The sequence below is a fragment of the Pseudomonas monteilii NBRC 103158 = DSM 14164 genome (assembly GCF_000730605.1).
Lineage (GTDB): Bacteria > Pseudomonadota > Gammaproteobacteria > Pseudomonadales > Pseudomonadaceae > Aquipseudomonas > Aquipseudomonas monteilii.
Genome location: NZ_BBIS01000055.1, coordinates 1 through 56,650, shown reverse-complemented (window position 1 = coordinate 56,650; position 56,650 = coordinate 1). Strand labels below are relative to the sequence as shown.

Here is a 56,650-nt window from a genome sequence, read left to right as displayed (position 1 = left end):
GTAGCCCTGGATCTGCTCGCACCCTTCGGCTGCCAGAAAACGCTGCTGGGCCTGGTTTTCAACACCCTCGGCAATGATCGCCAGTTGCATGCTGCGGCCCAGGGCGATGATCGCACGGGCGATGGCAGCGTCGTGTGGGTCGTCAGGCAGGCCACGGATGAACGATTTGTCGATCTTGAGGATGTCCAGCGGCAGGCGCTTGAGATAGCTCAGTGATGAGTAGCCGGTGCCAAAGTCGTCGATGGCCAACTGCACGCCCAGTTTTTTCAGCTGGTACAGCACGGCCAAGGCCTCTTCTGCCTGGCTCATGATGAAGTTTTCGGTGATTTCCAACTGCAAGTCGCCGGCCTTGAGCTGGTGCTGCTTGAGCAGTTGCTCGATGCGTCGGGCCAGGTGTGGGTGGCGTAGCTGGGCGCCGGCGAGGTTGATCGACAGCGGGCCGAACGGTTCGTAGTGTTGCTTCCAGGCCTGCATCTGCCGGCAGGCTTGCTCCAGCACCCAGTCGCCGAGCTGGAGAATGGTGCCGTTCTCTTCCGCCAGGTGGATGAAGTGCTCCGGCGGTACTTCACCAAAGGTGGGGTGGCTCCAGCGGATCAGCGCCTCGGCGCCTACCAGGCTTTGGGTCTTGAGGCTGAGCTTGGGCTGGAAGCACAGGCTCATTTCGTTGCGTTCGACGGCGCGGCGCAGCTCGTGCTCAAGGGCGATGCGCTCGCTGGCCTGAGCGGTGAGGTCGCGGGTGTAGGCTTCGACGCGGTTGCGGCCTTTGGCCTTGGAGCGGTACATGGCCGCGTCGGCGTTGCGGATCAGTGTCGCGACATCAGTGCCGTCCTGTGGGTACAGGCTGATGCCGATACTGGCGCTGGTGAAGAACTCGTGCTCACCGGCCTGGAACGGCGCGACGAAGCAGGCCAGCAGCTTGTTGGCGATGGTGCTGGCGTCACTGGGCTTGTGCAGGCCAGGTAGCAGGATGATGAACTCGTCGCCGCCCAGGCGGGCCACGGTGTCGACGTCACGCACCTGCTCCTTCAGGCGCTGAGCGATGCCTTTGAGCAGCAGGTCGCCGACCGGGTGGCCCAGGCTGTCGTTGATGTGCTTGAAGCGGTCGAGGTCGAGGAACAGCACCGCGCCCTGGCGGTTTGATACTTGCGCGCAGGTAAGCACGGCCTGCAGGCGGTTCTCGAACAGGGCACGGTTGGGCAGGCCGGTCAGCGGGTCGTGGTGGGCCTGGTAGTCGAGCTTGGCCTGGGCGTGCTTGAGGCTGGAAATATCGGCAAACACGGCCACGAAATGGGTGATCTCGCGCTCGTTGTTGCGCACCGCACTGATGGTCAGCCAGCCGGGGTACAGTTCGCCGTTCTTGCGCTTGTTGTAGATCTCGCCTTGCCAGTGGCCTTCGTCGGTAAGCTGGTGCCACATGGCGGCGTAGAAGGCGCTGTCGTGTTGGCCGGAAGCGAGCAGGCGCGGGGTTTGGCCAAGGGCTTCGATTTCGCTATAGCCGGTGATTTCGCTGAAGGCGCGGTTGACGGCACTGATGCGTTGGTCGATGTCGGTGATCAGCACGCCTTCGGCGGTGTTTTCGAACACGGTGGCCGCCAGTTGTAGCTTTTCCTGCATCAGATGGCGTTCGGTGATGTCGCGGGCAATGGTCAGCATGCAATCGACGCCGGCAATCGGCAGGGGCCTGGCGGATAGCTCGCAGAGGCGGATCTGCCCGTCACTGCGGCGGATGTGGCAGGTGAAGTCGCGCACGAAGCCGTCGCGGTTGAGCTGGTCGACCAGGCGCTTGCGCTCGTTGAGGTCGACCCAGATACCCAGGTCCAGCGAGGTCTGGTCGATGGTTGGGTTGAGGTCATAGCCGGTGAGGCGGCAGAAGCCCTCGTTCACCTCCAGCAGCAAACCGTCGCTCTGGCGCGACAGTAACAGGCCGTCGGGCGAGGCGTGGAAAGCTTTGGCGAACTTCTCTTCCGAGGTTTGCAGCTGTTCCTGGGTTTCCTTGAGCTGGCTGATATCGCGTACTGCCACCACCAGCGCCGGGGTGCCGTCGAGCTCGAAAGTTTCGGCCGAGGTCAGGCCGGTGAACAGTTGGCCGTTGCTGCGGCGGAAGCTCATTTCAAGGTTACGGATACCGCCCTGGTGCAGGCGTTCGAGCACCCGCGGGCCGCTGCCTTCGACACCCCACAGGTTGAGGTCGGTGGCGGTACGGCCAATCACCTGGCCTGGGGTCAGGCCGATCTGTTCTTCGAAAGCTTCGTTCACCTCCAACAGGCAACCGTCACTGTGACGGGCGATTAGCAAAATATCGGGGCACTGCTGGAACACCGAGGCGAACTTCTGCTCGGACAAACGCAGGGCATCTTCGGTGCGCTTGGTTTCGCTGATGTCGATCATCAGCCCGCGCATCACCGGTTGGTGGCCGTGTTTGATCATGCTGACGATGTTGCGGACCCAGAGGGGTTGTCCGTCGGCCCGGATTACCCGGTAATCCAGGCTGTGGTCGCGCCCGGCTGCAGTTTCGCTGTCGCAGTAGGCCTGGGCCCAGAGGGCGTCTTCCGGGTGCAGAATGCTGCGCCAGAAGCCAGGCTTGAGCCAGTCATTCAGGGGGTAGCCGAGCAGGTCTTCGGCATGCGGCGAAACGTAGCTGTAGGTGAAGTCGTTGGCATCGGCTTCCCAGGCGATGGCCGACAGGCTTTCTATCAAGCCGCGGTAGTGGTATTCGCTGCTGCGCAGCTCCTGCTCCAAGGCAATGCGCCGTGAAATTTCCGAACTGAGGCGGCGGTTGATGCGGATCACCACGGCCAGTACGGCCATCAGCAACAACACCGTTGGCAGGCCATACACCAGCAGGTCGGACCAGAACATCCGCTGGTCGACCACATTGCCTACCCAGCGCTGTTGTATCTGGCTGACTTCGCTGCTGCTCATGTCGGCCATCACTTTGTCGAGAATACCGACCAGTACGTGGTTGCTGCGGGGGACGGCCATCGCCAGTTGGTAGCGATAGGGCGTTTCGCCGCTGACGTAGAGGCCGTCAAGCTTGAGCTGGCGCAGGCTCCAGATGCTGGAAGCGAGGTCGCCGACGACGGCATCTACCTGATCGGTGGCCAAGGCCTGCAGCGTGGAGCTTACATTGGGCAGTGCGACCAGGTTGAGGTCCGGGTGGTGGGTGCGCAGCAACTCGTGGGGGGCGTAGTTTTCGACCACAGCGATTTTCAGGCCGTACAGGTCCTCCAGTTTGCGCGGCTGTGCGCCGCCTTTGTGGGCAAGGATGACAATGGGAAAGTCGAGGTATGGGCGGGTGAAAGCCAGGTAGCCCTGGCGTTCAGGGGTAGACATGATGCCGGGCAGCAGGTCGATGCGGCTTTCGCGCGCCTGCGCCAATACCTCGGTCCAGCTACTGGGTTCGACCGGTTTTAGCGTCACACCCAGACGTTGCTGGATCATGGCGATGTAATCGGCGGCCAATCCCTGGTACCGGCCCTCCTGGTCGCGAAACTCGAACGGTGGCCAAGAGGCGTCGACACCCAGGCTTAGCTGCGGGTGGGCAGCCAGCCAGGCTTTTTCCTCGTCTGTCAGGGTCAGGGCGCCGGCCGTTGTGTTCCACAGCATCAGGAGCAGCAACAGAATGGCCGGCTTCAAGGACATGGCAGCCTCGCATTCAGGTGGTCTGAAGTCGAGTGTAGACGGGCATTGCGGCAGATGTGCAGTGGAAGCCGGGCTTTATGTTTCGGGTCACTAAAGAAAAACCCCGGCCTGGGCCGGGGTTTGTCTTCACTCGTCGAGGAAGGAGCGCAGGTGCTCGCTGCGAGTCGGGTGGCGCAGTTTGCGCAACGCCTTCGCTTCGATCTGACGGATACGCTCACGCGTTACGTCAAACTGCTTGCCCACCTCTTCGAGGGTGTGGTCGGTGTTCATGTCGATACCGAAACGCATGCGCAGCACCTTGGCTTCGCGTGCGGTCAGGCCCGAGAGCACGTCGCGGGTGGCTTCCTTGAGGCTTTCGACCGTGGCAACGTCGATCGGGGACTGCATGGTCGAGTCCTCGATGAAGTCGCCCAGGTGCGAATCTTCGTCGTCACCGATCGGGGTTTCCATGGAGATCGGCTCTTTGGCGATCTTCAATACCTTGCGGATCTTGTCCTCAGGCATTTCCATGCGCTCGCCCAGCTCTTCCGGGGTCGGTTCACGGCCCATTTCCTGCAGCATCTGGCGGGAAATACGGTTGAGCTTGTTGATCGTTTCGATCATGTGCACCGGAATACGGATGGTGCGTGCCTGGTCGGCGATCGAACGGGTGATCGCCTGACGAATCCACCAGGTGGCGTAGGTCGAGAACTTGTAGCCGCGACGGTATTCGAACTTGTCCACCGCTTTCATCAAGCCGATGTTGCCTTCCTGGATCAGGTCGAGGAACTGCAGGCCACGGTTGGTGTACTTCTTGGCGATGGAGATCACCAGACGCAAGTTCGCCTCGACCATTTCTTTCTTGGCGCGGCGGGCCTTGGCTTCACCGATCGACATGCGACGGTTGATTTCCTTGATCTCGGCAACGGTCAGGCCGGTTTCGGTCTCAAGGTCGATCAGCTTCTGCTGGCAGGCAACGATGGCGGCGTCCTTTTCACCCAGGGCAGCAGCCCACTTGGTGTTGCGCTTGGCCAGGTCACCGCTCCAGGTCTGGTCGGTTTCGTTGCTTGGGAACATGCGCAGGAAGTCGGCACGCGGCATGCGGGCGTCACGCACGCACAGCTGCATGATGGCGCGTTCTTGCTGGCGCAGGCGGTTCAGGGCATCACGTACACGCTCGACCAGTACCTCGAACTGCTTCGGTACCAGCTTGATCGGCATGAACAGGTCGGCCAGTGCCTGCAGGGCCTCGACGCTTTCCTTGTGGGTGCGACCGTTTTTCTTCAGGACCTTGGTGGTCGCCTGAAGCTGCTCGGATACCGCACCGAAGCGCTGGGCTGCGACAACCGGGTCCGGGCCGCTTTCGGCCTCTTCCTCGTCGTCACCGCCTTCGGACTCTTCTTCTTCGTCGTCGGACTCTTCTTTCGCAGCGGCGGCCTTGGTGCCAGGGATCGGCACTTCTTCGGTCGGTGCTGCGATGTTGTCGTCAGGGTCGATGTAACCGCTGAGAACGTCCGACAGACGGCCACCCTCGGTGGTGACGCGGTCATATTCGCCGAGAATGTAGTCGACAGTGCCCGGGAAGTGGGCGATAGCGCCCATGACCTCACGGATGCCTTCCTCGATACGCTTGGCGATTTCGATTTCGCCTTCGCGGGTCAGCAGCTCGACGGTACCCATTTCGCGCATGTACATGCGCACTGGGTCGGTCGTGCGGCCGATATCGGTTTCAACTGCCGCCAACGCAGCAGCGGCTTCTTCGGCCGCGGCTTCGTCGGTGTCGGCTTCCGCCAACAGAAGGGCATCCGCATCCGGAGCACTCTCGAATACGTTGATCCCCATGTCGTTGATCATGCGGATGATGTCTTCCACCTGTTCCGGATCTGAAATATCCTCAGGCAGGTGGTCGTTGACCTCCGCGTAAGTCAGGTAGCCCTGCTCACGACCGCGGGTGATCAACTCTTTGATACGAGACTGCTGTTGCGCTTTTCCGGACATAACACCCTATCCACTGAAGGTCTTGGCGGGCAAAAAACAAGCCGAGGATTATACCCGAGCATGGGCCTCACGCGCCAGATGAGGTCGGCGTTTGTGCGGGAACATTCCGGCTCAGCAGGGCGAGGAGCTGGGTTTTTTCCTCGCTGGTCAATTCGCTTTGACGTGATTTCCTGAGCAGTTGTTCCAGGCTGCGCTCGCGTTGGCGGGCGGACAAGCTAGTTATAGTGTCGAAAAACTGTTGTTCAAGGTTGTCGGCCACGATCAACCATTCCTTTTCTGCCAGCGCCCGCAGCAGCCGGCCCTGTTCGGTGCCGTGCCAACGTGCGATCAGCTGCATTGAGCTTAGCCCAGGATTTTTCTGCGCGGCTTCGATCAGCGCCACCAGCAGCTGGCTGTACAGGTGTTCTTCGTCGGCAAAATGGCTGGCGTCTTCCACCTTGCCGGCCAGCAGCGGGTGGTGCAGCAGGGTGCGCAAGGCCGCCAGGGTAGGTGGCTCGACCGGGGCCGGTACGCGCGGTGGCGCTTCGTCGCGTTGCTGCCAGGGTTTGCCGCCTTTGCGGTTCTTGTCCCAAGGCTTGTCGCTCCATTGCTTCTTGCCGCCGCCCTTGTTCGGCTTCCACTGCTGTCCCTGATGAACAGGGGCGTAGTCGTGCTGCGGCATGTCGCCGAAGTCGGGGGTGTAGCTGGCCATGGCGTCGTAGTCGTAGCCAGGGTCGTAGTCCGGCACGCTGTTGGCCGCGGGTGCCTGTTGCGCCAGTTGCTCGACCTGCTGCGGGTCGAGGCCGGTGATTTCCTTCAGACGGTTGCGCATCAACTGGCGCAGGTTGGCGCCAGGGATCTTTTCGATCAACGGTGCGGCCAGGGTCGCCATGTGCGCCTTGCCTTCCAGTGAGCGAGGGTCGGCTTCGACACTCAGCTGCTCGAAGAAGTAGTCAGCCAGTGGCTGGGCGTGCTGGTTGATACGGGCCTTGAAGGCATCGGTGCCTTCGGCGCGCACCAGGCTATCCGGGTCTTCGCCTTCGGGCAGGAACAGGAAGCGCGCGCGGCGGCCGTCCTGCAGGTTCGAGAGGGTCGACTCCAGCGCACGCCAGGCGGCCTTGCGCCCGGCCTGGTCGCCGTCGAAGCAGAACAGCACGCTGGGCACCACGCGGAACAGCCGCTTGAGGTGCTCTTCGCTGGTGGCGGTGCCCAAGGTGGCCACGGCATTGCGCAAGCCTTGCTGGGCCAGGGCGATGACGTCCATGTAGCCCTCGACGACGATGATTTCGTCGAGGTTGCGGTTGTGCTTGCGCGCCTCGTACAGCCCGTACAGTTCCTGGCCCTTGTGGAACACCGGGGTTTCCGGGGAATTCAGGTACTTGGGTTTGTCGTCGCCGAGCACCCGGCCGCCGAAGGCGATGATGCGCCCACGGCTGTCGCGGATCGGGAACATCACCCGGTCGCGGAAGCGGTCGTAACGCTTGCCGCTTTCGGCGTTCTCGATCAGCAGGCCGGCGTCGATCATCACTTTCTGCTGCAGGGTGTCGGCACCCAGGTGCTTGAGCAGGTTGTCCCAGCCTGGCGGGGCAAAGCCCAGGCCGAAGTCGCGGGCAATTTCCCCGGACAGGCCGCGGCCTTTGAGGTAGTCCACCGCCGCCTTGCGGGTCGGGTGGCTGCGCAGGGCCTGGCGGTAGAACTCCGAGGCGGCATCCAGTAGCGGGTACAGTGGCGAGTCGGTGGGCTGGCGCGGCTTGTGGTCGCGGCGGCCCTGTTCGCGGGGCACTTCCATGCCGGCTGCGCGGGCCAGTTCCTCGACGGCCTGGGGGAAGTCCAGATTGTCGTGGTCCATGACGAAGCCCAGGGCGTTGCCGCCGGCGCCGCAGCCGAAGCAGTAGTAGAACTGCTTGTCGGGGCTGACCGTGAAGGAGGGGGTTTTCTCCTTGTGGAACGGGCAGCAGGCGGAGTAGTTCTTGCCGGTTTTTTTCAGCTGGACGCGCGAACTCACCACGTCGACGATGTCGAGGCGGTTGATCAGGTCGTCAATGAAGCTCTGGGGAATCAGCCCGGCCATGGCAGTCTCGTCATCTGGCAACTGGCAAGTCTAATCGCTCACGCGCCGAATGGGGCGAGTGTTGCTTGGGGAAGTGCGAGGGAGTGTGCTCGTCGCCGGCCCTTGAGGGCCCGTCAGTCGGACGTGCACGTCTGGTCATACAACAAGGAAGACCAGCTCTGACGTTTCAGGCAGGTTGCCCATGTGCAGTTCGCATGACGCTTGTGCAGGGCCTTGAGCTAGCTGCTCAAGTTTGAAACGACCACTGCCATCGCCCGGCGGTTAGCCGGGCAGGGCAGAAGCTTTGCGTTGAACGCCTGTATTAGTACAGACGAACGGCGCGGCGCTGTTCGCGCTGAACTTTCTTGGCGTGACGCTTAACAGCGGCAGCTGCTTTGCGCTTACGCTCTGCGGTCGGCTTCTCGTAAAACTCGCGGCTACGAACTTCAGCCAGTACACCGGCTTTTTCGCAGGAGCGCTTGAAACGACGCAGAGCTACGTCGAAGGGTTCGTTCTCTTTAACTTTGACGGCTGGCATCCAGGGCTACCTTAATTCATTACCGGGGTAGACGTGCTCCTGGCAAAACAAAGGTGTGCTGGAGAACGTCGGTTTTCAAGGGTTGCGGATGTTAACCCTTAGCAAGCCGGAATGCAAAGCCTCTGATCGAAAACCGCTGGTCGGCATCCGACACGGGGACTATCATGCGCGGCTTCGAATTCAGCCCCCACAAGGGACGAACCCATGCTAGTACTGGGATTGGAAACATCCTGCGACGAAACTGGTGTCGCATTATACGACAGTGAACGCGGTTTGTTGGCCGACGCACTGTTCAGCCAGATCGACCTGCACCGCGTGTTTGGCGGTGTGGTGCCCGAGCTTGCCTCGCGTGACCACGTCAAGCGCATGCTGCCGCTCATCCGCCAGGTGCTGGACGAGGCCGGCTGTGTCGCCACCGAGATCGACGCCATCGCTTACACCGCAGGCCCTGGCCTGGTCGGTGCTTTGCTGGTGGGTGCCTCCTGCGCCCAGGCACTGGCCTTTGCCTGGGACATTCCGGCAATTGGCGTACACCACATGGAAGGCCACTTGCTGGCGCCCATGCTGGAAGAAAACCCACCGGAGTTTCCGTTCGTCGCTTTGTTGGTTTCCGGCGGGCATACCCAGTTGGTTCGGGTCGATGGTATCGGCCAGTACGAACTGCTGGGCGAGAGCCTGGATGACGCTGCCGGTGAAGCGTTCGACAAGACCGCCAAGCTGATCGGTCTCAACTACCCTGGTGGCCCGGAAATCGCGCGCCTTGCTGAAAAGGGTGTGCCTGGGCGTTTCGTTTTCCCACGGCCGATGACTGATCGCCCGGGCCTGGAGTTCAGCTTCAGCGGCTTGAAAACCTTCGCCCTCAACACCTGGCAGCAATGCAAGGATGCTGGCGACGACGGTGAGCAAACCCGTTGCGACGTGTCCCTGGCATTCCAGCAGGCGGTGGTGGAGACTTTGACCATCAAGTGCAAGCGGGCGCTCAAGCAGGCTGGCCTCAAGCGCCTGGTCATCGCCGGTGGCGTGAGTGCCAACAAGGCGTTGCGGGCGTCCCTCGAGGACATGCTCGGCAGCATCAAGGGCAACGTGTACTACGCGCGGCCACAGTTTTGTACCGACAATGGCGCGATGATCGCTTACGCCGGCTGCCAGCGCCTGTTGGCCGGGCAGCAGCAGGACCTGGCCATCAGCGTGCAGGCACGCTGGCCGATGGAACAGTTGCCGCCGCTGTAGGTTTCAGAAGTGCCGTTCGCGCCCGGCAAACAGGTCGCGTAGGTTGCTGCGGTGGCGCCACACGATCATCACCGTCAGCACGGTGATCGGTAGCAGGGCTTCCGGCTCGCGCCAGGCCAGCAATGGCAAGGTCAATGGCGTGGCAATCAGCGCCGCCAGCGAGCTGGTACGGGTAAGGTAGAACGTCAGTAGCCAGGCGCCTATGGCCAGCAGCGCGGCCGGGAAGTACAGGCCCATGAGCATGCCGGCGGCGGTGGCTACGCCTTTGCCACCGCGGAAGCAGAAATACAGCGGGAACAGGTGGCCCAGCACCGCACACACGCCTACCCAGGCTTGCGCGTGCAGGTCCAGCCCGGCAAAGCGGGCAAGCAATACCGGCAAAAGGCCCTTGCACAGGTCGCCGAGCAGGGTCAGGATCGCCAGTTTACGGCCTGCCAGGCGTAGCATGTTGGTGGCGCCGGCATTGCCTGAGCCGCTGGAACGCGGGTCCGGGCTGCCCGAAAGGCGGCTTAGGACAATGGCGAAGGACAGCGAGCCGAGCAGGTAGGCGAGCAACGCCAGTAACCAAAACATGCTAACTATTCCGGGCGAGGACGCCCTGATTCTAACGGCGCCAGTCGCCCTTGTCGTGCTGTGGAGAGAAGTGCTTGGACAGAGTGTTCATCGAAGGCCTGGAAGTCGATACCGTCATCGGTGCCTATGACTGGGAGCGGGATATTCGCCAGTGCTTGCGCCTGGACCTGAGCTTCGCCTGGGACAACCGCCCGGCGGCGGCGGGTGACGACCTGAGCCTGGCGCTGGACTATGCCAGCGTGTCGGCGCGCGTCCAGGCGTTTGCCGAGCAGGCACGTTTCGAGTTGGTGGAAACCTTTGCCGAGCGCCTGGTGGCCACTTTGATGGAAGAGTTCCAGATCCCGTGGGTGCGGTTGAAACTGACCAAGCCGGGGGCGGTGCCGGCGGCCCGTGGTGGTGTAGGCGTGGAGATCGAGCGCGGATGTCTCTGAGCACGGTTTACCTGGGCCTTGGCAGCAACATCGACCGCGAGGCGCACTTGTGCGCCGGGCTCGATGCGCTGGCCGGTATTCTGACTGACATGCGCTGCTCACCGGCGTTCGAAAGCCAGGCGGTGGGGATCAAGAGCGGGCCATTCATCAACTTTGTGGTGACCGGGCAAACCGCGTTGCCCTTGATCGAGCTGGACCGCCGGCTGAAGTTCATCGAGGCCGACAACGGCCGATACGCGCCGGACCGCAAAGGGTTGCCGCTGGATATCGACGTGCTGATGTATGACGATTTGCACGGTACGTTCGATGGGCTGGTGCTGCCCAGGGCCGAGATCCTGAAGAACGCGTTTGTGCTGTGGCCGTTGTCGTTGCTGGCGCCTGAGCTGGTGCATCCGGGGGCGGGCAAGACCATGGCGCAGTTGTGGCAAGAGGCGCAGATCGATCAGGTGTTGGCGCCGGTCGCCTTTGAGTGGCGTGGATTGCAGTTGACACCGGCATAAGTCTGTACCGGCCCTTTCGCGGCCAAAGCCGCTCCTACAGGGATCGCGGGATGCCGAGCAAGCGCGGTCCCTGTAGGAGCGGCTTTGGCCGCGAAAGGGCCAGTACAGACAGCCGAAAAATCACCCTTCTGCAACACCGATGTAGGCTTCAATCGCCTTCAATCGCTCAGCCTTTAGGGCCTCGCCCAGTGCCTGGCCCGTCAGCCCGGCCTGCACCAAGGGCTTCACATCCACCGCTCGCGCTGCGGTGGATGCACCCCGCAGATAAGCTGCCTGTGGATAACCCTCCTTGCCATCACCCTGCGCCACCATCTCGCACGCGGCAATGAAGTCCTCGAACCGCTGCGGTCGCCGATACACATCGAACTTTTGCAACAGCTCCAGCAGTGCCGCAGCAGGTAAATCCAGCGCATGATTGCCCTGTGCCAGGCATTCCCCTGTCAGCAGTGCCAATTCCTGGCATTCCCGCGGGGCCTTGAGGCGCTGGTTGACGGCTTTTATCGATGCTGGTTCCAGCCCATGCAGCAGGCAGGCCCAGCGTATGTGCAGTGGCTGCTTGTGCAAAGCTGCTTGCTCCAGCGCCGCCAGGGCCTGGGAATCGTCTAGAAGCTCAGGCAGTAGCTCCTGTAGGGCATCGCACGCGCGCAGCACCTGGAAGAACACCTGCGGTTGGGCTTCCATTAGCGCCCGCTCGATTTCCTTCCAGCTACGTTCGGCAGTCAAGGCCTGCAGCTCGCCAGAGGCACTGATCTGACGCATCAGCTCCAGGGTTTCGTCGGCAACCCGGAAACCCAGTGGTGCATAGCGGGCAGCAAAGCGGGCAACGCGTAGCACACGCAAAGGATCTTCGGCAAACGCCGGGGAAACGTGGCGTAAAAGTCGTTGATCGAGATCGTCCTTGCCGTGGTAAGGGTCGTACACCGTGCCCGCCTCATCCTCGGCCATCGCATTGATGGTGAGGTCGCGGCGGATCAGGTCTTCTTCCAGGGTCACGTCAGGGCTGGCGTGAAAGGTGAAACCGCCATAGCCGCGCCCGCTCTTGCGCTCGGTGCGCGCCAGCGCGTATTCCTCGCCGGTTTTCGGGTGCAGGAATACCGGGAAATCGGCGCCGACCGGCCGATAGCCTTTGGCGAGCATTTCTTCGACGGTGGCGCCCACCACCAGCCAGTCGATATCGCTGACCGGGCGGCCGAGCAGGCGGTCGCGCACAGCGCCGCCGACTTTGTAGATGTGCATGTGCAGCTCTCCATAACGGCCGACAGGATAACCTGTCGGCCGTCAAGGCGTTGCACTAGAGGTGGTGGATGACCGCCAGGTCCATGCGACCGTAGTCCGCGCTTTCGCCGTGCTCGCCACGTGGCGGCATGTGATGGGTCTTCATCACCTGCTCACCTTGCACCGTTTCCAGGTGGATATCGAATCCCCACAGGCGGTGCAGGTGCTTGAGCACTTCATCGGTCGAGTCGCCCAGCGGTTTGCGGTTGTGCTGCTGGTGGCGCAGGGTCAGCGAGCGGTCGCCACGGCGGTCGACGCTCCAGATCTGCACGTTCGGTTCACGGTTACCCAAGTTGTACTGTGCCGCCAGTTGCTCACGAATCACCCGATACCCGGCTTCATCGTGAATCGCGGGCACCAGCAGGTCGTCGCGCTGGTCGTCATCAAGGATGCTGAACAGCTTGAGGTCGCGCATCACTTTAGGCGACAGGTACTGCAGGATGAAGCTTTCGTCCTTGAAACTGCTCATGGCGAACTTGATGGTAGAAAGCCAGTCACTGCCGGCAATGTCGGGGAACCAGCGGCGATCTTCCTCGGTCGGATTTTCGCACATGCGGCGGATGTCGGTGTACATCGCAAAGCCCAGTGCGTACGGGTTGATGCCGCTGTAGTACGGGCTGTCGAAGCCAGGCTGGAACACCACGCTGGTGTGCGACTGCAAGAACTCCATCATGAAGCCTTCGGTAATCAACCCCTCGTCGTACAGGTCGTTCATCAGGGTGTAGTGCCAGAACGTCGCCCAGCCTTCGTTCATTACCTGGGTCTGGCGCTGTGGGTAGAAGTACTGGGCAATCTTGCGCACGATGCGCACCACTTCGCGCTGCCAGGGTTCAAGCAGCGGGGCGTTTTTCTCGATGAAATACAGGATGTTTTCCTGAGGTTCGGCGGGGAAGCGCCCGTCATCGCGGTCGTTACCCTTATCCGCGCTTTTCGGAATGGTGCGCCACAGGTCATTGATCTGGCGCTGCAGGTGCTCCTCGCGCTCCTGTTGTCGACGCCGCTCTTCCTCGGCAGAAATGGGGTAGGGCCGCTTGTAGCGGTCGACGCCGTAGTTCATCAGGGCATGGCAGGAGTCGATCAGGTCTTCAACTGCATCAATGCCATGACGCTCTTCGCACTGGGCGATGTACTGCTTGGCGAACACCAGGTAGTCGATGATCGAACTGGCGTCAGTCCAGGTGCGGAACAGGTAATTGCCTTTGAAGAAACTGTTATGGCCGTAGCAGGCATGGGCGATTACCAGTGCCTGCATGCACATGGTGTTTTCTTCCATCAGGTAAGCGATACACGGGTCGGAGTTGATCACGATCTCGTAGGCCAGGCCCATCTGGCCACGGCTGTACGACTTTTCTGTGCTGAGGAACTGTTTGCCGTAGGACCAATGGTGATAGCCCAGCGGCATGCCGACCGAGGCGTAGGCGTCCATCATCTGCTCGGCCGTGATCACCTCGATCTGGTTGGGGTAGGTGTCCAGGGCGTAACGCTCGGCCAGGCGGCTGATTTCCCGATCGTAGGTCTGGATCAGCTCGAACGTCCACTCGGACCCGGTGGAAATGGGTTGGCGTCTCTGTGCTCTGGCGGTCATGTGGCTAACCTGCGCTGGAAGAGTTCACGGAAGACCGGGTAGATGTCGCCGGCCGATACCAGCTGCTGCTGAGCGAACGTATCGGGGTAGGCTTCACCGATGCGTTCGTATTCATACCACAGCGCCTGGTGCTCACGGGGGGTGATCTCGACGTAAGTGTAGTACTGCACATGCGGCATGATCTGCTTGGAGAGGATCTCGCGGCAGATGGGCGAGTCGTCGTTCCAGTTATCGCCGTCGGAGGCCTGCGCGGCATAGATGTTCCAGTCGCTGGCCGGGTAGCGTTCAGCCATGATCTCCTGCATCAGCTTGAGTGCGCTGGAAACGATGGTGCCGCCTGTTTCCCGCGAGTAGAAGAACTCTTCCTCGTCGACTTCCCGGGCGCTGGTGTGGTGGCGGATGAACACCACTTCGATGCGGTCGTAGTTACGCTTGAGGAACAGGTACAGCAGGATGAAGAAGCGCTTGGCGATGTCCTTGGTGGCCTGGGTCATCGAGCCGGACACGTCCATCAGGCAGAACATCACCGCCTTCGAGCTGGGATTGGGCTGCTTGACCAGCAGGTTGTACTTGAGGTCGAAGGTATCGAGGAAGGGCAGGCGGTTGATGCGCGCCTTCAAGCGTTCGATTTCCTGTTCGACTTCCTGGATATCGGTGAAATTGTCCGGTTCTTCGACCCGCAGGCGGGCGAGTTCCTTTTGTGCTTCGCGCAGCAGTGCGCGGCTGCTTCCGGTCAGGGCGATACGCCGGGCATGGGCCGAGCGCAGGGTACGAACGATATTGATGCGCGATGGGTTACCTTCATTGGCGATACCGGCGCGCACGGTCTTGAAGGTGTCGGTGCCTGTCAGGTGACGCTTGACCAGGTTGGGCAGTTCGAGGTCTTCGAACATGAATTCGAGAAACTCTTCCTGAGTGATCTGGAAGACGAATTCGTCCATGCCTTCGCCGGAATTACCGGCCTTGCCACGGCCCCCGCCGCCACCCCCGCCGCCTTGCGGCCTTGGGATGTGTTCACCTGCAGTGAATTCCTTGTTGCCAGGATGCACGATGGTCTGTTTGCCGCCGCGACCATGGTGTAGCACCGGTTCGTCGATGTCGCGACCGGGAATGCTGATCTGCTCGCCATGTTCCATGTCCATGATGGAACGGCGGCTTACCGCCTCTTCGACGGCCTTCTTGATGTGTTCGCGGTACCGCCGCAAAAAGCGCTGGCGGTTGACCGTGCTCTTGTTCTTGCCGTTCAGGCGTCGGTCGATAACGTAGCTCATGGTCCCTCCGGTAGCTGGGAACAGCTGCACGCTTCAAGCTACGAGCTGCTGCACGTCATGGCAGCAAAGCAGCTGCCGCCGCCCAAGGCCGGCATGGCAGCCTTGGGCGCGCGGTGTATAGCTTGTCGCTTTATTGCGATTTCCTGACCCGCAGGTACCATTCCGACAGCAGGCGCACCTGTTTGTCGGTGTATCCACGCTCCACCATCCGGGTGACGAAGTCGTTGTGTTTCTTCTGGTCCTCTTTGCTGGCCTTGGCGTTGAAGCTGATGACGGGCAGCAGGTCTTCGGTGTTGGAGAACATTTTCTTCTCGATCACGACCCGCAGTTTTTCATAGCTCAGCCAGCTTGGATTCTTGCCGTTGTTGTTGGCGCGTGCGCGCAGTACGAAGTTGACGATCTCGTTGCGGAAGTCTTTCGGGTTGCTGATGCCGGCCGGTTTCTCGATCTTTTCCAACTCCTCGTTGAGGGCGATGCGGTTGAGGATTTCGCCGGTTTCCGGGTCGCGGTATTCCTGGTCCTGGATCCAGAAGTCGGCGTACAGCACATAGCGGTCGAAGATGTTCTGGCCGTATTCGCTGTAGGACTCCAGGTAGGCCGTCTGGATTTCCTTGCCGATGAACTCGATGTAGCGTGGTGCCAGGTATTCTTTCAGGTAGCGCAGGTAGCGTTCGCGCACTTCCGCCGGGAACTGTTCCTGTTCGATCTGCTGTTCCAGCACGTACAGCAAGTGCACCGGGTTGGCGGCGATCTCGTGTGGGTCGAAGTTGAACACCTTGGACAGGATCTTGAAGGCGAAGCGGGTCGAAAGGCCGTTCATGCCTTCATCAACGCCAGCGGAGTCACGGTATTCCTGGATCGACTTGGCCTTCGGATCGGTATCCTTGAGGTTTTCCCCGTCGTAAACGCGCATCTTGGAATAGATATTGGAGTTTTCCGGCTCTTTGAGGCGGGAAAGCACCGTGAACTGAGCCAGCATCTTGAGCGTATCCGGCGCACAATGGGCCTTGGACAGCGAGCTGTTGACCAGCAGCTTGTCGTAGATCTTGATCTCATCGCTGACGCGCAGGCAGTACGGCACCTTCACGATGTAGATCCGGTCGATGAACGCTTCGTTATTCTTGTTGTTGCGGAAGGTATGCCACTCCGATTCGTTGGAGTGCGCCAGCAGGATACCGGTATAGGGAATGGCCCCAAGGCCTTCGGTACTGTTGTAGTTGCCTTCCTGGGTGGCAGTGAGCAAGGGGTGCAGGACCTTGATCGGCGCCTTGAACATTTCGACGAATTCCATCAGGCCCTGGTTGGCCCGACACAGCGCGCCCGAGTAGCTGTAAGCATCGGCGTCGTTCTGTGGGTACTCTTCAAGCTTGCGGATATCGACCTTGCCGACCAGGGCCGAGATGTCCTGGTTGTTCTCATCGCCGGGCTCGGTCTTGGCAATGGCGATCTGGTTGAGAATCGACGGGTAGAGTTTCACTACCTTGAACTTGGAGATATCGCCGCCAAACTCCTGCAGGCGCTTGGTGGCCCATGGCGACATGATGGTGTTCAGGTAGCGCCGTGGGATGCCGTACTCTTCCTCGAGAATGTCCCCATCTTCGGTGGCGTTGAACAAACCCAAGGGCGACTCGAACACCGGTGAACCCTTGATGGCGTAGAACGGCACCTTTTCCATCAGCTGCTTGAGTTTTTCGGCCAGCGACGACTTGCCGCCGCCCACCGGGCCCAGCAGATAGAGGATTTGTTTCTTCTCTTCCAGGCCTTGGGCGGCGTGACGGAAGTACGAAACGATCTGGTCGATGCACTCTTCCATGCCATGGAAGTCGGCAAAGGCCGGATAGCGGCGAATAACCTTGTTGGAAAAGATGCGCGACAGCCTGGAGTTGGTAGAGGTGTCGATCAGCTCTGGCTCACCGATGGCCAGCAACAGCCGTTCGGCCGCCGATGCGTAGGCACTGCGATCCTCTTTGCACAGCTCGAGGTACTCCTGCAGCGAGAGTTCTTCCTGGCGCGTAGACTCGAAACGTTGTTGGAAGTGGCTAAAAATACTCATGACGTCACCTCGCTCGATACGTGGAGACGACGCCGGATCAGTCAGCTGATGCTGGCATGCAACCGGGTTCGCCGATTGCTGTATACCCCCCAGAACACCCTGTAACGCTACCGATGACCCGCACGCCGGTGTACCGGCTCTCCCCTTTTTTGGATGGCCTGAGCTTAAGCGTAGTTGGTTATCTGCAAGGTCAAGGGGCGAGGTGGGCAGAAGTTACGAACGACCGTTCGTCAGATAAGCCGCAAGCCCGCACGGGGCGCGGGCTGCAGGAAAAATGAAAATATTTATTCGGCGCTGCCTTGGGCGGTCTCGGCCGGGTAGGTGGCGCGCCACAGTTCGAAGCCGCCGTCCACGCTGTACACGTTGGAGAAGCCTTGGCCTACCAGGTAGGCGGCAGCGCTCTGGCTGGAGTTGCCGTGATAGCAGACCACCAGGGTCGGGGCGTCGAGGTCGGCATTGCGGATGAACTCGGCAACCGAATGGTTATCCAGATGCTGGGCACCGGTGATGTGGCCGGCAGCGAAGGCCTGCGGGTCGCGAATGTCGACGACGACCGCACCTTCTTGCTTGCGAAGCTCCAAGGCCTGCTCGGGAGGGATGCGCTTGAATTCGCTCATGGGTACTACTTCCTTCAGGTGTGGTCGTTGAGTGTAGTGGGTTGTGTCGGCTGGCGCAGGGTGCCGTCGTCGGCGCAGTCGCAGCGGTGGTATTCGCCGCTGTCGACGTTGTACAGGGTCATGGCGCCGCCCCACACGCAGCCGGTGTCCAGTGCGATGACGCCTGGCGCGTCTGCGCGGCCTTCGAGGGCGGCCCAGTGGCCGAAGATGATCTTCACATGCCGCGAGCGGCGGTCCTTGTGTGCGAACCAGGGCTTGTAGCCCTTGGGCGCGGTGCCCAGGCCCTCTTTGCTCTTGAGGTCGAGCTTGCCCTCGGCGGTGCAGAAGCGCATGCGGGTGAAGTAATTGGTGATGACCCGCAGGCGTTCGACGCCGGTGAGGTTCTTGCTCCACTTGTTCGGCTCATTGCCGTACATGCCATCGAGGTAGAGCTTCAGTCGGCCATCGTCGCGCAGTACTTCTTCCACCTCTGCCGCCAGACCAAGTGCCTGGCCGAGCGTCCACTGTGGCGGGATGCCGGCGTGCGCCATGGCAATGCCGCGTGCCTCGTCGTAATGCAGCAGCTTTTGCTGGCGCAGCCAGTCGAACAGTTGATCGGCATCCGGCGCTTCGATGATTTCGCGCAGGGTGTCGCTTTTCTTAAGGCGCTCGACGTTGTGCCAAGCCGCCAGTAGGTGCAGGTCATGATTACCCAACACGCAGACCAGCGACTGGCGGATCGAGTACAGGAAGCGCAGGGTTTCCAGCGACTCGGGGCCGCGGTTGACCAGGTCGCCGACCAACCACAGGCGGTCGACGGCCGGGTTGAAATTGACACGTTCAAGCAGGCATTTGAGAGGTTGCAGGCAGCCTTGCAGATCGCCGACGGCGTAGGTGGCCATCAGTGCAGCGCCCCGGGCACCGCCAGGCGGAAGGGCGCGATTTCGGCGTCGAAGCGCTTACCGTCTTCGGCGAACATCTGGTAGCTGCCCTGCATGGTGCCCACGCGGGTGCTGATGACCGCACCACTGCTGTAGGTGTGGCTCTGGCCCGGGTCGATGTTGGGTTGCTGGCCAACCACACCGGCGCCGCGCACTTCCTCGACTTCGCCGTCACCGTTGGTGATCAGCCAGTGCCGCGACAACAGCTTGGCCTTGAGTGAGCCGTTGTTCTGCACGGTGATGGTGTAGGCGAACGCGAAACGACTGTTCTCCGGGTCGGATTGTTCATTCAGGTAGCGGGTCACGACGCTGACGTCGATTTGATAGCGGGGGTCGGACATGCAAGGGCCTTGGGCGAACTGACGCAATAATGCAGTCTAGGCCATTGGGAGGGGGGAGGGCCAGCGCCGAGGGGGCTTGAGGGCTAGGTTGGATATGCTGGCCTCTTCGCGGGCTTGCCCGCGAAGAGGCCGGTACAGGCGAAATCAGGCTTGCTGATCAGCCAACTGATCGGCCAGGCGCACAAAGGCCGCCAGATCCAGCTGTTCAGGGCGCAGGCTGCCATCCACGCCGGCGGCTTCGATGGCTGCGCTGTCGAGCAGGCCCTTCATGGTATTGCGCAGGGTCTTGCGGCGCTGGTTGAACGCCTCGCGCACCACCTGCTCCAGCAGCTTGGCATCCTTGGCCGGGTGTGGCAGCACTTCGTGCGGTACCAGGCGGACGATGGCCGAGTCCACTTTCGGCGGCGGGTTGAAGGCGCCAGGGCCTACGTTGAACAGGTGCTCGACCCGGCAGTGGTACTGCACCATGATCGACAAACGCCCCCAATCACCACCACCGGGGCCGGCGGCCATGCGCTCGACCACTTCCTTCTGCAGCATGAAGTGCATGTCACGGATCAGCCCGGCATGGCTGAGCAGGTGGAAGATCAGTGGGGTGGAGATGTTGTAGGGCAGGTTGCCCACCACCTTGAGGCTGCGCGGCGGCACGCCGAGCTGGTTGAAGTCGAACTTCAGGGCGTCACCCTGGTGCAGGCGGAAGTTGCTGCGGTCAGCGAACTTGTGCTGCAGGATCGGCACCAGGTCTTTGTCCAGTTCCACCACATCCAGCTGTGCACCGCTGCCCAGCAGGCCTTCGGTCAGGGCGCCCTGGCCCGGGCCGATTTCCAGCAGGTGTTCGCCGGCCTTGGCGTTGATGGCACGCAGGATGCGGTCGATGATGCCGGCGTCGTGCAGGAAGTTCTGGCCGAAGCGCTTGCGCGCCCGGTGTTGGTATTGCTCGTTCATGGTCGGTTCTCGGCCATCTGGTAGGCGGTTTCCAGCGCGACGCGCAGGCTGCCGGTGTCGACCTTGCCGGTGCCGGCCAGGTCCAGGGCGGTGCCGTGGTCGACCGACGTGCGGATGATCGGCAGGCCCAAGGTTACGTTGACCGCAGCGCCGAAGCCTTTGTACTTGAGTACGGGCAGGCCCTGGTCGTGGTACATCGCCAGCACCGCGTCGCAGTGCTCCAGATATTTGGGGGTAAACAGGGTATCGGCCGGCAGTGGCCCGCGCAGGTCCATGCCTTCGGTGCGCAGGCGGGCCAGGGTCGGCTCGATGATGTCGATTTCTTCGCGGCCCAGATGGCCGCCCTCGCCCGCATGCGGGTTGAGGCCGCACACCAGAATACGCGGGTTGGCGATGCCGAACTTGTCGCGCATGTCGGCATGCAGGATACGGGTTACACGCTCCACGCGCTCGGCAGTGATGGCGTCGGCAATATCACGCAGTGGCAGGTGTGTGGTCACCAGGGCCACACGCAAGCCACGGGTGGCCAGCATCATCACCACCTGTGCGGTGTGGGTCAGTTCGGCAAGGAACTCGGTATGCCCGGAGAAGGCGATACCGCTTTCGTTGATAACACCCTTGTGCACCGGGGCGGTGATCATCCCGGCGAAGTGCCCGTCCAGGCAGCCTTGGCCTGCACGGGTCAGGGTCTCCAGCACGAACGCGGCGTTGGCTTTGTCGAGCTGGCCTGGCGCTACTGGGGCAGCGAGGGGGGTATCCCAGACGTAAAGGCTGCCTGCGGGTGCCGGCTGGTCGGGCCATTGGCCTGGGGCTACCGGCAGCAGGCTGACAGCCAGCCCCAGCTGCGTGGCCCGCTCGGCGAGCAGGTCACGGCTGGTGATGGCGATCAGGGGGTGGGGCTGGGCGTCTGCGGCGAGCAGCAGGCACAGGTCGGGACCTATGCCGGCTGGTTCGCCGGGAGTGACGGCGAAGGGCAGGGGCTTCACTGGGCGGCCTGGTCAGCGCCAGGCAGCTTGATTTCAACGTAGGCTTCGTCGCGGATCTGGCGCAGCCAGGTTTGCAACTCTTCGTCGTACTTGCGGTTACGCAGAACGCTCAGGGCCTGCTGTTCGCGGGCCTGCTCGGTGCTGTCGGTGGCGCGGCGGCCCAGCACTTCCAGCACATGCCAGCCGTACTGGGTCTTGAACGGCTTGGTCACCACGCCTTGCTGGGCATTGGCCATCTGTTCACGGAACTCCGGTACCAGGCTGTTCGGGTCTACCCAGTTGAGGTCGCCGCCGTTAAGCGCCGAGCCTGGGTCTTCCGAGAAGCTCTTCGCCAGTTCGCCGAAGTCTTCGCCGTTCTTGATGCGTTCGTACAGGCGCTCGGCCAGTTGCTCGGTGGCCGCATCGCTGCGGATCTCGCTTGGCTTGATCAGGATGTGGCGTACATGCACTTCGTCACGCAGCACGTTCTCGCTGCCCCCGCGCTTCTCCTCGAGCTTGAGGATGATGAAGCCGTTAGGGATGCGGATAGGCTGGGTGATTTCGCCGACCGGCATGCTGCTGAGCATCTTGGCGAAGTCGGGTGGCAGCTGGCCGGCTTTACGCCAGCCCATTTCGCCGCCTTCCAGGGCGTTTTCGCTGGCGGAGCGGGCAATGGCCAGTTGGCCGAAGTCGGCGCCTTGCTTGAGCTGCTGGTACACATCGCCAACCTGGCGCGCCGCCGCCTGGATGGCTTCCGAGTTGGCGCCTTCCGGGGTCGGGATCAGGATGTTTGCCAGGCGGTACTCTTCCGACATCTGCATCTTGCCCATGTCGGAGTTGAGGAAGTTCTTCACTTCCTGCTCCGACACCTGGATGCGCTCGGCCACACGGCGCTGGCGCACGCGGCTGATGATCATCTCGCGCTTGACCTGCTCGCGGGCGTCGTCGAACGACAGGCCGTCGTGGGCCAAGGCAGCACGGAACTGGTCCAGCGACATGCCATTGCGCTGGGCAATGGTGCCGATGGCCTGGTTCAGCTCTTCGTCGGTGATGCGGATGCCGGAACGTTCGCCGATCTGCAGTTGCAGGTTTTCGACGATCAGGCGCTCCAGTACTTGCTGTTCCAGGGCACCGGTCGGCGGTACACCGCCGCCGCGCTTGGCGATGGTTTGCTGTACCTCGTGGACACGCTGGTCCAGCTGGCTTTGCATGACCACGTCGTTGTCGACGATGGCCACCACGCGATCAAGAGGTTGCACCGCGGCATGCACCGCGCCACTCAGCAATGCAACGCCCAGCAACGCCGGGCGCAGTCGATCAATAAGCTTGGTCTTCACGTTCACGGTAACCTTGAATGCCTTGGTCGAGGAAAGATTCGACCTTGTTGCCAACTACGCCACCGAGGCCTTTCAGGACGATCTGAAGGAAGACACCGTGGTCGCCTTTTTCGTTCGCCGGGAGGGCTTGGCTGAAGTCGTCGTAATCGATCCAGTAGCGGTTGATCAGGCGCAGCTTCCAGCAGCAGTTGTCATACTCGAAACCGCCCATGGCTTCCAGGGTGCGGTTGCGGTTGTAGTCATGCTGCCAGCGAGCGATAACGTTCCACTGCGGAACGATCGGCCAGATGACCGAGAAATCGTGCTGCTGGATCTTGTAGTAATCCTTGATGTAGTTCGCGCTGCCTGGGGTGCCGTAGTCGCCACCACCCACTCGCCACTGACCGGTAGTGGAATCGTAGGAAATGGTGTCGTTACGGTAGCGATAACCGAGGTTAAGCACCTTGTTCGGGTTGTCTTCAGGCTGGTAATGGAACATCGCACTGCCCGAGCGGGTGCTGCGGCTGTCCGGGTCCCAGTTGAAGTCCGAGTTGAAGCGCCAATCGCGGTTGAAGTAGTAGTTGTACAGCAGCGCGTATGGCGACACGTCGGACTGAGAGTCGGTACGGGTGCGGTAGTCGATACCTGGCAGCTGGACCTTGCGGTCCTTGAAGTAATAGGCCTGGCCGATACTGAAGTTCTGGCGCTCGAAGCCGTTTTCTTCGATAAAGCGGGTTGTCACGCCAAGCGAAAGCTTGTTCTCGTCGCCGATGCGGTCGGTGCCGCTGAAGCGGTTGTCGCGGAACAGCGAGTCGTAGCTAAACAGGGTTTCGCCCGAATCGAACAGCGGGATGTCCCTCTGGTCCTTGTACGGCACGTTGAGGTAGAACAGGCGAGGTTCGAGGGTCTGCTTGTAGTTGGTGCCGAACAACGACGTGTTGCGGTCGAAGTACAGGCCGCTGTCCACGCTGAAGATCGGCACGTCGCGGTTCAGCGAGCTGTTGTAGCTGCCATACGCCGGGTTGGCGGACTGCGTGATCGCTTGCGCCTTGCCCTGGCTGTCCAGGTCGAGGTCGTAGTGGGTGTATGCGTACTTCAGCTTGGGGGTCAGGTAGCCATAGCTGGCTTCCATCGGCAGGCTGATCGACGGTGCGACGTTGAAGCGGTTGCCGTTGGCTCGGGCAATACCGCTGACGTTCTGGTCCAGACGACGGCCGGCTGCACCTGCCGAGAAATCTGGGTTACCGTCTTTGTCCCGTACGAAGTCGTCCTTCAGGTCGCGGTCGAAGCGTACCGCTTCGCTCTCGTAACCCAGAACTAGACCACCCGGGTTGTAAGGCAGTACGCCATTCAGCGTGATCTGCGGGAGGCGGTCGTATGGCGTAACCTGCGAAATGGTCGCCATTTCGTAGGCATGCACGTTCAAGCGTGCGGTGTAACCCTCGCCACGGTAAGTCAGCGCGCCCTGCTGATCCAGCAGATCCTTGCTTTCGATGCCGATCTGGTCGGACTCCAGGTCCTGGAAGTAGAACGGGTCGCTGATGTCGGTGTAGTCCACCTCGGTCATCAGGCGCTCGTCCAGCCCGCCCTTGTGCTGCCAGTTGACCATCCAGCGCTGATCTTTGTAGTCAGTCTGGTCTTTGCGGTCGTCGTTCTTGTCGTTCAGGTACGCACCACCGAACTGCCCTTCGCTGGACTTGGTGAGGTAGCGGAACTCGCCTTCCATCAGCAGGCCGCGCTTGGCCATGTAACGCGGGTACAACGTGGCGTCGTAGTTAGGCGCCAGGTTGAAGTAGTAAGGCGTCACCAGCATGAAGCCGGTGTCGCTGCTGGTGCTGAACGATGGCGGCAGGAAGCCGGACTGGCGACGGTCGTCGATCGGGAAGTAGATGTACGGTGTGTAGAACACCGGGAAATCCTTGACCCGCAGCGTCACGTTGGTCGCGGTACCGAAACCGGTGGCCGGGTTCAGGGTGATGTTGTTGCCCTTCAGCTGCCAGGCGTTGCTGCCCGGTTCGCAGGTGGTGTACGTACCGTCCTTGAGGCGGATGATGGCGTTTTCGCCACGCTTGGCGTACAGGGCACTGCCGCGAATGTGCGACTTGTGCATCACGTATTCGGCGTTATCGACCTGGGCTTCGCCCGTGTCGAGCTGAATCTGTGCCTCGTCACCGACCACCAGCGAGCCGTTGTCACGGATCTTGACGTTGCCCTTGAGCTCGCCACGGTTCTCGGTCTGGTAGAGGTTGGCCTCGTCGGCTTCGGCCTGCATGCTGCCCTGGCGCATCACCACGTCACCGGCGAGGGTAGCGATCTGCTGCTCCTGCTGGTACTTGGACACCTTGGCGTTGATGTAGGTCGGCGACTCGTCCTTCGGCGTGGTGTCGGCCATGCCCGGGCGGGTTGGCTCGATGTACGCACCCCCGCAGTACGGGCCGGTTTCGGCCAGCTGCGCGGCGGTGAGTTTTTCACGCGGAACCCAGTCCAGGTGGCTGTAGTCTTCGCTGCGCGACTTCAGGGCGCGGCCTTTGGCCTCGGTGACCAGCATTGGCCGGTCCGCGGTTTCGCCTTCGCTCGCGGCTTCGGTGCCGGTGCTGACAGCAGCACCCTCATGCACCGGGCGCGGCGGCAGGTTGTTGACCGGAGCCTTGGGCTTGCAGTCCCAACCACCGGCAGCGGACACTTGGCAGTCGAACTGTTCGGCTGCCACCACATACGACGTGGCCAGAGGTTGCAGGGCCAGCAGACCGCCGGTTACCAGCAACGGAAACTTTCTACGAAACGCGGGGGATTTCAATGCCATCTTATTAGTCCGGGCTTCCTGCGTGCCATCTGCCCGCGTGTGGGGCCGCACGCCTCTCGATGGTCTGAAAAAGATGCTGGATAATAAAGCATGACCCGCTTGACGGCTAGGGCCGTCGGAGACCCTTGTAATGCCTGAACACGATGTACGCTTGCAACAACTGACGGTCTGGCTCGATGAGCAGCTCAATGATCTTTTCCGCAACAACGCCTGGGGCGAAGTGCCGGCCGGCAGCCTGACTGCGGCCAGCAGCGACGCCAGCTTCCGCCGCTACTTCCGCTGGCAGGGCGCCGGCCACAGCTTTGTGGTCATGGACGCACCGCCTCCGCAGGAGAACTGCCGACCGTTCGTCGCCATCGACCATCTGCTGGCCAGCGCTGGCGTGCATGTGCCGCTGATCCACGCCCAAGACCTGGAGCGCGGCTTCCTGCTGCTGGGTGATCTGGGCCATCAGACATACCTTGATATCATTGATGCCGACAACGCCGACGGGCTGTTCGCAGACGCTATCGATGCACTGCTGGCCTTCCAGCGCCTGCCGATGGACGCGCCACTGCCCAGCTACGACGACGCGCTGCTGCGCCGTGAAGTGGAATTGTTCCCGGAGTGGTACGTGGGCCGTGAACTGGGCCTGACCTTCACCGATGCCCAGAAGGCTGCCTGGCAGCGTATCAGCCAGCTGCTGATCGACAGTGCCCTGGCCCAGCCCAAGGTGTTGGTGCACCGCGACTACATGCCGCGCAACCTGATGCAGAGCACCCCCAACCCCGGCGTGCTGGACTTCCAGGACGCGGTGTACGGCCCGGTCACCTACGACATCACCTGCCTGTTCAAGGACGCCTTCCTCAGCTGGCCTCAGCCACGGGTCGAAGGTTGGCTGCGTGACTACTGGCAGAAGGCGCAGGCTGCCGGCATCCCGGTACAGGCCGACTTCGAGGCGTTCCAGCGTGCCAGCGACCTGATGGGCGTGCAGCGCCACCTGAAGGTGATCGGCATCTTCGCCCGTATCTGCCACCGCGACGGTAAACCCCGCTACCTGGGCGACGTGCCGCGTTTCTTCGCCTATATAGAAGAAGTGATCAGCCGCCGGCCCGAATTGGCGGAGCTGGGTGAACTGATCGCGCAGTTGCAGGCCGGAGCGCGTGCATGAAGGCAATGATCCTGGCAGCGGGTAAAGGCGAGCGCATGCGCCCGCTGACCCTGCACACCCCAAAACCGCTGGTCCCGGTGGCCGGCCAGCCGCTGATCGAGTACCACCTGCGTGCCCTGGCGGCGGCAGGCGTTACCGAGGTGGTGATCAACCATGCCTGGCTGGGACAGCAGATCGAAGACCACCTGGGTGATGGCAGCCGCTTTGGCCTGAGCATCCGCTATTCGCCCGAGGGCGAGCCGCTGGAAACCGGTGGTGGCATCTTCAAGGCCCTGCCTTTGTTGGGTGACGCGCCATTTTTGCTGGTGAACGGCGATGTCTGGACCGACTACGACTTCGCACGCCTGCAAGCCCCCTTGCAAGGGCTTGCTCACCTGGTGCTGGTCGACAACCCGGGCCACCATGGCCGAGGTGACTTCCGCCTGCTGGGCGAACAGGTTGTCGATGGCGATGAGGCGCCGGGCACGCTGACTTTCAGTGGCCTTTCAGTACTGGACCCTGCGCTGTTCGAAGGCTGCCAACCGGGTGCCTTCAAGCTGGCACCGCTGTTGCGCCAGGCCATGGCGGCAGGGCAGGTCAGTGGCGAACACTACCGTGGGCACTGGGTGGATGTCGGCACGCTCGAACGCTTGGCCGAAGCCGAGCGCCTGATTGGCGAGCGCGCCTGACATGTGGTGGCCAGGGACACTGATTGGCGCTGGCGCCGGCTTTGCCGTGGCCAGCATTCCGGGCGCTTTGCTGGGCCTGTTGCTTGGGCAGGCCCTTGACCGCCGCTTGCGCCTGGAAGGCTGGGAAGACATGCGCGAGCGTCTGGGCGGGCGCCCGGCCTTGCGCGATGACGAGTTGCTGTTCGTGATGCTTGGGCGCCTGGCCAAGTGCGATGGTCGGGTGGGCGAGCAGCACATCCAGCAGGCGCGTCAGGAGATGGTGCGCCTGGACCTGGCCGAAGCGGCCCGGCTACGCGCTATCAATGCGTTCAACCGTGGCAAGGCGGGCAAGGACCGGCTTGGCAGGCACCTGCGGCGCATTCGCCAGCAGCCACATGCGGCGGAAGGTACCTTGCGTGCCTGTTGGCGCATGGTCTGGGCCGACGGCAAGATGGGCAACAAGGAGCGTGAGCTGCTGCTGGACTGGGGGCAGAAACTGGGCCTGAGCCGACGGCAGGTGCAGGCCATGTCGCTGGAGTACGAGCCGCGCAAGGCTACGGGCGCGGAAGGTGTCCCCATGACCTATGCGGCTGCCTTGCGCTTGTTGGCGGTGGAGGCGGACACCGAAGGCGACAAGGTCAAGCAGGCCTATCGTCGGCTTGTCAGCCGTCACCACCCAGACAAGCTGGCGGGCACCGGCGCCAGTGAGGCGCAGGTGCGGGAAGCGACCGAGCGTACCCGTGAGTTGCACCAGGCGTATGCCATGATCCGTAAGCGGCGGGGCCTGTAAAAACAGGGCCGCAAAGCGGCCCCATCGATTTCAGCTCAACCCTGTGGGCTCATCCACCCCCGCACCCGTCGGAACAATTGCTCCTGCTCCGCCGCCTTGTTCCCCGGCATGGCAATCAGCGACAACTGCCGGTACTGGCTGTCCTTCTGCCGCTTGCTGGCCTGCAGCCGCTGTTGGGCTGCGCTGCGGTCCTGGCTGCGGGTGGCGTAGTAGATATCGGCTGTAGGCACCTTCAAGGTTGGCGCCAGGCTTTCCAGGTCATGATCCACCCGTGCTGGCGTCTGCGCCGCCACCATTACCAGTTTCTGCACGTGCGGTGGCTGTTTTTCGCTCAGGTAGCGGGCTGCCCAGTACGCACCGCTGCCATGCCCGATCAGCACGATGCTGCGGGCATTGTGCTGCTGGGCAAACGCCACAGCAGCGTCCAGGCGGGCGAAAATGCGCTCGGCGTCGGCCGGGTCTGTCTGCTCGCTGGCCTGTTCGGCGTCGGTACTTTCCGCCGTGTCGGCATCGGCAGCAGTGGCCTGGGCGACATTGGCATTGGCGTCAGCGGGTACGTCCTTGGCTGGCGCACTTTCACCCTTGGTTTTTTCGGGTTCGGCAGCCGACTTGGCCTCGACCCGCGCCTGCGGGCTGTCGGCCAGCAGATCCGGCAGGCTAAGGCTCAGGCTGTGCCAGCCGACATCTGGGAATTTTTGCCGCAGGGGGCCTACGGCATTTGGCCAGTCGGCCGTTTCACCAGCACCCGGGACGATGATCACTGCCCCTTGCGGGTCGCTGTCGTTGGCCGGCTTCCACAAGGCCAGGAAGCTGTCGGCGCCCGCCTGCAACGTCTGTTGCTCAGCCCTGGGTACCAGCCGCTCCAGCGCCAGGGCGTCTTCCTGGCTGCGCTCCAGCAGGGGCGCGCGAGGGGCTTCGGCAGCGGGTGCCTCGGTTGTGGCGGGTGCTTTTTCTGCATCGGCGGCCAAGGCGGCGAGCGGAAGGATCGACGCCAGGCAGCACATTGCCAGCGTCGTGCGATAAAGTGTGGACATGCGTCAACCCAAGGCCAGAATGATACCGGCAGCCTAATAGTATTTGCCCGTGACGGCCATGCTGCATGGCCGCCTTTGCCAAGACGAGCGTGTAGATGAAGCGAGTGCGTCGCCTGTTGGTTATCGGCTGCTTGTGGCTGCCCTTGATAGCCTTGGCCAGGACCGAGGCGGAGCCCACGGTTGTACTGGAACCTGCGCAGCAGCAGTGGCTGGACAGCCATCGCAGCCTGCGCGTCGGCCTGGTGCTGCAGGCGCCTTACGCCCAGTTCGACCGGCGCCTGCAGCAATTGTATGGGGCCAACGTAGAACTGGTGAACAGCCTGGCGCAGGCACTGCGCCTAGACCTTACCTGGCGCAACTTCACCGACCAGACCAGCCTTGAACATGCCCTGCAGGCCGGGGAAATCGACTTTGCCCCAGGCCTTACCCAGACGCCAGCCAGCCTGCGCCTGTGGTTGTTCAGCGACCCGTACATGCGCGTGCCGCAACTGGTAGTGGGGTCGCGCACTGGGGCCATGGCGGTAGAGCTGGAAAAGCTCGAGGCCGAGCAGCGCGTGGCGGTGCGCATGCCCAGCCAACTGGCGGATTATCTGCGTGGCAACTACGGCAACCTCAACCTGCAGGGGGTACCCAACGAGCGTGAGGCCTTGCAACTGGTGGTAGGTGGCCAGGCCAGTTTCGCCGTGCTGGATGAAGCCCAACTCAGCCGCCTGTCGCGTGAGAGCGAGTTCAGCGAGCTGGCTGTGGTTGGCGATATAGGCCTGCCGCAGTTACTGCGCATTGGTTCTCGGCGCGACTGGCCACTGCTGGCCGACGTGCTGGAGCGTGGCCTGCAGGCATTGCCGGCCAAAGAGCTGGAGCAAATGCACCAGCGCTGGTTGCAGCCGAAGTACCCACGCCTGAGCGAGTCGCCTGGCTTCTGGCAGAACCTGGCCTTGCTGTTCGGCATGCTGCTGTTGTGCGCGCTTGCCACGCTGGTGTGGCAACGCCGGCAGCAGCGCCAGCTGGAGCGCAGCCTGTTGGCCACGCGGGAAAGCCTGGTGGAGCGCCAGGTGCGCGAAGAGGCGTTGCGATTGAGCCAGTTCGCCATCGACCAGAGCACGGTGGGTATATTGTGGGTCAACTGGGACAGCCACGTGCGCTACGCCAACCACGCTGCCGAGCGCATGTTGGGTTACGCCGAGGGGGAGCTGCTGGAACGGCCGCTGGGTGACTTCGAGCCAAGCCTTAATATGGACCGCTGGCTGGAACTGTGGAAAGGCGCGCGTACGGGGGCAAAGGGTATCGGGCAGTTCGAGACGCAATGCCGACGGGCCGACCACAGCCTGCTGCCGGTCGAACTGTCACTGAGCTTTCTGCGCTTTCGTGATTCCGAATACCTGGTGGTCTACCTCGCCGACGTCACTGAGCGCCACCGTGCCCTGGCGGCACTGCGCGAAAGCGAGGCGCGGCTTAAGGGCATTGCCGGCAATGTGCCGGGGCTGGTATTTCGTCTGGAACGCGACCCGGCCGAGGGCGATCTGGAGTTTCCCTACATCAGTGAAGGCAGTGAGGCGCTGGTGGGCTATACGCCCGGCGAAATCCAGCACCCGCAGATGGGGCTGCGTAACCTGGTACACCCTGAGGACCGTGCCGATTACCACCGGGTGCAGGACCTGGCCCTGGCCAGTGACCAGGACTGGTCCTGGCAGGGCCGCATCCTCACCCGCCAGGGCGAGCAGCGTTGGGCCGACATCAAGGCCAGTACCCGGCGCCTGGGTAACGGCCAGGTGGTGTGGGACGGCGTGGTGTGGGACATCACCCAAGGCAAGCGGGCGGAAATGGCACTGGCCAAGTCCCAGGAGCAGCTACGCGAGCTGTCGGCCCATCTGGAAAGCGTGCGTGAAGAAGAGAAAGCCCGCATCGCCCGGGAAGTGCATGATGAGCTGGGGCAGATGCTGACCGTGCTCAAGCTGGAAGTGTCGATGTGCGAGCTGGCCTTTGCCGAGCTGGACCCGGGCCTGAACGAGCGTCTGGGTAGCATGAAACGCCTGATCGCCCAGCTGTTTCAGTTGGTGCGCGACGTGGCCACGGCCTTGCGCCCGCCAATCCTCGATGCCGGCATTGCCTCGGCCATCGAATGGCAGGCACGGCGTTTCGAGGCGCGCACGCAGATCCCGTGCCTGGTACAAGTGCCGGATAATCTGCCAGCATTGAGCGATGCCAAGGCCATTGGGTTATTCCGTATCCTCCAGGAGGCACTGACCAACGTGATGCGTCATGCCCAGGCGCACAGCGTGGAGATCGAGCTGGTGCTTGCACAGGGGCAATTGCGCATGACGGTCAGCGATGATGGCCAGGGCTTTTGCCGCGAGCAGACCCGGCCCACCTCGTTTGGCCTGGTGGGCGTGCGTGAGCGGGTGCTGATGTTGGGGGGCAGCATGACGCTGGACAGCGAGCCGGGCGAAGGCACCAGCCTGAGCGTGGCCATACCGTTGGAGTAGGAGAGCGATCGTGATTCGAGTACTGGTGGCCGAAGACCACACCATTGTCCGTGAAGGGATCAAACAACTGATTGGCCTGGCCAAGGACATGCAGGTGGCGGGGGAGGCCGGTAACGGCGAGCAGCTGCTCGAAACCTTACGCCACACGCCTTGTGAGGTGGTATTGCTGGATATCTCGATGCCGGGTGTGAATGGCCTGGAGGCGATCCCGCGTATACGTGCGTTGCACGATGCCCCGGCGATCCTGATGTTGTCGATGCACGACGAGGCACAAATGGCGGCGCGGGCGCTGAAGGCCGGAGCGGCAGGTTATGCCACCAAGGACAGTGACCCGGCGCTGTTGCTGACCGCGATTCGCCGGGTGGCGGGTGGCGGGCGTTACATCGACCCTTCGCTGGCTGACCGCATGGTGTTCGAAGTGGGCCTGACCGAGTCGCGGCCGTTGCACACGCTGCTGTCGGAACGCGAGTTTTCGGTGTTCGAGCGCCTGGCCCAGGGCGCCAACGTCAACGACATCGCCCAGCAGCTGGCGCTGTCGAGCAAGACCATCAGCACCCACAAAGCGCGCCTGATGCAGAAGCTGAAAGTGAACTCGCTGGCGGAGCTGGTGAAGTACGCCATGGAGCACAAGCTGGTCTGATTGCGACATACGCTATCGGTGATCCTGTCGACGTCCCTGTGGGAGCGGGCGTGCCCGCGAAAGGGCCTGACCTGCTGATCTCCATGGCTGTGCCGGCCTCATCGCGGGCACGCCCGCTCCCACAGGTTCGGTGGAGTGTTCGCAAGGGCATTCCAATCCCGCCATCCTTGTAGGGCAATCCCTACAACAAATCTTCCATCCGGATGATGGCATTCTCTCAGCACCCCCGATTTTCGGGCGCTTGCGCCTCTTCTACTCTTTTGCCTACGCAGTCATCCAACAAGAAGGTGCAGGCATGAGCGAGGCGAAGTCGAACGCTGCAACCAGCGAAACGCTGGTCAGCTTCCGTGGTGTGCAGAAGAGCTACGACGGCGAGTCGCTGATCGTCAAAGACCTCAACCTGGAGATTCGCAAGGGCGAGTTCCTGACCCTGCTCGGCCCGTCCGGCTCGGGCAAGACCACCAGCCTGATGATGCTGGCCGGCTTCGAAACGCCCACCGCTGGTGAAATCCAGCTGGCCGGGCGCTCGATCAACAACGTGCCGCCGCACAAGCGCGACATCGGCATGGTGTTCCAGAACTACGCGCTGTTCCCGCACATGACCGTGGCCGAGAACCTGGCCTTCCCGCTGACCGTGCGCAACCTCAGCAAGACCGACATCAGCGAGCGGGTCAAGCGCGTGCTGAACATGGTGCAGCTCGATGCCTTCGCCAAGCGCTACCCCGGCCAGCTCTCGGGTGGCCAGCAGCAGCGCGTGGCCCTGGCCCGGGCGCTGGTGTTCGAGCCACAGCTGGTGCTGATGGACGAACCGCTCGGCGCGCTGGACAAGCAACTGCGGGAACACATGCAGATGGAGATCAAGCACATTCACCAGCGCCTTGGTGTGACCGTGGTGTACGTGACCCACGACCAAGGCGAAGCACTGACCATGTCCGACCGTGTGGCGGTGTTCCACCAGGGCGAGATCCAGCAGATCGCCGACCCGCGCACGCTGTACGAAGAGCCCTGCAATACCTTCGTCGCCAACTTCATCGGCGAGAACAACCGCATCAACGGCACATTGCTGGCCAGCGACGGCAAGCGCTGCCAGGTGCAACTGCCGCGCGGGGAGCGGGTAGAGGCGCTGGCGGTGAATGTCGGCCAGGCCGGCGAGCCGGTCACCCTGTCGATCCGCCCCGAACGCGTGCGCCTGAACGGCCACAGCGAAAGCTGCGTGAACCGCTTCTCTGGCCGGGTGGCTGAATTCATTTACCTGGGCGACCACGTGCGGGTGCGCCTGGAAGTTTGCGGCAAGGGCGACTTCTTCGTGAAACAGCCTATTGCCGAGCTCGACCCGGCGTTGGCCGTGGGCGATGTAGTACCGCTGGGCTGGGAGGTGGAGCACGCCCGCGCGCTCGATCCGATTGCCGAAGCCCATTGATGGATTGCTTCACCAACCCTGTACTGTGGAGAGAATAAGAATGCGCAAGCAGTTGAAACTGACCGCCCTGGCCTTGGGGCTTTTCGCCGCTGGCCAGGTCATGGCCGCAGACCTCACCGTGATCTCGTTCGGGGGCGCCAACAAGGCGGCCCAGGTAAAAGCGTTCTACGAGCCATGGGAGAAGGCGGGTAATGGCAAGATCGTCGCCGGTGAGTACAACGGCGAAATGGCGAAGGTCAAGGCAATGGTCGACACCAAGAGTGTGTCGTGGAACCTGGTAGAGGTTGAGTCGCCAGAGCTGGCGCGTGGTTGCGATGAAGGCATGTTCGAAGAGCTCGACCCAGCCCTGTTTGGCAATGAGGGTGACTACGTGCCGGGTGCCATCCAGCCTTGCGGCGTGGGCTTCTTCGTCTGGTCCACGGTCATGGCCTACAACGCCGACAAGCTGAAAACCGCACCTACCAGCTGGGCTGATTTCTGGGACACCAAGAAATTCCCGGGCAAGCGCGGCCTGCGCAAAGGTGCCAAGTACACCATGGAATTCGCACTGATGGCCGATGGCGTTGCGCCCAAGGACGTCTACAAAGTGCTGGCCACCAAGGAAGGCCAGGACCGCGCCTTCAAGAAGCTTGATGAGCTCAAGCCCAGCATCCAGTGGTGGGAAGCGGGTGCACAGCCACCGCAGTTCCTGGCCTCGGGTGACGTGGTCATGAGTTCTGCGTACAACGGCCGTATTGCCGCTGTGCAGAAAGAGAGCAACCTCAAGGTGGTGTGGAACGGCGGCATCTACGACTTCGATGCCTGGGCCATTCCGAAAGGCGCCAAGGATGCCGAAGAAGCGAAGAAATTCATCGCTTTCAGCGTGCAGCCCGAGCAGCAGAAAACCTACTCCGAGAACATCGCCTACGGCCCGGCCAACGCTAAGGCTGTGAGCCTGCTGTCGGACGAAGTGAAGAAGGACATGCCGACCACGCCTGAAAACATCGCCAACCAGGTGCAGATCGACGTGGCCTTCTGGGCCGACAACAGCGAGCAGCTGGAGCAACGCTTCAACGCCTGGGCGGCGAAGAAGTAAACGTCCAGTGTGCGGGGCTGCATCGCAGCCCCCATTTCAGCCTGTATTGCGGAGTTCGCCATGGCCATTGCAGTGCCCCTCAACGAAGGCGCAGGTCCAAGTCTCAAGCAGCGCCTCAAGCACGCCGAGCGGGTCAACCGCTGGAAGGCGCAGGCGTTGATCGCGCCGCTGGCGCTGTTTCTTCTGCTGGTGTTCCTGGTGCCGATCGCGGCGCTGCTGTACAAGAGCGTCGGCAACCCTGAAGTGGTCGGCGGCCTGCCACGCACGGTCGAAGTCATTAGCCAGTGGGATGGCAAGAGCCTGCCCGGCGAGGATGTGTACAAGGCGCTGAGCCAGGACCTGGCCGAATCGCGCAAGAACCAGACCCTTGGCGACCTTTCCAAGCGCTTGAACATGGAACTGGCCGGTTACCGCAGCTTGTTGACCAAGACCGCCCGGGCACTGCCATTCAAGGCTGAGCCTGCCTCTTATAAGGACGCGTTGCAGGCCGTCGACGAGCGATGGGGTGATCCAGCCTACTGGCAGGCGATACGCCGCAATACCAGTTCGGTGACATCGTTCTACCTGCTGGCCTCTGTCGACCATCGCATCGATGACCTTGGCGAACTGGCCAAGGCCACCCCGGACCAGGCCATTTACCTGGACATTTTTGCCCGTACCCTGTGGATGGGTGTGGTGATCACCGCCATCTGCCTGGTGCTGGCCTACCCACTGGCCTATTTACTGGCCAACCTGCCGACCCGGCAGAGCAACCTGCTGATGATCCTGGTGCTGCTGCCGTTCTGGACTTCGATCCTGGTGCGGGTGGCGGCGTGGATCGTGCTGCTGCAGTCGGGCGGCCTGATCAACAGCGCGCTGATGGCCATGGGCATCATCGATCAACCGCTGGAATTGGTGTTCAACCGTACCGGTGTTTACATCTCGATGGTACACATCCTGCTGCCGTTCATGATCCTGCCACTGTACAGCGTGATGAAGGGCATTTCGCCCAGCTACATGCGTGCGGCAATTTCGCTGGGCTGCCACCCGTTCGCCAGCTTCTGGCGGGTTTACTTCCCGCAGACTTACGCCGGTGTAGGTGCGGGTTGCCTGCTGGTGTTCATCCTGGCCATCGGCTACTACATCACTCCGGCACTGCTGGGCAGTCCGAACGACCAGATGGTCAGCTACTTCGTTGCCTTCTACACCAACACCAGCATCAACTGGGGCATGGCCACCGCGCTGGGCGGGCTGTTGCTGCTGGCGACTGTGTTGTTGTACCTGATCTATAGCTGGCTGGTCGGCGCCAGCCGCCTGCGCCTGAGCTGAGGAGCCTTGTGATGTTGAGCCCATACATGTCGCCCGTGGAGCGGGTCTGGTTCTACAGCCTGCGCATTCTTTGCGGTTTGATCCTGCTTTTCCTGATCTTGCCGGTACTGGTGATCGTGCCGCTGTCGTTCAACAGTGGCAGCTTCCTGGTGTACCCGCTGCAGGGCTTCTCACTGCAGTGGTACCAGGACTTCTTCGGCTCGGCCGAATGGATGCGGGCGCTGAAGAACAGCATCATCGTCGCCCCGGCAGCCACGGTGCTGGCCATGGTGTTCGGCACCCTGGCGGCCATCGGCCTGACCCGTGGCGATTTCCCCGGCAAGTCGCTGGTGATGGCGCTGGTGATTTCGCCGATGGTGGTGCCGGTCGTGATTATCGGTGTAGCCAGTTACCTGTTCTTTGCACCGCTGGGGATGGGCAACAGCTTCACCTCGCTGATTCTGGTGCATGCGGTGCTGGGTGTACCGTTCGTCATCATTACCGTGTCGGCCACCTTGCAGGGCTTCAACTACAACCTGGTGCGCGCGGCGGCCAGCCTGGGCGCGTCGCCACTGCTGACCTTCCGTCGGGTGACCCTGCCGCTGATTGCGCCCGGGGTGATTTCGGGGGCGCTGTTCGCCTTTGCCACGTCGTTTGACGAGGTGGTGGTGACCCTGTTCCTGGCAGGGCCCGAGCAGGCGACCCTGCCGCGGCAGATGTTCAGTGGTATTCGCGAAAACCTGAGCCCGACCATTGCAGCGGCTGCGACCTTGCTGATTGCCTTCTCGGTGATATTGCTGCTGACCTTGGAGTGGTTGCGTGGGCGTAGCGAGAAGCTGAGAACCCAGCAGCCTGCCTGATTGTCAGTTTTCTGAGCCTGCCTCTTCGCGGGTAAGCCCGCGAAGAGGCCGGTACAGGTTGAAACAGCTGGTCGACACGGATTGATACCAATCAGCCTCTACCCGTTTGCCTGAGTTACAATGCGCGCCACCGTGATTCTGCCAACAGGTGCGCCATGCAGCCCTACGCTATTGCCCCCTCCATTCTTTCCGCCGATTTCGCCCGCCTGGGTGAGGACGTCGACAAGGTTTTGGCTGCGGGTGCCGACATCGTTCACTTCGATGTCATGGACAACCACTACGTTCCCAACCTGACCATCGGCCCGATGGTGTGCACTGCCCTGCGCAAGTACGGCGTCACCGCGCCCATCGACGTGCACCTGATGGTCAGCCCGGTCGACCGCATCATCGGCGACTTCATCGAGGCCGGCGCCACCTACATCACCTTCCACCCGGAAGCCACCCAGCACATCGACCGCTCGCTGCAGTTGATCAAAGACGGTGGCTGCAAGGCCGGCCTGGTGTTCAACCCGGCCACCAGCCTGGACGCCCTGAAGTACGTGATGGACAAGATCGACATGGTGCTGCTGATGAGCGTTAACCCAGGCTTCGGCGGGCAGAAGTTCATCCCCGGCACCCTCGACAAGCTGCGCGAAGCGCGTGCGCTGATCGACGCCAGTGGCCGTGATATCCGCCTGGAAATCGACGGCGGCGTCAACGTCAACAACATCCGCGAGATCGCTGCCGCTGGCGCCGACACCTTCGTGGCCGGCTCGGCGATCTTCAACGCCCCGGACTACCAGGAAGTCATTGCCCTGATGCGCGCCGAACTGGCTCAGGCCCGCCCATGAGTGGCTTCGAGCAGCTGTTCCCGGGGACGCTGCCCAGGCTGGTGATGTTCGATCTGGACGGTACCCTGATCGACTCCGTGCCAGACCTGGCCGCCGCCGTGGACCGCATGCTGCTCGAACTGGGGCGCCCGCCTGCCGGCCTTGAGGCGGTGCGCCATTGGGTTGGCAATGGCGCCCAGGTGCTGGTGCGCCGAGCACTGGCGGGCGGTATTGAGCATGACGCTGTGGATGATGTGCTGGCCGAGCAGGGCCTGGCGCTGTTCATGGAAGCCTATGCCCAAAGCCATGAGCTCACTGTGGTTTATCCCGGCGTGAAAGACACCCTGCGCTGGCTGCAGAAGCAGGGTGTGGAAATGGCACTGATCACCAACAAGCCGGAGCGCTTCGTCGCCCCTTTGTTGGACCAGATGAAGATCGGCCGCTATTTCCGCTGGATCATCGGCGGCGACACCCTGCCGCAGAAAAAACCGGACCCGGCGGCGTTGCTGTTCGTCATGCAGATGGCCGGCGTTACCCCGCAACAAGCGTTGTTCGTCGGTGATTCGCGCAGTGATGTGCTGGCGGCCAAGGCGGCTGGCGTGCAATGCGTGGGGCTGACCTACGGCTACAACCATGGCCGGCCGATCCACGACGAAACCCCCAGCCTTGTGATCGATGACCTGCGCGCCTTGCTGCCCGGTTGCGAAGACCCGGCCACTGGGATAACGTTGGCGGACCTTCAAGCCTCACAAGACAGAGAGTCCACCGTGGCGGTTACTGGCAAATTCTGGATGAAAGTCATCAAGGCTCTGGCCCGTTGGCGTTGGCGCGCCTGACTTCTGCCTGCCGGCGTGTGCCGGCCCATCCGTTTGCCTGACTTATTGCTGCTTGCCACGAGGCTACTCATGAACCGCGAAGAATTCCTGCGCCTGGCCGCTGTCGGCTACAACCGCATCCCCCTGGCCTGCGAAACCCTGGCCGACTTCGACACGCCGCTGTCGATCTACCTGAAACTGGCCGACCAACCCAACTCGTACCTGCTCGAATCGGTTCAGGGCGGTGAGAAGTGGGGCCGTTACTCGATGATCGGCCTGCCGTCGCGCACCGTGATGCGCGTTCACGGCTACCACGTCAGCATCCTGCAGGATGGCATCGAGGTGGAAAGCCACGATGTCGAAGACCCGTTGGCGTTCGTCGAAAGCTTCAAGGACCGTTACAAGGTCGCCGACATCCCTGGCCTGCCGCGCTTCAACGGCGGCCTGGTCGGCTACTTCGGCTACGACTGCGTGCGTTATGTGGAAAAGCGCCTGGGCGCCAGCCCCAACCCGGACCCGCTGGGTGTGCCGGATATTCTGCTGATGGTGTCCGATGCCGTAGTGGTGTTCGACAACCTGGCAGGCAAGATGCACGCGATCGTGCTGGTCGACCCGGCTGAAGAGCAAGCCTTCGAACAGGGCCAGGCACGGCTGCAAGGCCTGCTGGAAACCCTGCGTCAGCCGATCACCCCGCGCCGTGGCCTGGACTTGAGTGGCCCGCAGGCCGCCGAGCCGGAATTCCGCTCCAGCTACACGCGTGAGGACTACGAGAACGCCGTCGGCCGTATCAAGGAATACATCCTGGCCGGTGACTGCATGCAAGTGGTGCCGTCGCAGCGCATGTCCATCGACTTCAAGGCAGCGCCTATCGACCTGTACCGCGCGCTGCGCTGCTTCAACCCGACGCCCTACATGTACTTCTTCAACTTCGGTGACTTCCATGTGGTTGGCAGTTCGCCCGAGGTGCTGGTGCGTGTCGAGGACAACCTGGTTACCGTGCGCCCGATTGCCGGTACTCGCCCGCGTGGAGCGACCGAAGAGGCCGACCGTGCGTTGGAAGACGACCTGCTGTCGGACGACAAGGAAATCGCCGAGCACCTGATGCTGATCGACCTGGGCCGTAACGACGTGGGCCGTGTGTCCTCGACCGGCAGCGTGCGGCTGACCGAGAAGATGGTGATCGAGCGTTATTCCAATGTGATGCACATTGTCTCCAACGTCACCGGCCAGCTGCGTGAAGGGCTGACGGCGATGGATGCGCTGCGGGCGATTTTGCCGGCTGGCACCTTGTCGGGCGCACCGAAGATTCGTGCGATGGAGATCATCGACGAACTGGAGCCGGTCAAGCGTGGGGTTTACGGTGGTGCCGTGGGGTATTTTGCCTGGAATGGCAACATGGACACCGCGATTGCGATCCGTACTGCCGTGATCAAGGACGGCGAACTGCATGTGCAGGCCGGTGGCGGCATCGTTGCCGACTCGGTGCCGGCGCTCGAGTGGGAAGAAACCATCAACAAGCGCCGCGCGATGTTCCGTGCGGTCGCCTTGGCTGAGCAGACTTCAGCCAAGTAAATGGATTGGGGCCGCCAAGCGGCCCCATCTATTCAGAAGTCCACGCTGATCCCCAGGCTCACCCCCTGCTGGGTCAATTCATCGCTCTTGCGCCAGTTGTAGTTTCCGCGCAAATGCACCCCTGCCACCACTTCATGGCTTACCCCCAGGCTCGCCCGGGTCAGGTCGCTGTGCGGCGTATACCCGGTCAGGGTGAAGTCATTCGCCGGCAAGCTGGTGAGGTGCATGGTCACATCCTGCCGGTCATCCTCGAACTCATGTTCCTGCGCCACTTCTGCGAACAGCCGGGTACTCGGCAGCACCTGCACACTGCCCTGCAAACCCAGGCCCAGGCGGCGTGACGTGCGCGCCTGGTCATCGAAGCCCAGCGCCGTCGAGCGACCACTCTTCTCGTCGTAACCATCCACCTTCACGCGCGCATAGTCGGCACTGATGAAGGGTGCCAGCTGCCAGTTGCTGCTGTCGGCTGCCAGATTGTAGCCCAGCCGCCCGGATATCGCCCAGGCCTCGCCATCAGTGTCGCCTTTTTCGCTGCGGTCATTCACGCCGAGGGCGAAGGTGCGCTTCAGGTCGCTGTAGTCCAGGTGCCCGGCGGTCAGCGCGGCATCCGCCCACCAGCGGTCCTGGCGGTATTGGGCAAAGGCGCTGGCCAGATAGCTGTTCAGCGTGTAGTCCGAGTCGTGTCCGCCGGCTTCCAGTCTCTGCCGGTATACGCCTCCCGCCAGGCCCAGGCGCCAGGCGTCGTTCAGGCGGTAGCTGCCCCCCACGGTCAGGTTGTAGCCGCGGCCATCGCCACTGGCCGCGCTGCTCTGGCCGTCGAAATCCAGGTCCTGGGCGCCGCTGGTGACAAAGGCTTGCCACTGGCCAACGGCCTGCCAGGGTGTTTGCCACTGGTTGCGCAGTTCGTCCTGGTGGGCACGCAGGCTTGTGTGGGCCATTTCCGGAAGAAGGGTCAGTTCCCATGGTGCGGAGAGGATCGAGTAGGCGTAATCGGCGATCAGTTGCTGGCCAGCGATGGTCGGGTGCACCAAGTCGTTGAACAGCAGCTTGGTCGGGTCTGGTGTTGTGCCGTTGATGCCGTACACCGGGTTTTCCACGCAACCTTCGCCGCTGTAGCAGGTACCCACCAGGTTCTGGCCGGTGGCCAGGCCGAACTGGCTGGGGCTGGCCAGTGCCTCGCTCAGCAGCATGGGCACGTTCAGCGGGATGATCTCGGCGTCAATTTGCCCCAGTTGGCTGAGCAGCGACTGGTTGAAGACACCAGACAGTAATGACAGGGGGTTCTGCTGCGGCGTGCCGCTGAAGTTCGGTGTTTGGCCAAGGTCCGGGAGCAGCCAGACCATGATGTAGCGGGCGCCACCTTGTTGCAGGGCCTGGGCGCTGGCGGCCAGGCGGGCACCGGCGGCTGCGGCATCGGCGGGGCTGTTGACCAGGCCCTGCAGGAAGTCATTACCACCACCAGTCAGGTAGTACAGGGCGTTAGGGTCGGCGCGCAGGCCGTTAGCCAGGTAGCCTGGCTTCTCCCGTAATACTTGCCCGGCGCCGGGGCGTCCTGGCGGGATGACCGTCTCGGAAGTGCTGGTGATCGAATCCAGGATCTGTTGGGTGGTGTAGCCACCGACTGCCCAGTTATTGCCGTCGGGAAGCCCCAATACCGGATTGAGAGGGGAGGTGGAAGGGCCAAGCTCGGTCGGGTTCACACCCAGCTGCCCGCCCAGGATCATCGGTGACACTGGCGCATAGTTGCCATTGGCATCGAGGTTGGTGAAGCGCACGCCGCCAAACTGCCCGGCATCGCTGAGGCTGTCGCCAAACACAATCATGCCGGAGTAGGGCGAGGGTGCCGCGAATGCCTGGCTGCAGGCTAATGCCAATGAGGCGAGGGTAAAGCGCAATAATGGGGCTTTTCGCATCAGGGAACATCCTTTTCTTTGTTTTTATGAGGTACTGCCCGATCGACCTTAGCAAATCGCCGTGCATCCCTCCCAAGTCCATTCGTTTCCCCGTGTTTACAGGCATATTGCGCCCGCCGCCCCGGTAAGCTACTGTGCCGGGACGTATGAGCGAGACCTATCCTGTGTTGATCGTCAGCAAACTCTTGATGCGCGTAATCAAGGCCCACGCCCGTTGGCGTTGGCGCGCCTGACTTTATCTCTTGCCGGCCCGCCCGGCCCGTCCCCGTTTGCCTTCTTCATTTTCTGCCCTTTGTGGCGAAGCTGTGCCCGTGACGGCAGCAAGAAGGTTCGAATTCTGAAGTCAGTAAGTCCAAGAGGTTTAACACCATGTTACTGATGATCGACAATTACGACTCATTCACTTACAACGTCGTTCAGTACCTGGGCGAGTTGGGTGCCGAGGTGAAGGTCATTCGCAATGACGAAATGACCATCGCCCAGATCGAAGCACTCAACCCTGAGCGCATCGTCGTATCCCCAGGCCCATGCACACCGAGCGAGGCCGGTGTGTCCATCGAGGCTATCCTGCATTTTGCTGGCAAGCTGCCGATCCTGGGCGTGTGCCTGGGCCATCAGTCCATCGGCCAGGCCTTTGGGGGTGACGTGGTGCGTGCCCGCCAGGTGATGCACGGCAAGACCAGCCCGGTGCATCACCGCGACCTGGGTGTGTTCACCGGGCTCAACAACCCGCTGACCGTTACCCGATACCACTCGCTGGTGGTCAAGCGCGAAACCTTGCCCGACTGCCTGGAAGTCACGGCCTGGACTGCGCATGAAGACGGCTCGGTCGATGAAATCATGGGCCTGCGCCACAAGACGCTGAATATCGAAGGGGTGCAGTTCCACCCCGAGTCGATCCTGACCGAACAGGGCCACGAGCTGTTCGCCAACTTCCTCAAGCAGACCGGCGGCCGCCGTTAAGGATCGAGCATGGATATCAAGAGCGCGTTAGGCCGTATCGTCGGCCAGCTGGACCTTACTACCGAAGAAATGCGCGATGTGATGCGCCAGATCATGACTGGCCAGTGCACTGAAGCGCAGATCGGTGCCTTCCTGATGGGCATGCGCATGAAAAGCGAAAGCATCGACGAAATTGTCGGTGCGGTTTCGGTCATGCGTGAACTGGCCGACAAGGTCGAACTGAAAAGCCTCGATGGCGTGGTCGACATCGTCGGCACCGGCGGTGATGGCGCCAACATCTTCAACGTGTCCACCGCTTCGTCGTTCGTCCTGGCGGCGGCAGGCTGCACCGTGGCCAAGCACGGTAACCGCGCGGTGTCGGGCAAGAGCGGTAGTGCCGACCTGCTGGAATCTGCCGGTATCTACCTGAACCTGACGCCCACCCAGGTGGCCCGCTGCATTGACAGCTTAGGCATCGGCTTCATGTTCGCGCAAAGCCATCATTCGGCCATGAAGCATGCTGCCGGCCCGCGTCGCGACCTAGGGCTGCGTACCCTGTTCAACATGCTCGGCCCGCTTACGAATCCGGCCGGAGTGAAGCACCAGGTGGTCGGCGTGTTCGCCCAGACCCTGTGCCGCCCGTTGGCCGAGGTACTGCAGCGCCTGGGCAGCAAGCATGTGCTGGTGGTCCATTCGAAGGACGGCCTGGATGAGTTCAGCCTGGCTGCCCCTACTTTTGTTGCCGAGTTGAAGAACGGCGAAATCACTGAATACTGGGTCGAGCCGGAAGACCTTGGCATGAAGAGCCAGAGCCTGCATGGCCTGGCTGTCGAGAACCCGCAAGCGTCGCTTGAGCTGATCCGCGATGCGCTGGGCCGGCGCAAGACCGAAAACGGCCAGAAGGCCGCTGAAATGATCGTGCTCAACGCGGGGGCTGCCCTCTATGCCGCCGATCACGCGATGACCCTGGCCCAGGGCGTGGAACTGGCCCACGATGTACTGCACACCGGCCTGGCCTGGGAAAAGCTGCAGGAGCTGGGTGCCTTTACTGCAGTATTCAAGGTGGAGAACGAAGCATGAGTGTGCCGACGGTGCTGGAAAGGATCATTGCCCGCAAGTTCCAGGAGGTGGCCGAGCGCAGCGCGCGCGTCAGCCTTGCCGAGCTGGAACGCCTGGCCAAAACTGCCGATGCCCCGCGTGGCTTCGCCAATGCGCTGATCGAGCAGGCCAAGCGCAAGCAGCCAGCCGTGATTGCCGAAATCAAGAAGGCTTCGCCGAGCAAGGGCGTGATTCGCGAGCACTTCGTGCCGGCGGAAATCGCGGTTAGCTACGAGAAAGGCGGCGCTACCTGCCTGTCGGTGTTGACCGATGTCGATTATTTCCAGGGTGCCGATGAATACCTGCAGCAGGCCCGGGCGGCGGTATCGCTGCCGGTTATCCGCAAAGACTTCATGGTCGACCCTTACCAGATCGTCGAAGCCCGGGCCTTGGGTGCGGACTGTGTGCTGTTGATCGTGTCGGCACTGGATGACGTGAAGATGGCCGAGCTGGCGGCTACGGCCAAGGATGTCGGCCTCGACGTGCTGGTGGAAGTGCATGACGGCGATGAGCTGGAGCGCGCGCTGAAAACCCTGGATACGCCGTTGGTAGGGGTGAACAACCGCAACCTGCATACCTTTGAGGTCAGCCTGGAAACCACACTCGACCTGTTGCCGCGTATTCCGCGTGACCGCCTGGCAATTACCGAGAGTGGCATTCTCAACCGGGCCGATGTGGAGCTGATGGCGATCAACGAGGTTTACTCGTTCCTGGTGGGCGAAGCGTTCATGCGCGCCGAGCAGCCTGGGCTGGAGTTGCAGCGGTTGTTCTTCCCGGAGCAGGTGAAGAAGACTGTTCAGCCACTGGACTGAATAAATGAAGCCGGCGTTTTTGCCGGCTTTTTTGTATGCCTGTCATGGCCTCTCGCGCCGGACCGCCGCGAAGAGGCCATCAATAACAACATCAAAGGTGGATCAATGACCGATCAACCCCTGGCCCTGACCGTCGAACAAGGCCTGCACGCCGAACAGGAACTGCTGGCCGCCGTGTGCCGCGGCGAACGCGACAGTGGCGTGCTGTTCTGGCGCCCCACCGACCATGCCCTGGTCATGCCCCGGCGCATGAGCCGTCTGGACAACTTTGAGGCCGCCTGCTCGGAGCTGGCGATTGCCGGCTGGCCGGTGCTGCTGCGTGAGACGGGCGGTGAGCCGGTACCGCAGTCGCATTCGACCGTGAACGTTGCACTGGTCTATGTCGCCCCGCGCAGCGAAGGTGATCATGGCCGCATCGAGAATGCCTACGAACGTTTGTGCCTGCCGCTGTGCGATGTGCTGCGTGAGTGGGGTGGGGTAGCTTCGGTGGGGGAAATCGACGGGGCGTTCTGCGATGGCCGCTACAACGTCAACCTCAACGGCCGCAAGCTGGTGGGCACTGCCCAGCGCTGGCGCCAAGGGCTGGGCGGCAAGCGCCCGGTGGTGCTGGTGCACGGTGCGTTGCTGCTGGACAACGAACGGGAGTCGATGGTGGCGGCGGTCAACCGCTTCAATGAATGCTGCGACCTGGAGCAACGCTGCCGCGCCGACGCGCACATCGCCTTGCATGAAGTGGCACCCGAGGCGCCCTGGTTCGAGCGCCTGTCAAAGGCTTACGCCAAGGTGCTGGCGGACCTGCCCAAAGACTAGCGGGTACCGTAGACCACCATGGTCTTGCCCTTGACCTGCACCAGGCTGCGCTCTTCAAGGTCCTTGAGGACGCGGCCGACCATTTCCCGAGAGCAACCGACGATACGGCCGATTTCCTGACGGGTAATCTTGATCTGCATGCCGTCGGGGTGGGTCATGGCATCAGGCTGCTTGCACAGCTCCAGCAGGCAGCGGGCAACCCGCCCGGTCACGTCGAAAAAGGCCAGGTCGCCGACTTTGCGCGTGGTGTTACGCAGGCGCTGGGCCATCTGGCTGCCCAGCGCGTAGAGGATTTCCGGGTCCTGGCGCGCCAGTTCGCGAAACTTCTCGTAACTGATCTCGGCCACTTCGCATTCGGTCTTGGCCCGTACCCAGGCACTGCGCTGCTGTTCACCTTCAACGGGTTCGAACAGGCCCAGCTCGCCAAAGAAATCGCCATTGTTGAGGTAGGCAATGATCATTTCATGCCCGTCGTCGTCTTCGATGAGGATGGTCACCGAACCCTTGATGATGAACGACAGTGTCTCGGCCCGGTCGCCGGCGCAGATGATGTTGCTTTTGGCGGTATAGCGGCGGCGCTGGCAGTGCACCAGCAGCTTGTCGATATTCTTGATCTTGGCGGGTAGGGCGGAGGCAACCATCACGAAATCCTGTTCGATACGACGCATAGGCTTTTTATAGAGGTTGGCTGGCGGCGAGCGCCAGTCATTTGGCGCCAGCTTATCAGACACTACAGGATGTTTCGGTACTAAACCGACACCTCTCGTACTTTTCCCACAGCTGCACAAGGTCTAAGCTGACACCCTTTTCCGAAAATCAGGAGTCCGGGTAGATGAAGGCACGTATCCAGTGGGCCGGTGAGGCCATGTTCCTCGGCGAATCGGGGAGTGGCCATGTCGTCGTGATGGACGGCCCGCCCGAGGCCGGCGGCCGCAACCTGGGTGTGCGCCCGATGGAAATGCTGCTGTTGGGCCTGGGTGGCTGCAGCAGCTTTGACGTGGTGAGCATCCTGAAGAAATCGCGCCAGGCGGTGGAAAGCTGCGAGGCCTTTCTGGAAGCCGAGCGTGCCAGCGAAGACCCGAAGGTGTTCACCAAGATTCACATGAATTTCGTGGTGAAAGGCCGTGCGTTGAAAGAAGCCCAGGTCAAGCGGGCGGTGGAGCTGTCGGCGGAGAAGTACTGCTCGGCTTCGATCATGCTCGAGCGTGCCGGGGTTGAGATTTCCCATGGTTACGAGATTGTTGAGCTGGGTTGACTTCGAGAAACCGGGGCTGCAAAGCAGCCCCGGCAATATCAGCGCCGAAGCGCCGGCAGTGCAGCTTGCATCCACCCTGGCAACCATCCTCGCATCATTTGGCTCAACCGCTCCCGCCGCTTCTGGTAAACCAGCCCCAGCCCGATAACCCCCAGCCCGATCAGGGTCAACACCACCGGGAACAGCAGCGATTCGGCAAACACCTCGTACGACAGGTACCCCAGGTAAGCCGCCACCCCCAGCGCCCCAAACACCATGAATACCGGCCTGCGCAACAGAACCGCCGTGCTCATCAACGCTACGTTGATCACGCAGTACATGGCCTTGCCCAACTCACTGCCGCTGTCCAGCAGCGTCAACCCGCCCCAGAATGCGGCCAGCCCGGCCAGGTAGCCCCAGCGGGCGTAGTCCTCTCGTGTGCGACCGTCTATCACCAGGAATACCACCAGCAAACCCAGCCCGAACCACAACGAAACCTCGCGGCGCTGCTCCCAGCTGAACGGCGAGCCGAAGAACCATTCGCTCAGGTCCATCGACATGAACCACAACGCCACAGCCATTGGCATGACAATGAACGGGTAGGGGATCAGCCGCACCATCAGTAGCCCGGCAAGCACTGTGGCCGCTTCCATCGCCAACCAGCCGCCCTGCACGTAGGTGTAGTACTGGTGATAGTTGGCTTGCGCGTCGTCCAGTGGCCACCAACCGGCCAGGCGTTCGATGGCGAACACTGCTAAGGGCACGATGCTGACGGCCACTGCGGCCAACACCCCGGCAGCGACAGGCTGGGCGCGCCGTTGCAGGTTGAGGGCGAACACTGTGAGCAACAGGATGTACAGGCTGGCGATGACCAGCAGGGCGATGTCACCGATGCGCATCCACGCCTCGGTGAGCAGCCAGCCCATGGCCGCCATGATCAGCATGGCGCCAAAGTAGAAGGCGACATGGGCCAGCTGGAAGCTGCCCCGGTGCGCCGGTTGCTGGCGCAGGAATGCAAGCAGCGCCTGGTCCTGGCCCGGCTGGAGAATGCCGGCTTGCACGGCGCGCGCCAGGTCCTTGGCGTCGAAACGGTCCGTCATGGTGATGCCTTCAGATGCGGTAAGTGCTCTTGGTCATGACCTTGGCCAGCAAGCTCATGCCAAAGCGGACCGGCGCCGGGAAGCGATAGCCGCCGGCTTCCAGGGCAGACTCGGCGTGCTGCTCTTCGTCGACGCGCATTTGTTCGAGAATGGCCCGGGATTTTTCATCTTCGTGCGGGATCTGCTCCAGGTGCTCGTCGAGGTGCTTGCACACCTGGTGCTCGGTGGCGGCGACGAAGCCCAGGCTGACCTTGTCGCTGACAAGCCCGGCGAGCGCGCCGATGCCGAACGACATGCCGTAGAACAGGGGGTTGAGCACGCTCGGGTGGCTGTTCAGCTGGCGAATGCGTTGCTCGCACCAGGCCAGGTGGTCCACTTCTTCCTCGGCGGCATGCTCCATGGCCTTGCGCACTTCGGGCAGCTTGGCGGTCAGGGCCTGGCCCTGGTACAGCGCCTGGGCGCACACTTCACCGGTGTGGTTGATACGCATCAGCCCGGCGATGTGGCGGGTCTGCTGCTCGTCGAGGTCGACGTCTGGCTGGACGATGGCCGGCGATGGCCGGGCGGGTTGGCCGCTGAAGGGCAGCAAGGTGCGCATGGCGGTATCGGCCTGCAGCAACAAGCGGTCGAGCGGCGAGTAGTGACGTTCGGTAGCCATCGGGCACCTCCGCAAGAATGTGCCCGACAGTTTACCGCAATAGCGGCGGGGTCGCTTGCCGTGGATCAGCCCGGTGGCCAGTTCATCTGGCGCTGGCCAAGCACATGCATATGGATGTGGTAGACAGTCTGGCCGCCTTTCGGGTTGCAGTTCATGACCACGCGGAAACCTTCCTCGCAGCCTTGCTCGACTGCCAGACGCTGGGCAGTGAACAGGATGTGGCCAGCCAGGGCCTTGTCTTCTTCGGTCAGGTCATTGAGCGTGCGGATGTGCTTTTTCGGGATGACCAGAAAATGTACCGGTGCCGCGGGTGCAATGTCCTTGAAGGCCAGGATCTGGTCGTCTTCGTAGATGATATCCGCCGGGATTTCCCGGTTGATGATTTTGAGGAAAAGATCGTCCACAGCACTTGCTCCATGGTGAGGGTCGGGCCGAGTGTACTCAGCCGGGCGCCGCTCGCCCAGTGGCTATTCCATGCCGACCGGGCAATAGCGGCGGTGGATGGCCCCGGCCAGCTTGCGCAGCAGCCAGCGTGGCAGCAGGCGTGGGGCGAATGCCAGCCAGCGGTTGCGCCGGCCGGGTAGGATCAGTGCGCGGTTCTTGTCCAGCGCACGCACGGTGTACAACGCCACTTCCTCGGGGCTCAGGCAGCGTGGTTTGCCATCGAGCCGCGGTATGCGTCGGCGTGAGGAGCGGACCGGGCCGGGGCATAGCACCGAAACCTTGATGCCGGTGCGCTTGAGTTCTTCGCGCAGGGCCTGGGAAAAACTCAGTACATACGCCTTGCTGGCGGCATAGGCTGCCATCCATGGGCCAGGGGCGACCCCGGCCAGGCCCGCGACGTTCAGGATCTGCCCGCCGCCCTGAACGGCCATCAGGTTGCCGATGGCGTGACACAGGCGGCTCAGGGCCAGTACGTTGACCTCCAGCAGGTCCTGCTCGTCGGCCCACTCATGGGCCAGGAACGGCCCGTAGGTACGCAGGCCGGCGCAGTTTACGAGCAGGTCGATACGCCGCTCGCCTTCTTCCAGCTCCAGCACGAAGCCAGACAGGCGTAGCGGCTGGCTGAGGTCGCAGGCGCGAAACAGTACCTCGACACCAAAGCGTTGGGTCAGCTCGATGGCCACCGGTTCCAGCGTTTCTCGCTGGCGTGCCACCAGGATCAGGTTGCGCCCGCGCCGTGCCAGGGCTTCCGCCAGGGCCAGGCCCAGGCCGCTGGAAGCACCGGTGATCATGGCGTAACGGGTCATGCAAGGCTCCTGGGACCGGAAGAGGGCGCCTAGTGTACAGCTTGGCCGGGCAAGGTGTTGCCTTTTGCTACAAGGTGCGGGCGCGCAGGGCCTGGCAGCGTTCCAGTGCCTCCCGGTACTCGCTGTGCAGGCGCTCGATCAGGGCGCGGGCACTGGGCAGGTCGTCGATACCACCGACGCCCTGGCCCGCCGACCAGACGGTCTTCCAGGCTTTGGCTTCGTCGTCGATCGGTTTGAGCTTGCCCTGTTCGTGGCTGCTCTTGAGGGCATTCATGTCATAGCCGGCCTGCTCCAGGCTCGGGCGCAGGAAGCTGGCAGGGATGCCGGATACTGCCGGGGTGTGGATGATGTCTGCCGCGTGGGCGCTCAGCAGCATCTGCTTGTAGGCGTTCTGGGCATGGCTTTCTGCCGTGGCGATGAAGCGCGTGCCCATGTAGGCCAGGTCAGCGCCCAATAGTTGCGCAGCCAGGATCTCATGGCCGTGGTTCATGCAGCCGGCCAGCAGCAGGGTCTTGTCGAAGAACTGGCGAATCTCCGCAGCCAGGGCGAACGGGCTCCAGGTGCCGGCATGGCCACCCGCACCAGCGGCGACAGCGATCAACCCGTCCACGCCTGCTTCAGCAGCTTTTTCGGCGTGGCGGCGGGTGGTGACATCGTGGAACACCAGCCCACCGTATCCGTGCACCGCATCGACCACCTCCTTCACTGCGCCAAGGCTGGTAATGACGATTGGTACGCGGTGCTCTACGCACAAGGCCAGGTCGGCCTGCAGGCGCGGGTTGGTCGGGTGAACGATCAGGTTGACCGCGTAGGGCGCGGGTGTCTGAAGTTGTCCCAGGCCTGCCTCGATCTCTTCCAGCCACGCCTTGAAGCCGGCGCTGTCACGCTGGTTCAGGGCCGGAAAGCTGCCCACCACGCCGTTGGCGCAGCAGGCCAGTACCAGTCGGGGGTTGGAGATCAGGAACATCGGTGCGGCAACCACGGGCAGGCGCAGGCGTTGTTCGAGCGAGGCGGGTAGCGACATGGCAAAGCTCCTTGTGCGGGTGGCTATGTCAGAACGGTTTGACCACCACCAGAATTACGATACCCAGCAGGAACAGCACAGGTACTTCGTTGAACCAGCGATAGTAGACGTGGCTGCGGGTGTTGTTGCCGCTGGCGAAGCGTTTGCGCTGGGCGCCACACATGTGATGGTAGCCGGTCAGCAGGATGACCAGGGTCAGCTTGGCATGCAGCCAGCCCTGGCTCAGCCAGCCGGGGGTGAGGTACAGCATCCACGCACCGAACACGTAGGTGGCGATCATCGCCGGGTTCATGATGCCGCGGTACAGCTTGCGCTCCATGGTCACGAAGCGGTCCTGGCTGATGCTGTCCTGGCTTTGGGCGTGGTAGACGAACAGCCTGGGCAGGTAGAAAAGGCCGGCGAACCAGCAAACCACGCTGACGATATGCAGCGCTTTGATCCATAGGTAGAGCATGGAGGGAGTTCCTTCAGGTATTCACGGTCGTCAGATAGTAGTGGTCAAGCGCCCGAAGGGTCACCCGAAGAGTTGTTACAGGCGCCTTGCGCCCCTATTATCGTGCGCTTTCCAGACGGCTCGTTGATAAGGGGCAAGCGTTATGATCAAGGTCGGTATCGTCGGCGGCACGGGTTACACCGGCGTCGAACTGTTGCGTCTGCTGGCACAGCATCCACAGGCCGAAGTGGCGGTCATCACTTCGCGCTCCGAGGCGGGCGTGGCGGTGGCGGACATGTACCCGAACCTGCGCGGCCACTATGACGGGCTGGCGTTCAGCGTGCCGGACAGCAAGACCCTGGCTGCCTGTGACGTGGTGTTCTTCGCCACCCCGCACGGTGTCGCCCATGCACTGGCCGGTGAGCTGCTGGCAGCCGGCACCAAGGTGATCGACCTGTCGGCCGACTTCCGCCTGCAGGATGCCACCGAGTGGGGCAAGTGGTACGGCCAGCCGCACGGTGCTCCAGAGCTGCTCAAGGACGCGGTGTACGGCCTGCCTGAAGTCAACCGTGAGAAAATCCGCCAGGCGCGCCTGATTGCAGTGCCGGGTTGCTACCCGACCGCCACCCAGCTGGGCTTCCTGCCGCTGCTGGAAGCGGGCCTGGCCGACCCGTCGCGCCTGATCGCCGACTGCAAATCGGGTGTCAGCGGTGCTGGCCGTGGTGCGGCAGTGGGTTCGCTGTTCTGCGAAGCCGGCGAAAGCATGAAGGCCTACGCGGTCAAGGGCCATCGCCACCTGCCGGAAATCAGCCAGGGCCTGCGCCTGGCCGCTGGCAAGGACATCGGCCTGACCTTCGTGCCGCACCTGACGCCGATGATCCGTGGTATCCACGCCACCCTGTACGCAAATGTCGTCGATACCTCGGTCGACCTGCAGGCGCTGTTCGAGAAGCGCTACGCCGATGAGCCGTTCGTCGACGTGATGCCAGCGGGCAGCCACCCGGAAACCCGTAGCGTGCGCGGCGCCAACGTCTGCCGCATTGCGGTTCACCGCCCGCAGGGTGGTGACCTGGTGGTGGTGCTGTCGGTGATCGACAACCTGGTCAAGGGCGCGTCGGGCCAGGCGGTACAGAACCTGAACATCCTGTTCGGCCTGGACGAGCGCATGGGGTTGTCCCACGCAGGCCTGCTGCCGTAAGCATCCTTGCTTTGAAAAGGCCCGCGTCGTGCGGGCCTTTTTGTATGTCGCGACTAAAGCCGCACAATTCTTGACCGATTTTCTCGGGAAAGCGGATAATGCGCGTCATCGAGTTTTAAGACGGCTACCGCGCCGGGAGAATCAACATGAGCGTCGAAACCTTCACCCCTACCGGTCTGGAGTTCACCCATGGGGCAGCCCAGAAAGTGAAGAACCTGGTCAATGAGGAAGGCAATGACCGTCTGAAGTTGCGGGTGTTCGTGACCGGTGGCGGTTGCTCGGGCTTCCAGTACGGCTTCACGTTCGATGAGGATGTGGCCGAAGACGACACCATCGTCGAGCGTGAAGGCGTGTCGCTGGTGGTCGACCCAATGAGTTTCCAGTACCTGGCCGGCGCCGAAGTGGATTACCAGGAAGGCCTGGAAGGCTCGCGTTTCGTGATCAAGAATCCGAATGCCGCCACCACTTGCGGTTGCGGGTCTTCGTTCTCGATCTGAGGCCTGGCCCTATGAAAACGCCGCGCAATTGCGCGGCGTTTTGCTTTCTGGCGTAGCGGTTAGGCCGGGTAGATTGCGCCCAGTACGCGCAGGCCCTTGGCGGCAGTGACGCTGGGGCGGTTGGCGGGGATGCCTTCCAGGCAGCAATGGGCCAGCCAGGCAAAAGCCATGGCTTCTACCCAATCAGGGTCAACGCCGTGAGCGCCAGTGCTGGTGACGCGGGCTTCAGGTAACAACTGGCCGAGGCGGGCCATCAGTGCACCGTTGCGTGCGCCGCCACCACATACCAGCAGTGCTTCGGTGCCTTGTTGGGCATTGATCAGTGAGTCGATGATGCTGCGTGCGGTCAGCTCAAGCAGTGTCGCCTGTACATCCTCATCGCGGTAGGCAGGCAGGCGGGCCAGGTGGCCATCCAGCCAAGCCAGGTTGAATACCTCGCGGCCCGTGCTCTTCGGGCCGCTACCGGCGAAGAACGGGTCGGCCAGCAATGCGTTGAGCAAGCCGGCCTGCACCACTCCAGACGCTGCCCAGGCACCATCGGCATCATAGGCCTGGCCGTGCTTGCGCTCGATCCAGGCATCCAGTAACACGTTACCGGGGCCGCAGTCGAAACCGTGGACCGGCTTGTCTTGCTCGATCAGGCTGAGGTTGCTGAAACCGCCCACGTTCAAGACTGCCAGATGCTTGCCGAGATGGCCGAAAAGGGTTTCGTGGAAGGCCGGCACCAGCGGCGCACCTTGACCACCGGCAGCCACATCGCGCCGGCGGAAGTCGGCGACCACGCTGATGCCGGTAAGCTCGGCGAGCAGTGCCGGGTTACCGATCTGAACAGTAAAGCCGCGCGCAGGCTCGTGGCGAATGGTCTGGCCGTGGCTGCCGATGGCGCGGATGGCATCGGCCTGCAGGCCCTGGCGAGCCAGCAGTTGGCGGATGCCTTCGCCTGCCAGGGTGGCCCAGCGATTTTCCGCCAGTGCCGCACGAGCGATCTCGTCAGGGCCGCTGCTACATAGCGCAAGCAGTTCCTGGCGCAGGTCGCCGGGCATTGGCAGGTAATGGGTGGCGAGCAGTTCAGGCTGCTCGCCTTGTTCGATCAGGGCGATGTCCAGGCCATCGAGGCTGGTGCCGGACATTACCCCCAGGTAGAGCGCCATGGCTTAGCGCTTGTTCGCTGCGAGCAGGGTGGCCTTTTCCTGATCCATGCGGGCGATCAGCGGCTGACTCTGCTGCAGGAAGCGCTGGCGCTCGTTCTTGGCGATCGGGTCGGCCATCGGTACCTTCTGGCTCAGCGGGTCGACGTGCACGCCATTGACCTGGAACTCGTAGTGCAGGTGTGGGCCGGTGGACAGGCCAGTGGTGCCGATGTAACCAATGATCTGACCCTGCTTCACGGTGCTGCCGGTCTTGATGCCTTTGGCAAAGCCCTGCATGTGGCCGTATAGCGTTTTGTAACGGTTGCCGTGCTGGATGATCACGGTGTTGCCGTAACCGCCACGGCGCCCGGCCAGTTCGATGCGGCCGTCACCCGCTGCCTTGATTGGCGTACCGCGTGGGGCGGCGTAGTCGACGCCTTTGTGGGCACGGATCTTGTTCAGGATCGGGTGCTTGCGGCCGGCGGAAAAGCGCGAGCTGATGCGGGCAAAGTCCACCGGGGTACGGATGAATGCCTTGCGTAGGCTGTTGCCGTCGGCGGTGTAGTAGGTAGTGTTGCCCTGCTTGTTGGTGTAGCGCACGGCAGTGTAAGTTTTGCCCCGGTTGGTGAAGCGGGCGGACAGGATATTGCCGGTGCCGACGACCTTGCCGTCCATCACCTTCTGCTCGTAGACCACGTCGAATTCATCGCCTGGGCGAATATCCTGGGCGAAGTCGATGTCGTAACCCAGCACGCGGGCCATGTCCATGGTCATGCTGTGAGACAGGCCGGCGCGCTGGGCCGAAGCCGACAGCGAGCTTTTGATCACGCCATGGGCATAGGCGGTACGCACGACCGGCTTGCTGATTTCACGGTTGAAGGTATAGCCCTTGGCGGTTTTGGTCAGGCGAATGGTTTCGAGGTTGCTGACTTTGCTGTGCAGGCTGGCCAACTGGCCGTCCTTGTCGAGCTCGAACTGCAGCACCTGGCCGTGCTTGAGCTGGCTGAACTGCTTGGCCTGCTTGTTGCTGGCCAGCAGGTCATGCACTGCATTGGCCGGCAGGCCAACCTTGGCAAAAAGGGTGGACAGCGTGTCGCCACGGGCCACGGTGACTTCGCGGTGGCCAGGTTCCTTGGCTGCTTCGGCGACCGGCTCGTCGGCAGGGGCTTGCTGTTCGGCCTTCTGTGTTTCGGGGGGAGTGTCTTCGATCTGGGCGAAGGGCGAGCCTTGCTCATCTTGTGCCTGCACCAGAGGCGCAGCGCGGGATTCGTCTTTCAATTGCTCGGCAGGGCTTTCCAGCTCGAGGTTGAGGGTGGTTTTCTTGGCTTCCACTTCGCTGGAGGGAAATACCAGCAAAGCCAGGCTGAGCAGGGCGGCGATGCCGCTGGCGGCCAACAGATGGCTCTTCGGATAAAGCGGGGGCGCTTTAGGCGGTTCGTTGGTCATGGGCAAGGTGACTTTGAAAAAGGTGAAATGGAAAAGATGAATGACATGATGAAGATGAAATAACTGTATAAAATATAACCAAATCCATTTTCACGCAAGGGCGCGTAGACGCCGCAACCCCGTGTTCGGGTCACATTCCTTTGCGAAACTTGTAATTGACGGCCGATCTTGTATGGTTGGCTCCCCCTGAATCTGAGCCTTGCGGGTTTGTCTATGAAGTCGGTTGAAGAGCAGCTTGCGCTTATCAAGCGCGGTGCGGAAGAAGTACTGGTCGAGTCGGAACTGGTGGAGAAGCTCAAGCGCGGCCAACCTCTGCGCATCAAGGCCGGCTTCGACCCGACCGCGCCCGACCTGCACCTTGGCCACACGGTGCTGATCAACAAGCTGCGCCAGTTCCAGGAGCTGGGCCATCAGGTCATCTTCCTGATCGGTGACTTCACCGGCATGATCGGTGACCCGAGCGGCAAGAGCGCCACACGCCCGCCGCTGACCCGTGAACAGGTGCTGGACAATGCTGAGACCTATAAGCAGCAGGTGTTCAAGATTCTCGACCCGGCCAAGACCGAGGTCGCGTTCAACTCTACCTGGATGGACAAGCTGACCCCGGCCGACTTCATTCGCCTGGCGTCGCAGTACACCGTGGCGCGCATGCTGGAGCGCGACGACTTCGACAAGCGCTATACCACCAACCAGCCAATTGCCATTCACGAGTTCCTTTATCCGCTGGTGCAAGGCTATGACTCGGTGGCGCTGAAGGCGGACGTCGAGCTGGGTGGTACCGACCAGAAGTTCAACTTGTTGATGGGGCGCGAGCTGCAGCGCGCCTATGGCCAGGAAGCGCAGAACATCGTGACCATGCCGCTGCTCGAAGGGCTCGATGGCGTGAAGAAGATGTCCAAGTCGCTGGGCAACTATGTCGGCATCCAGGAAGCGCCGGGGGTGATGTACAGCAAGCTGGTATCGATCCCGGATACCTTGATGTGGCGCTACTTTGAGCTGCTGAGCTTCCGTTCGATGGAAGAGATCGAGCAGTTCCGTGCCGATGTCGCCAACGGTGCCAACCCGCGTGACATCAAGATCAAGCTGGCTGAAGAGATTGTGGCGCGCTTCCATGGTGAAGAGGCTGCGGCCAATGCTCACCGCGCTGCGGGTAATCGCATGAAGGAAGGTGAGCTGCCTGAAGATCTGCCGGAGATCGAAGTGGCTGCGGCCGAAGACTTGCCAATTGCTGCCGTGCTGAACCGGGCTGGCCTGGTGAAGAACTCGGCGCAGGCGCGGGACCTGCTGAGTGGTGGTGCGGTGAAGGTTGATGGCGCAGTGGTCGACAAGGACTTCATCTTTGTTCTCGGTGCCACTCATGTGTGCCAGGCGGGCAAGAAGTCGTTTGGCCGGGTTACCCTCAAGGCTGAGTGATTGTCTGATGGTGTAGCTATATAGAAGCGGGGAGGCCGGTAGGCCTCCCCGCTTTGTTTTTCAGCGATATTAAGGTTTGTTGAAATTAAGGGTTGACGC

General features: G+C 62.2%; 50 protein-coding genes (1 of these 50 cut by a window edge). 23 read left to right on the top strand and 27 right to left on the bottom strand.

Features of this window, described 5'->3' with window-relative positions; translation table 11 throughout:
* The 4 genes from PM2_RS25030 to rpsU all read right to left on the bottom strand — a co-directional run.
* Positions 1–3,642 carry the 5' portion of a bifunctional diguanylate cyclase/phosphodiesterase gene (locus PM2_RS25030; protein WP_027610116.1) on the bottom strand. The gene continues 102 nt to the left of window position 1, outside the view, so 3,642 of the gene's 3,744 nt are visible here — the first part of the coding sequence; it begins with the start codon at positions 3,640–3,642; the stop codon falls past the left edge of the window.
* 126 nt (positions 3,643–3,768) lie between these two features.
* On the bottom strand, positions 3,769–5,619 hold the full coding sequence (rpoD, locus tag PM2_RS25025; protein ID WP_016715757.1) for an RNA polymerase sigma factor RpoD: 1,851 nt from the start codon (positions 5,617–5,619) through the stop codon (positions 3,769–3,771).
* A gap of 67 nt (positions 5,620–5,686) precedes the next feature.
* The gene (dnaG, locus tag PM2_RS25020; RefSeq protein WP_028699059.1) at positions 5,687–7,669 is read right to left on the bottom strand and encodes a DNA primase; all 1,983 of its coding nucleotides are present in this window, start codon (positions 7,667–7,669) and stop codon (positions 5,687–5,689) included.
* 301 nt (positions 7,670–7,970) lie between these two features.
* Entirely contained in the window at positions 7,971–8,186 is a 216-nt protein-coding gene (gene rpsU, locus PM2_RS25015) for a 30S ribosomal protein S21 (protein WP_003255575.1), read from the bottom strand.
* A gap of 204 nt (positions 8,187–8,390) precedes the next feature.
* On the opposite strand from rpsU, the gene tsaD reads away from it, so the two are divergent.
* On the top strand, positions 8,391–9,416 hold the full coding sequence (gene tsaD / locus PM2_RS25010; protein ID WP_016715759.1) for a tRNA (adenosine(37)-N6)-threonylcarbamoyltransferase complex transferase subunit TsaD: 1,026 nt from the start codon (positions 8,391–8,393) through the stop codon (positions 9,414–9,416).
* Positions 9,417–9,419: 3 nt separating this feature from the next.
* On the opposite strand, the gene plsY is transcribed toward tsaD, so the two are convergent.
* Positions 9,420–9,989, bottom strand: a complete 570-nt coding sequence (gene plsY / locus PM2_RS25005) for a glycerol-3-phosphate 1-O-acyltransferase PlsY (protein WP_016715760.1) — start codon at positions 9,987–9,989, stop codon at positions 9,420–9,422.
* A 74-nt stretch (positions 9,990–10,063) separates the two neighbouring features.
* Between plsY and folB the strand changes: the two genes are divergently transcribed.
* Entirely contained in the window at positions 10,064–10,420 is a 357-nt protein-coding gene (gene folB / locus PM2_RS25000) for a dihydroneopterin aldolase (RefSeq protein ID WP_016715761.1), read from the top strand.
* Entirely contained in the window at positions 10,411–10,920 is a 510-nt protein-coding gene (gene folK, locus PM2_RS24995; RefSeq protein WP_016715762.1) for a 2-amino-4-hydroxy-6-hydroxymethyldihydropteridine diphosphokinase, read from the top strand. Before folB ends, folK begins: the two co-directional genes overlap by 10 nt.
* 120 nt (positions 10,921–11,040) lie before the next feature.
* On the opposite strand, the gene PM2_RS24990 is transcribed toward folK, so the two are convergent.
* The 11 genes from PM2_RS24990 to PM2_RS24940 form a co-directional block, all read right to left on the bottom strand.
* On the bottom strand, positions 11,041–12,156 hold the full coding sequence (locus PM2_RS24990) for a multifunctional CCA addition/repair protein (protein ID WP_016715763.1): 1,116 nt from the start codon (positions 12,154–12,156) through the stop codon (positions 11,041–11,043).
* Between the two features lie 55 nt (positions 12,157–12,211).
* The gene (locus PM2_RS24985) at positions 12,212–13,780 is read right to left on the bottom strand and encodes a SpoVR family protein (protein ID WP_016715764.1); all 1,569 of its coding nucleotides are present in this window, start codon (positions 13,778–13,780) and stop codon (positions 12,212–12,214) included.
* Positions 13,777–15,051 carry a YeaH/YhbH family protein gene (locus PM2_RS24980; RefSeq protein ID WP_016715765.1) on the bottom strand — a complete coding sequence of 425 codons (1,275 nt, stop codon included), beginning with the start codon at positions 15,049–15,051 and terminating at the stop codon, positions 13,777–13,779. The genes PM2_RS24985 and PM2_RS24980 overlap by 4 nt, the downstream gene beginning before the upstream one ends.
* Before the next feature lie 130 nt (positions 15,052–15,181).
* Positions 15,182–17,104, bottom strand: a complete 1,923-nt coding sequence (locus PM2_RS24975) for a PrkA family serine protein kinase (protein WP_016715766.1) — start codon at positions 17,102–17,104, stop codon at positions 15,182–15,184.
* A 284-nt stretch (positions 17,105–17,388) separates the two neighbouring features.
* The gene (gene glpE, locus PM2_RS24970) at positions 17,389–17,721 is read right to left on the bottom strand and encodes a thiosulfate sulfurtransferase GlpE (RefSeq protein WP_016715767.1); all 333 of its coding nucleotides are present in this window, start codon (positions 17,719–17,721) and stop codon (positions 17,389–17,391) included.
* A gap of 14 nt (positions 17,722–17,735) precedes the next feature.
* The gene (locus PM2_RS24965; RefSeq protein WP_016715768.1) at positions 17,736–18,602 is read right to left on the bottom strand and encodes a symmetrical bis(5'-nucleosyl)-tetraphosphatase; all 867 of its coding nucleotides are present in this window, start codon (positions 18,600–18,602) and stop codon (positions 17,736–17,738) included.
* A complete protein-coding gene (gene apaG, locus PM2_RS24960; RefSeq protein ID WP_016715769.1) occupies positions 18,602–18,982 on the bottom strand; it encodes a Co2+/Mg2+ efflux facilitator ApaG/CorD in 381 nt (126 codons plus the stop codon). Before apaG ends, PM2_RS24965 begins: the two co-directional genes overlap by 1 nt.
* Before the next feature lie 144 nt (positions 18,983–19,126).
* Positions 19,127–19,927, bottom strand: coding sequence for a 16S rRNA (adenine(1518)-N(6)/adenine(1519)-N(6))-dimethyltransferase RsmA (gene rsmA, locus PM2_RS24955; protein ID WP_028699058.1), 801 nt, complete (start codon positions 19,925–19,927; stop codon positions 19,127–19,129).
* On the bottom strand, positions 19,924–20,913 hold the full coding sequence (gene pdxA / locus PM2_RS24950) for a 4-hydroxythreonine-4-phosphate dehydrogenase PdxA (RefSeq protein WP_016715771.1): 990 nt from the start codon (positions 20,911–20,913) through the stop codon (positions 19,924–19,926). The genes rsmA and pdxA overlap by 4 nt, the downstream gene beginning before the upstream one ends.
* On the bottom strand, positions 20,910–22,229 hold the full coding sequence (gene surA, locus PM2_RS24945; protein ID WP_033724242.1) for a peptidylprolyl isomerase SurA: 1,320 nt from the start codon (positions 22,227–22,229) through the stop codon (positions 20,910–20,912). The genes pdxA and surA overlap by 4 nt, the downstream gene beginning before the upstream one ends.
* On the bottom strand, positions 22,210–25,011 hold the full coding sequence (locus PM2_RS24940; RefSeq protein WP_028699057.1) for an LPS-assembly protein LptD: 2,802 nt from the start codon (positions 25,009–25,011) through the stop codon (positions 22,210–22,212). The genes surA and PM2_RS24940 overlap by 20 nt, the downstream gene beginning before the upstream one ends.
* A gap of 130 nt (positions 25,012–25,141) precedes the next feature.
* Between PM2_RS24940 and PM2_RS24935 the strand changes: the two genes are divergently transcribed.
* The 3 genes from PM2_RS24935 to PM2_RS24925 are packed head-to-tail and all read left to right on the top strand — an operon-like array spanning position 25,142 to position 27,598.
* Positions 25,142–26,161 (top strand): aminoglycoside phosphotransferase family protein, encoded by a 1,020-nt coding sequence (locus PM2_RS24935; RefSeq protein ID WP_016715774.1) that lies wholly within the window; start codon positions 25,142–25,144, stop codon positions 26,159–26,161.
* A complete protein-coding gene (murU, locus tag PM2_RS24930) occupies positions 26,158–26,829 on the top strand; it encodes an N-acetylmuramate alpha-1-phosphate uridylyltransferase MurU (protein ID WP_016715775.1) in 672 nt (223 codons plus the stop codon). The genes PM2_RS24935 and murU overlap by 4 nt, the downstream gene beginning before the upstream one ends.
* A gap of 1 nt (position 26,830) precedes the next feature.
* The gene (locus tag PM2_RS24925; RefSeq protein ID WP_016715776.1) at positions 26,831–27,598 is read left to right on the top strand and encodes a TerB family tellurite resistance protein; all 768 of its coding nucleotides are present in this window, start codon (positions 26,831–26,833) and stop codon (positions 27,596–27,598) included.
* Positions 27,599–27,633: 35 nt separating this feature from the next.
* Here the strand turns inward: PM2_RS24925 and PM2_RS24920 are convergent, their stop codons facing one another.
* Entirely contained in the window at positions 27,634–28,632 is a 999-nt protein-coding gene (locus PM2_RS24920) for an alpha/beta hydrolase family protein (RefSeq protein ID WP_028699056.1), read from the bottom strand.
* 95 nt (positions 28,633–28,727) lie between these two features.
* Between PM2_RS24920 and PM2_RS24915 the strand changes: the two genes are divergently transcribed.
* The 9 genes from PM2_RS24915 (at position 28,728) to trpE (ending at position 39,593) form a co-directional block, all read left to right on the top strand.
* On the top strand, positions 28,728–31,115 hold the full coding sequence (locus PM2_RS24915) for a PAS domain-containing sensor histidine kinase (protein ID WP_016715778.1): 2,388 nt from the start codon (positions 28,728–28,730) through the stop codon (positions 31,113–31,115).
* A 7-nt stretch (positions 31,116–31,122) separates the two neighbouring features.
* Positions 31,123–31,755 (top strand): response regulator, encoded by a 633-nt coding sequence (locus tag PM2_RS24910; protein ID WP_173401663.1) that lies wholly within the window; start codon positions 31,123–31,125, stop codon positions 31,753–31,755.
* A gap of 295 nt (positions 31,756–32,050) precedes the next feature.
* Positions 32,051–33,175: an ABC transporter ATP-binding protein gene (locus tag PM2_RS24905; protein ID WP_016715779.1), complete on the top strand. Its 1,125-nt coding sequence runs from the start codon at positions 32,051–32,053 to the stop codon at positions 33,173–33,175.
* A gap of 40 nt (positions 33,176–33,215) precedes the next feature.
* The gene (locus PM2_RS24900) at positions 33,216–34,250 is read left to right on the top strand and encodes an ABC transporter substrate-binding protein (protein WP_016715780.1); all 1,035 of its coding nucleotides are present in this window, start codon (positions 33,216–33,218) and stop codon (positions 34,248–34,250) included.
* 60 nt (positions 34,251–34,310) lie between these two features.
* Entirely contained in the window at positions 34,311–35,558 is a 1,248-nt protein-coding gene (locus PM2_RS24895) for an ABC transporter permease (RefSeq protein WP_016715781.1), read from the top strand.
* An 11-nt stretch (positions 35,559–35,569) separates the two neighbouring features.
* Positions 35,570–36,397, top strand: a complete 828-nt coding sequence (locus PM2_RS24890; RefSeq protein ID WP_016715782.1) for an ABC transporter permease — start codon at positions 35,570–35,572, stop codon at positions 36,395–36,397.
* Positions 36,398–36,552: 155 nt separating this feature from the next.
* On the top strand, positions 36,553–37,227 hold the full coding sequence (gene rpe, locus PM2_RS24885; RefSeq protein WP_028699055.1) for a ribulose-phosphate 3-epimerase: 675 nt from the start codon (positions 36,553–36,555) through the stop codon (positions 37,225–37,227).
* Positions 37,224–38,042 carry a phosphoglycolate phosphatase gene (locus PM2_RS24880; RefSeq protein ID WP_016715784.1) on the top strand — a complete coding sequence of 273 codons (819 nt, stop codon included), beginning with the start codon at positions 37,224–37,226 and terminating at the stop codon, positions 38,040–38,042. Before rpe ends, PM2_RS24880 begins: the two co-directional genes overlap by 4 nt.
* A 69-nt stretch (positions 38,043–38,111) precedes the next feature.
* Positions 38,112–39,593, top strand: coding sequence for an anthranilate synthase component I (gene trpE / locus PM2_RS24875; RefSeq protein ID WP_016715785.1), 1,482 nt, complete (start codon positions 38,112–38,114; stop codon positions 39,591–39,593).
* 32 nt (positions 39,594–39,625) lie between these two features.
* Here trpE and estP read toward each other — a convergent pair whose 3' ends face one another.
* Positions 39,626–41,506, bottom strand: coding sequence for an esterase EstP (gene estP / locus PM2_RS24870; RefSeq protein ID WP_028699054.1), 1,881 nt, complete (start codon positions 41,504–41,506; stop codon positions 39,626–39,628).
* A gap of 369 nt (positions 41,507–41,875) precedes the next feature.
* Here estP and PM2_RS24865 point away from each other — a divergent pair, with 369 nt between their 5' ends.
* From PM2_RS24865 to PM2_RS24850, 4 genes are all read left to right on the top strand, one after another.
* Complete coding sequence (locus PM2_RS24865; RefSeq protein WP_016715787.1) at positions 41,876–42,469, top strand: aminodeoxychorismate/anthranilate synthase component II; 594 nt, start codon at positions 41,876–41,878, stop codon at positions 42,467–42,469.
* Between the two features lie 9 nt (positions 42,470–42,478).
* Positions 42,479–43,528 carry an anthranilate phosphoribosyltransferase gene (gene trpD / locus PM2_RS24860; RefSeq protein WP_028699053.1) on the top strand — a complete coding sequence of 350 codons (1,050 nt, stop codon included), beginning with the start codon at positions 42,479–42,481 and terminating at the stop codon, positions 43,526–43,528.
* Positions 43,525–44,358 (top strand): indole-3-glycerol phosphate synthase TrpC, encoded by an 834-nt coding sequence (gene trpC, locus PM2_RS24855; protein ID WP_016715789.1) that lies wholly within the window; start codon positions 43,525–43,527, stop codon positions 44,356–44,358. Before trpD ends, trpC begins: the two co-directional genes overlap by 4 nt.
* A gap of 105 nt (positions 44,359–44,463) precedes the next feature.
* The gene (locus PM2_RS24850; protein ID WP_016715790.1) at positions 44,464–45,168 is read left to right on the top strand and encodes a lipoate--protein ligase family protein; all 705 of its coding nucleotides are present in this window, start codon (positions 44,464–44,466) and stop codon (positions 45,166–45,168) included.
* Here the strand turns inward: PM2_RS24850 and crp are convergent.
* A complete protein-coding gene (gene crp / locus PM2_RS24845) occupies positions 45,165–45,809 on the bottom strand; it encodes a cAMP-activated global transcriptional regulator CRP (protein WP_012270218.1) in 645 nt (214 codons plus the stop codon). The two genes, PM2_RS24850 and crp, sit on opposite strands and share 4 nt — an antisense overlap.
* A gap of 191 nt (positions 45,810–46,000) precedes the next feature.
* Here crp and PM2_RS24840 point away from each other — a divergent pair, with 191 nt between their 5' ends.
* Positions 46,001–46,423: an OsmC family protein gene (locus PM2_RS24840; protein WP_028699052.1), complete on the top strand. Its 423-nt coding sequence runs from the start codon at positions 46,001–46,003 to the stop codon at positions 46,421–46,423.
* Between the two features lie 38 nt (positions 46,424–46,461).
* Here PM2_RS24840 and PM2_RS24835 read toward each other — a convergent pair whose 3' ends face one another.
* The 6 genes from PM2_RS24835 to hemJ form a co-directional block, all read right to left on the bottom strand.
* The gene (locus tag PM2_RS24835) at positions 46,462–47,502 is read right to left on the bottom strand and encodes a hypothetical protein (protein ID WP_028699051.1); all 1,041 of its coding nucleotides are present in this window, start codon (positions 47,500–47,502) and stop codon (positions 46,462–46,464) included.
* 10 nt (positions 47,503–47,512) lie between these two features.
* Positions 47,513–48,160, bottom strand: coding sequence for a 2-polyprenyl-3-methyl-6-methoxy-1,4-benzoquinone monooxygenase (gene coq7 / locus PM2_RS24830; RefSeq protein ID WP_016715794.1), 648 nt, complete (start codon positions 48,158–48,160; stop codon positions 47,513–47,515).
* Positions 48,161–48,225: 65 nt separating this feature from the next.
* Complete coding sequence (locus tag PM2_RS24825; protein WP_003255518.1) at positions 48,226–48,564, bottom strand: histidine triad nucleotide-binding protein; 339 nt, start codon at positions 48,562–48,564, stop codon at positions 48,226–48,228.
* 63 nt (positions 48,565–48,627) lie between these two features.
* On the bottom strand, positions 48,628–49,410 hold the full coding sequence (locus PM2_RS24820; protein WP_016715795.1) for an SDR family NAD(P)-dependent oxidoreductase: 783 nt from the start codon (positions 49,408–49,410) through the stop codon (positions 48,628–48,630).
* A gap of 67 nt (positions 49,411–49,477) precedes the next feature.
* Entirely contained in the window at positions 49,478–50,434 is a 957-nt protein-coding gene (locus PM2_RS24815) for an NAD(P)H-dependent flavin oxidoreductase (protein ID WP_016715796.1), read from the bottom strand.
* Positions 50,435–50,462: 28 nt separating this feature from the next.
* Complete coding sequence (hemJ, locus tag PM2_RS24810; RefSeq protein ID WP_016715797.1) at positions 50,463–50,888, bottom strand: protoporphyrinogen oxidase HemJ; 426 nt, start codon at positions 50,886–50,888, stop codon at positions 50,463–50,465.
* A gap of 142 nt (positions 50,889–51,030) precedes the next feature.
* On the opposite strand from hemJ, the gene argC reads away from it, so the two are divergent.
* Together argC and erpA are read left to right on the top strand one after the other, a co-directional pair.
* Positions 51,031–52,065, top strand: coding sequence for an N-acetyl-gamma-glutamyl-phosphate reductase (argC, locus tag PM2_RS24805; RefSeq protein ID WP_016715798.1), 1,035 nt, complete (start codon positions 51,031–51,033; stop codon positions 52,063–52,065).
* A gap of 146 nt (positions 52,066–52,211) precedes the next feature.
* A complete protein-coding gene (gene erpA / locus PM2_RS24800) occupies positions 52,212–52,562 on the top strand; it encodes an iron-sulfur cluster insertion protein ErpA (RefSeq protein WP_026020379.1) in 351 nt (116 codons plus the stop codon).
* 59 nt (positions 52,563–52,621) lie between these two features.
* Here erpA and PM2_RS24795 read toward each other — a convergent pair whose 3' ends face one another.
* Positions 52,622–53,713 carry an anhydro-N-acetylmuramic acid kinase gene (locus PM2_RS24795; protein ID WP_016715799.1) on the bottom strand — a complete coding sequence of 364 codons (1,092 nt, stop codon included), beginning with the start codon at positions 53,711–53,713 and terminating at the stop codon, positions 52,622–52,624.
* Positions 53,714–53,716: 3 nt separating this feature from the next.
* A complete protein-coding gene (locus tag PM2_RS24790; protein ID WP_019097613.1) occupies positions 53,717–55,138 on the bottom strand; it encodes a peptidoglycan DD-metalloendopeptidase family protein in 1,422 nt (473 codons plus the stop codon).
* 213 nt (positions 55,139–55,351) lie between these two features.
* Here PM2_RS24790 and tyrS point away from each other — a divergent pair, with 213 nt between their 5' ends.
* Positions 55,352–56,551, top strand: coding sequence for a tyrosine--tRNA ligase (tyrS, locus tag PM2_RS24785; protein ID WP_016715801.1), 1,200 nt, complete (start codon positions 55,352–55,354; stop codon positions 56,549–56,551).
* Positions 56,552–56,650 lie beyond the last annotated feature (99 nt).

Coding starts and splice junctions, on each gene's coding strand:
- rpoD (WP_016715757.1), bottom strand. CDS start 5,619: ATGTCCGGAAAAGCGCAACAGCAGTCTCGTATCAAAGAGTTGATCACC.
- dnaG (WP_028699059.1), bottom strand. CDS start 7,669: ATGGCCGGGCTGATTCCCCAGAGCTTCATTGACGACCTGATCAACCGC.
- rpsU (WP_003255575.1), bottom strand. CDS start 8,186: ATGCCAGCCGTCAAAGTTAAAGAGAACGAACCCTTCGACGTAGCTCTG.
- tsaD (WP_016715759.1), top strand. CDS start 8,391: ATGCTAGTACTGGGATTGGAAACATCCTGCGACGAAACTGGTGTCGCA.
- plsY (WP_016715760.1), bottom strand. CDS start 9,989: ATGTTTTGGTTACTGGCGTTGCTCGCCTACCTGCTCGGCTCGCTGTCC.
- folK (WP_016715762.1), top strand. CDS start 10,411: ATGTCTCTGAGCACGGTTTACCTGGGCCTTGGCAGCAACATCGACCGC.
- PM2_RS24990 (WP_016715763.1), bottom strand. CDS start 12,156: ATGCACATCTACAAAGTCGGCGGCGCTGTGCGCGACCGCCTGCTCGGC.
- PM2_RS24985 (WP_016715764.1), bottom strand. CDS start 13,780: ATGACCGCCAGAGCACAGAGACGCCAACCCATTTCCACCGGGTCCGAG.
- PM2_RS24980 (WP_016715765.1), bottom strand. CDS start 15,051: ATGAGCTACGTTATCGACCGACGCCTGAACGGCAAGAACAAGAGCACG.
- PM2_RS24975 (WP_016715766.1), bottom strand. CDS start 17,104: ATGAGTATTTTTAGCCACTTCCAACAACGTTTCGAGTCTACGCGCCAG.
- glpE (WP_016715767.1), bottom strand. CDS start 17,721: ATGAGCGAATTCAAGCGCATCCCTCCCGAGCAGGCCTTGGAGCTTCGC.
- PM2_RS24965 (WP_016715768.1), bottom strand. CDS start 18,602: ATGGCCACCTACGCCGTCGGCGATCTGCAAGGCTGCCTGCAACCTCTC.
- apaG (WP_016715769.1), bottom strand. CDS start 18,982: ATGTCCGACCCCCGCTATCAAATCGACGTCAGCGTCGTGACCCGCTAC.
- rsmA (WP_028699058.1), bottom strand. CDS start 19,927: ATGAACGAGCAATACCAACACCGGGCGCGCAAGCGCTTCGGCCAGAAC.
- PM2_RS24940 (WP_028699057.1), bottom strand. CDS start 25,011: ATGGCATTGAAATCCCCCGCGTTTCGTAGAAAGTTTCCGTTGCTGGTA.
- PM2_RS24935 (WP_016715774.1), top strand. CDS start 25,142: ATGCCTGAACACGATGTACGCTTGCAACAACTGACGGTCTGGCTCGAT.
- murU (WP_016715775.1), top strand. CDS start 26,158: ATGAAGGCAATGATCCTGGCAGCGGGTAAAGGCGAGCGCATGCGCCCG.
- PM2_RS24925 (WP_016715776.1), top strand. CDS start 26,831: ATGTGGTGGCCAGGGACACTGATTGGCGCTGGCGCCGGCTTTGCCGTG.
- PM2_RS24920 (WP_028699056.1), bottom strand. CDS start 28,632: ATGTCCACACTTTATCGCACGACGCTGGCAATGTGCTGCCTGGCGTCG.
- PM2_RS24915 (WP_016715778.1), top strand. CDS start 28,728: ATGAAGCGAGTGCGTCGCCTGTTGGTTATCGGCTGCTTGTGGCTGCCC.
- PM2_RS24905 (WP_016715779.1), top strand. CDS start 32,051: ATGAGCGAGGCGAAGTCGAACGCTGCAACCAGCGAAACGCTGGTCAGC.
- PM2_RS24900 (WP_016715780.1), top strand. CDS start 33,216: ATGCGCAAGCAGTTGAAACTGACCGCCCTGGCCTTGGGGCTTTTCGCC.
- PM2_RS24895 (WP_016715781.1), top strand. CDS start 34,311: ATGGCCATTGCAGTGCCCCTCAACGAAGGCGCAGGTCCAAGTCTCAAG.
- PM2_RS24890 (WP_016715782.1), top strand. CDS start 35,570: ATGTTGAGCCCATACATGTCGCCCGTGGAGCGGGTCTGGTTCTACAGC.
- rpe (WP_028699055.1), top strand. CDS start 36,553: ATGCAGCCCTACGCTATTGCCCCCTCCATTCTTTCCGCCGATTTCGCC.
- PM2_RS24880 (WP_016715784.1), top strand. CDS start 37,224: ATGAGTGGCTTCGAGCAGCTGTTCCCGGGGACGCTGCCCAGGCTGGTG.
- trpE (WP_016715785.1), top strand. CDS start 38,112: ATGAACCGCGAAGAATTCCTGCGCCTGGCCGCTGTCGGCTACAACCGC.
- estP (WP_028699054.1), bottom strand. CDS start 41,506: ATGCGAAAAGCCCCATTATTGCGCTTTACCCTCGCCTCATTGGCATTA.
- PM2_RS24865 (WP_016715787.1), top strand. CDS start 41,876: ATGTTACTGATGATCGACAATTACGACTCATTCACTTACAACGTCGTT.
- trpD (WP_028699053.1), top strand. CDS start 42,479: ATGGATATCAAGAGCGCGTTAGGCCGTATCGTCGGCCAGCTGGACCTT.
- trpC (WP_016715789.1), top strand. CDS start 43,525: ATGAGTGTGCCGACGGTGCTGGAAAGGATCATTGCCCGCAAGTTCCAG.
- PM2_RS24850 (WP_016715790.1), top strand. CDS start 44,464: ATGACCGATCAACCCCTGGCCCTGACCGTCGAACAAGGCCTGCACGCC.
- crp (WP_012270218.1), bottom strand. CDS start 45,809: ATGGTTGCCTCCGCCCTACCCGCCAAGATCAAGAATATCGACAAGCTG.
- PM2_RS24840 (WP_028699052.1), top strand. CDS start 46,001: ATGAAGGCACGTATCCAGTGGGCCGGTGAGGCCATGTTCCTCGGCGAA.
- PM2_RS24835 (WP_028699051.1), bottom strand. CDS start 47,502: ATGACGGACCGTTTCGACGCCAAGGACCTGGCGCGCGCCGTGCAAGCC.
- coq7 (WP_016715794.1), bottom strand. CDS start 48,160: ATGGCTACCGAACGTCACTACTCGCCGCTCGACCGCTTGTTGCTGCAG.
- PM2_RS24820 (WP_016715795.1), bottom strand. CDS start 49,410: ATGACCCGTTACGCCATGATCACCGGTGCTTCCAGCGGCCTGGGCCTG.
- PM2_RS24815 (WP_016715796.1), bottom strand. CDS start 50,434: ATGTCGCTACCCGCCTCGCTCGAACAACGCCTGCGCCTGCCCGTGGTT.
- hemJ (WP_016715797.1), bottom strand. CDS start 50,888: ATGCTCTACCTATGGATCAAAGCGCTGCATATCGTCAGCGTGGTTTGC.
- argC (WP_016715798.1), top strand. CDS start 51,031: ATGATCAAGGTCGGTATCGTCGGCGGCACGGGTTACACCGGCGTCGAA.
- erpA (WP_026020379.1), top strand. CDS start 52,212: ATGAGCGTCGAAACCTTCACCCCTACCGGTCTGGAGTTCACCCATGGG.
- PM2_RS24795 (WP_016715799.1), bottom strand. CDS start 53,713: ATGGCGCTCTACCTGGGGGTAATGTCCGGCACCAGCCTCGATGGCCTG.
- PM2_RS24790 (WP_019097613.1), bottom strand. CDS start 55,138: ATGACCAACGAACCGCCTAAAGCGCCCCCGCTTTATCCGAAGAGCCAT.
- tyrS (WP_016715801.1), top strand. CDS start 55,352: ATGAAGTCGGTTGAAGAGCAGCTTGCGCTTATCAAGCGCGGTGCGGAA.